Genomic DNA, 56535 nt, shown 5'->3' on the forward strand with positions numbered 1-56535 from the left:
AATCGGCGTCTTCACCGACAACGGAATAGCCGGCGTCAACCGCGCCAACGGAATCGATTTTCAGTCAACTGCGGCGGCCCTCGCGGCCCTGCGCTACAGGGATCATTTGCTATGACCGATATCAATCGCAATGAAGCATGGAAGGTAGAAAGCACCGGTATCGATCGGGTACCGGACGCGGAGCAGACCGGCAAGCCCATCGAGCTGTTTTGGATCTGGTCGGCGGCCAATATCGGCATTCTCGGCGTGGTGTACGGCGCCATTATCGTCGGCTTCGGCTTATCCTTCCTGCAATCGGTACTCGCCGCGCTGGTCGGCGTCGCCAGCTTCGTGCTGGTCGGCCTCACCAGCTTCGCCGGCAAGCGCGGGCGCACCTCGACGCTGACGCTCTCGCGGGTGATTTTCGGCCTGAAGGGCAACGTGGCGCCCACCCTGTTCAGTTGGATCAACCTGATGGGCTGGGAAGCGGTCAATGTGATCACCGGCACCCTGACGCTGGCGGCGCTGTTCGAGGCCTTCGGGTTGGGTAGCAGCCACCTGCTGACCGCGCTCAGCCTGCTGCTGTTCGGCGGGCTCACTGTCGTCGTCAGCCTGCTGGGGCAAAATACCGTGGTCTGGATGCAAAGCTGGTTCAGCCGCATCTTCGGCACCATGACGCTGATCGTGGTGCTCTATATCCTGTTCAACACCGAGTGGAGCCAGGTGCTGGCGCTGCCTTCCGGCAGCTGGTTGACCGGCTTCCTGCCGGCGGTATCGGTGATCGCCGCCGGCACCGGCATCAGCTGGGCGATTGCCGGCGCCGATTACAGCCGCTATCAAAGTCCGAGCTCGTCGAGCAAAAGCATTTTCGCCGCGGTAATGGGCGGCGCCTGTTTGCCGCTGATGCTGCTGATGCTGGCCGGCATCCTGCTTTCCGTGCAGCTGCCCGATCTGGCCAGCGCCGCCAACCCCATCGCGCTGATAGGCTCAGTGCTGCCCGCCTGGATGGCGATCCCTTATCTGCTGGCCGCCACCGCCGGCATCGTCACCATCGCGGTGCTCAGCCTGTATTCCGCCAGCCTTAACCTGCTGACCATCGGCGTGCAGGTCAAACAGTGGCTGGCGGTGTCGATCGACGCGGTCGTGGTGCTGGGCATCGCCCTGTATGTGCTGTTCATCTCCGGCGATTTCATGGGGCCGTTCATCTCCTTCCTGGTGTTCTGCGGCGTATTCCTGGCGGCCTGGGAGGCGATTTTCCTGCTCGATTACCTGTGCCTGCGCCGCCGCCACGGGTATGATGGCAACGCTTTGTACGGCCTGCATGGCCAGAACCGCGGCGTGCGCAAAGCCCCGCTGTTCTGCTGGTTCCTCGGCGCCCTGTGCGGCCTGCTGGTCACCAAAACCGGTTTTATCGACGGCCCGCTGGCCAAAGGCTTGTTCGCCGATTCCAGCCTGGGGCTGTTTGTATCGTTCGCGGTGAGTCTGATCGCTTACGGTCTGTACCTGACCCAACGCAGAGAACATCAATGAGTGAGTGGGAAGCTGTAACACCTGTCCTGGTTATTGGGGGCGCGGTCGGCGATCTGGTGATGACGCTGCCGCGCCTACCGACCAGCGGCGAAGATATCGAAGCCCAGCCGCAGGCGCGGCAAATCGGCGGCTGCGCGTTCAACGTGGCGCGCGCGCTGGTGCGCCTGGAAACGCCGGTGATTAACGGCATGCCGGTTGGCAACGGCGAATGGGGCGCGGCTGTCGAAGCCGCCATGGGCGAACTGGATCTGGAGGTGCTGCTGCGCCACGGCCAGATGGACAACGGCTGGTGCCTGGCGCTGGTGGAGCCAAACGGCGAACGCACCTTCATCACGGTGTCCGGCTGCGAAAGCCAATGGAATAAAGCGCAGCTGGCGACGCTGCCGCTGACGGAGCACACCCTGATCTACGCCAGCGGCTACGAGCTGGCGGGCGAAAGCGGCGAAGCGCTGCGCGAGTGGCTGACGCGCATGCCGTTCGACCAACCGCGCCTGATCGATCCCGGCCCGCGCATCGCTCAGCTCAGCGAAGATTTCTTCGCCATGCTCAGCGACAGCCACACCCTATTGACGCTCAACCGCGACGAAGTGGCCGCGCTGTGCGGCGCCGGCGACGCCGTAGAGGCCGCGCAGCGCTATGCCGCCGCCCGTAATCTGACGCTGATCTGCCGCCTGGATCGCGACGGCGCGTGGATCTGCGACGGCCGCACGCCGCCGCTGCACGTTCCCGCCTATCCGGTAGACGTGGTCGACACCATCGGCGCGGGCGATGCCCACTGCGCCGGTTTACTGGCGGGCCTGTCCGCCGGCTGGCCGCTGCCGCAGGCGGTCGATCTGGCCAACCGGGTCGCTGCTTGCGTGGTGGCCAGCCTCGGGGCCGCCAATCCGCCGGACTGGCCGCAGTTGCAACAGCGCTTCCCGCAGGCCTGACGTTTCAGGGCGCAGCCAGGCTGCGCCCACTGCCTTACTGCGCCGCCACCGCGCTCTCCTGCGGCGAGTGGCGGTAGTTGAAGCTCAACGCGAACACGATCCCCAGCACCAGCGTATACAGCGCAAACACCAGCCAGATGCTCTGCCAGTCTTTCACGCCGTCATGGCTGAAGAAGTCCACCACCTCGCCGCTGGCGAGCGCCCCCAGATAGGCGCCCAACCCGTTGACCATGGTCATGAACAGCCCCTGCGCGCTGGCGCGGATGCGGTGATCGGCCTCTTTCTCGACGAAGATAGCGCCGGAGATATTAAAGAAGTCGAACGCACAGCCGTAGACGATCATGGACAACAGCAGCAGAACGAAACCAAAGCCGACCGGCGTGCCATAAGCCAGGAACAGGAAACGCAGCGTCCAGGCCGCCATGCTGATCAGCATCACCTGCTTGATGCCGTAACGGCGCAGGAAGAAGGGAATGGTGAGGATAAAGAACACTTCGGAGATCTGCGACAGCGACAGCAGCACCGCCGGATACCGGACGCTGAGGCTGTCCTGATACAGCGGATTGAGCGACAGATCGTGCAGGAACGGGTTGCCGAAGGTATTGGTTATCTGCAGCGCCGCCCCAAGCAACATGGCGAACAGGAAAAACAGCGCCATGCGCCGCTGGCGAAACAGCACCAGCGCATCCAGCCCCAGCACGCTCACCCAGCTCTTTGACTCGGCCGCGCGGTTGGTCGGGCAGCGCGGCAGCGTCAGCGAATAGGCGGACAGCAGCAGCGACGCCGCAGAAGCCAGGTACAGCTGCAGATTGCTGAGCTCAATTTGGCTAAAGCCGACCAGCCACATCGCCAGAATGAACCCCACCGTGCCGTACACCCGCACCGGCGGAAAGTCCTTCACCGTGTCAAAGCCGTGCTTCTCGAGGCAAAAATAGGAAATGGCGTTGGAGAGCGCGATGGTCGGCATATAGACCATGGCGTTGAACAGCATCACCCAGAACATCAGCATCGGTTGCTCGACCTGCGCCGCGCAGTACAGCGCCAGCGCCCCGAGCAGGTGGCAAAGCGCATACAGATAGTTGGCCTTCATCCACCGATCGGCAATGATGCCCGCCAGCCCCGGCATGATCAGCGCAGCGATGCCTTTGGCGCTGTAAACCATCCCCACCTGCATGCCGCTGAAATGCAGCGTGTTGATCATGTAGGAGCCCAGCGTGACCAGCCAGGCACCCCAGATAAAGAACTGCAGGAAAATCATGACTTTCAATCGTGTTTTTATCGCCATCGCCATCACCTTGTTATTATGCTTTCAACGATGATTGATGCGGCAGGCCCCCTGCCGCCCGCCGCCGGTTTGCTTGCGCTATTACAGCGTTTTGAACAGCTCGCGGATCAGGCGCATGAAATCGTCCGCCGCCAGCGCCGCGCAGCTGAGCGTTTGTTCATGGGAGAGCGGCGTATCCGACAGCCCTTCGGCGTAGTTGGTCATCGCGGACACCACCAGCACCTTGAGGCCGCAGTGGCGCGCCGTCAGGACTTCCGGCACGATCGACATCCCCACCACGTCGCAGCCCAGGGTCTGCATCATGCGGATCTCCGCCGGCGTTTCGAAATTCGGCCCGGTGTAGGCGGCGAATACCCCTTCCGCCAGCGGGATGCCCGCGCTTTCGGCCACCGCCGCCAGCTGGGCGCGCAGATCGCGATCGTAGGCGTTCGCCAGGCTGAAGAAGCGCGGCCCGAAGCGCTCGTCGTTGGCGCCGACCAGCGGCGATTCCGGCATGAAGTTGATGTGATCGGTAATGGCCACCAGGCTGCCCGGCGCCACCGAGCGGCGCAGTGAACCGGCGGCGTTGGTCGCCAGCAGGAACTCACAGCCCAGCAGTTTGAAGGTGCGCACCGCGGTAGTCATCACCTGCATGCCGCGCCCTTCATAGAAATGACCGCGCCCTTTCATGCACAATACCGGTACGCCCTCCAGCTTGCCGGCGACCAGCTGCCCGGCATGGCCGGCGACGCCGCTCACCGGAAAGCCCGGCAGCTCCGCGTAGTCGATGGTGACGGTTTCGGTCATCACCTCCGCCAGGGCGCCGAGCCCGGAGCCGAGAATCAAGGCCGCTTTCGGCTGGAAACCCGGCAGGCGTGCGCGGACGACATCGGCGCAGGTAAAAGCATCTTCTTGATTAAACATCGTATTCTCTCTTTCAGCGGGGGATAATAATCCCCATAGTAGAGAGCGAGGCTCAGCCGAGACCAATACATTCTTGGCGGCCGATTTATTCCATTTACCTATAAGTTGAGCTGCGTCACAAGGAGACGATATCCCGGATGAATCAGCCCTATGCCCTGCCCGATCCCGGCCGGATTAACTTCCGCCTGCTGCACTATTTCCGCGTGGTGGCGGAAGAGATGAACTTCACCCAGGCGGCTCGGCGGCTGAATATGTCACAGCCGCCGCTCAGCAAGCACATCAAGGAGCTGGAGAGCCAGCTCGGCGTGGTGCTGTTCAAACGCACCACCCGCTCCATGACGCTGACGCCGGCCGGCCGCACGCTGCTGCGCAACGTCGAGCGGCTGCTGGATCAGGCCGACAGCGCACTGCATCAGGTGCAACAGATGGGGCGCGGCGAAGGCGGCCACATGGTGGTCGGCATGGTCGGCACCTCGGCCTGGGGCGGCCTGATCGCGGCGCTGCGGCGGTTCAGCGAGCAAAGCGCCGGCGTCACCTGGTCGTTGAACGAGCTGACGCCCAGCCAGCAAATCGCCGCGCTGCAAAAGCGGCATATCGATATCGGGGTCTGGCGAGAGGCGCAGCAGCAGACGCTGCCGGGGTTAACCTGCCAACGGTTGGCGAGCGAAAGCATCGCCGTGGTGCTGCCGCTCGATCATCCGCTGGCGCAGCAGGAAAACATCCCGCTGGCGGCGCTGCAGAACGATAGCTTCATCGTGCTGCCGCCGCATGAGGCCAGCCTGGGGCTGTATCTGCACAATCTGTGTCTGCAGCAGGGATTCTTGCCGGACGTCGCTTATCAGGTCAACGAGCCGCAAACCCTGCTGGCGCTGGTGGCGGAAGGCTGCGGCATTACGCTGCTGCCGGACAGCTACGGCCGCATTCCGTGGCCCGGCGTCCGCTTTTGCTCGCTGCAACAGGCGCCGCCGGCGGATCTGTATGCGGTTTACCGCGCCGACAGCGTCACGCCGGTGGTACAGGCCTTTCTGGAGAGGCTGCGGGCGCCGTAAGCGGCCCGCAGCGCAGATTACATCGTCGGCTGCACCATCAACTGGCCGGCGGTGCCGCGATCGGCCATTTCCAGCGTCTGGCTGTAATACAGGAACGGGAAGTGTTCGGAGGTAGGTTGGTTGAAATACACCAGCAGCTCGACGTCGCCATCGACCCAGACGGTGTCCTTCCAGCCGCGATCTTCCGCCATCGGCTGCGCGCCGTTGACGCGTTTGATCAGGAACTGCACGCCCTGAATATGGAACGACTGCGGCGTATCCGCATGAATGTTCCAGCGTTCCCAGGTGCCTTGCTGCGCCTGCACGTCGATGCGGTTCATGTCCCAAATCGCGCCGTTGATGCCAACGCCGCCTTCGCCCAGGCGGAAATCGCGGGTGCGGCTGGCGCTGCCGTCCAACAGCTGATCCGCCAGCAGGCGCATCGGCAGGTTGTCGGTCACCAGCGGCAGCAGGCCGGTTGGGCGCAGCGTCAGCACCTGGGTGGACACCAGAATGCTCGACGGCTCGAACAGGCCGCGCAGGCGATCCATGATGCCCGCCGCTTCACCGGCGGTGATGGTCACCTCGTCGCCCTTCGACATGTCGATCAGCACTTCCCGGCGTTCGCCCGGCGCCAACGACAGCTGCTGCACCGCGACCGGCGCGGGCAGGAAGCCCTGATCGCTGGCGATCACGTTGAATGGGCGCCCGTCGCTGAGCTGCAGGGTATAGCGGCGCGCGTTGGAGGCGTTAAGCAGGCGCAAACGCACCCAGCCGCGCGACACTTCGACATACGGGTTTTGCACGCCGTTGACCAACAGCGTATCGCCGACGAAGCCGCCCTGCGACGGCGCATCGTATTGCGGCGTGCCGAAGTTATCAAAGCGCTTGTCCTGAATGATCAGCGGGAAATCGTCGACGCCGTAGTGGTTGGGCAGCGGCAGCGCTTTGCTGACGGCATCTTCCACCAGCCACAGCCCGGCCAGCCCGTTGTAAACGTGCGGCGCCATGCGGTTCGGCGTGTTGGCGTGGTACCAACAGGTGGCTGCCGCCTGACGAATAGGCAGCACCGGCGACCAGTCGACGTTAGGCGACATCATGCGCGGCGCGCCGCCCATCAGCGTGCCCGGCACCTGCAGCCCGCTGACGGTCATCGCCACTGGCTCCTGCAGGCGGTTGCTGTAGATCAGCTTGACGTCGTCGCCGCTGTAAACCCGCACCGTCGGCCCCAAATACATGCCGTTGACGCCCCACACCGCCGCTTTGCGGTTATCCATAAACGCCCAGTGGGCGCGCTGCAGGGTCAGGAACAGCGGCTGACCGCGGCGAGACTCCAGCAGCGGCGGAATGGGTAATGGGGTCTGCGTTCCGCTCGCCTCTGCCCTCAGCGGCACGGCGCTCGCGCACAGCGCCAGGCCCGATGCCTGTAAAAACTGACGTCGACTGAGTGACATATTTTCTCCATGAAAAGCAATAACTAAACCGTGTGCAAAACCCAAACGCCCGCCAATCAAGATTAGCAGGCGCTCAGGCGTTAACGGCGCTGAACGCCAATTAAAAACGTATTCTTTGAAGCCGGTAGACTCTTATTTTTTGGCGGCGTTGCGCTGGGCGACTTCGGCGTCCAATTCGGCGATCTTCGCCTCCATCAGCTCGCGGCAATGGGCCGCCAGCTCGCGCACGTTTTCTTTGCCGTATTTGCTGGTATCCACCGGTGCCAACATCTCGACGATCACATGACCGTTATTCCAGCGATTAAGATTTATATTACCGCTGGTGGTCGATACGCAGATCGGCACAATCGGCACGCCGGCGGCGATGGCCGCGTGAAACGCGCCGGTTTTAAACGGCATCAGCCCGCGACCGCGGCTGCGGGTCCCTTCCGGGAACATCCAAATCGAAATGTCTTTCTTTTTGAACTGCTCCGCCACCTGGGCGATGGTGCCGTGCGCCTTGGCGCGATTATCACGATCTATCAGCAGATTACCGGTCAGCCAATACAGCGGGCCGAAAAACGGGATCCACACCAGACTTTTTTTACCGACGGTCACGGTGCGCGGCTGCACGATATTCGAGGCCGTCACCATGTCGTAGTTATTTTGGTGGTTGGCGATATAGATGCAGTTGCCGTTGTTGGCCGCATCGGCCGGCACGCGGGTTTCAACCTTGATGCCGAACAGCGTCGACAGGCGGCCGAAAAGGTGGCCGAAGGTCGCCACATGGCGGGGATTGCGCGGGCTGAACAAGCAATAAACAGAACCGAAAATACACACCAGAATACAGAAAAGAGTGGCGAGAACGGCACGCAAAATCAATAACATAACAACCTCATTAGCACACTGCCAACGCAGTTTACTTCGCTGCGCAGATTCCTTTACTCATTATTTGCCGGCCAGGCGATAAGCACGCCGATGTCGCCTGCCTTTCTCGCTATTTTCCCGCCAGCCAGCAATACGCACAATAATTTTATGCGCAGAAATGTTAACTATTTGGAAAATAAACGCCAGCAAAAATAAATAAGGCGGCCACAGCATGCTGCGACCGCCCGTTAACGCTGGCGCCAACGCTTACTCTTCGCTGTCGCTACCCGATACCCGCACCGGCGCATCCACTTCGACGCGATCGATACGCTGCAGGCCGCGCGGCAGCTGGGTGCCCTTGCGACCGCGCTCCGCACGGAACTTCTGCAGATCTTCCGGCCGCAGCGTCAGCTTGCGTTTGCCGACGTGCAGCGTGACGGACGCCTGCGGCGGCAACACGAACAGCCAGGCCAGCTTGTCTTCACCGGCCGCCGCCTGGGCTGCCGGAATGGAGACGATCTTGTTGCCTTTGCCCTTCGACAGCTGCGGCAGATCGGCAACCGGGAACATCAGCATGCGCCCGGCGGTGGTGATCGACAGCAGCATGTCGTCTGCGCCGTGGATCTCCATCGGCGGCAGCGCCCTGGCGTTGTCCGGCAGCGTGATCATCACCTTGCCGGCGCGGTTGCGCGCCACCAGATCGTTGAAGGTGCAAACGAAGCCGTAACCGGCATCGGATGCCATCAGTAGCTTCTGATCGTCGGCCGCCATCAGTACCTGCTCAATGGTGGCGCCCGGCGGCGGCGTCAGCTTGCCGGTCAGCGGCTCGCCCTGCCCACGCGCCGAAGGCAGCGTCATCGGATCGAGCGCATAGCTGCGTCCGGTGGAGTCGATGAACACCACCGGCTGGTTGCTCTTGCCGCGCGCCGCGCCGCGGAAGCTGTCGCCGGCCTTGTAGCTCAAGCCGGCCGGATCGATGTCGTGGCCCTTGGCGCTGCGCACCCAGCCCATTTCAGACAGCACGATGGTCACCGGCTCGGACGGGACGAAGTCGTGCTCGCTCATCGCCTTGGCTTCCGCACGCTCGGTCAGCGGCGAACGGCGATCGTCGCCGTAGGTCTGCGCGTCGGCCTGGATCTCTTTCTTAATCAGCGTGTTCAGCTTGCGCTCGGACGCCAGCAGCGCCTGCAGCTGATCGCGTTCTTTCGCCAGCTCATCCTGCTCGCCGCGGATCTTGACCTCTTCCAGCTTGGCCAGGTGACGCAGTTTCAGCTCGAGGATCGCTTCCGCCTGAGTGTCGGAGATGCCGAAACGCTGCATCAGCACCGGCTTCGGCTCATCCTCGCTGCGGATGATGTGGATCACCTCGTCGATATTGAGGAACGCCACCAGCAAACCTTCGAGGATATGCAGGCGTTTCAGCACCTTCTCGAGGCGGTAGTTCAGGCGGCGGCGCACCGTGTCGCGACGGTAGGCCAGCCATTCGGTGAGGATTTCCACCAGCCCTTTGACCTGCGGGCGGTTATCCAGACCGATCATGTTCATGTTGATGCGGTAGCTGCGTTCCAGATCGGTGGTGGCGAACAGGTGGTTCATCACCTGTTCCAGATCGATGCGGTTGGAGCGCGGTACGATCACCAGACGCGTCGGGTTTTCGTGGTCGGACTCATCGCGCAGATCTTCGACCATCGGCAGCTTCTTGGCGCGCATCTGGCTGGCGATCTGCTCCAGCACCTTGGCACCGGACACCTGGTGCGGCAAGGCGGTGATCACCGCGCTGCCGTCTTCTTTCTTCCACACGGCGCGCATGCGCACCGAGCCGCGGCCGCTCTGGTAAATTTTGCGGATTTCATCGCGCGGGGTGATGATCTCGGCTTCGGTCGGGAAGTCCGGCCCCTGCACGAATTCGAGCAGGTCATCGAGCGAAGCGCCCGGCTTGTCGAGCAGCGCCACCGCCGCCGCGGCGACTTCGCGCACGTTGTGCGGCGGAATGTCGGTCGCCATGCCGACGGCGATGCCGGTAGTGCCGTTCAGCAGGATGTTCGGCAGGCGCGCCGGCAACATCTTCGGTTCTTGCAGCGTGCCGTCAAAGTTCGGGATCCAGTCGACGGTGCCCTGCCCCAGCTCGGCCAGCAGCACTTCGGCGTATTTGGACAGGCGCGATTCGGTATAACGCATCGCCGCAAACGACTTGGGATCGTCCGGCGCCCCCCAGTTCCCCTGGCCGTCCACCAGCGGATAGCGGTACGAGAACGGCTGCGCCATCAGCACCATGGCTTCATAACACGCGCTGTCGCCGTGCGGGTGGTATTTACCCAGCACGTCGCCCACGGTACGGGCGGATTTTTTAAATTTGGCGCTGTTGTTCAGCCCCAGCTCAGACATGGCGTAGATGATGCGGCGTTGTACCGGTTTCAAGCCGTCGCCAATGTACGGCAACGCCCGATCCATGATGACGTACATGGAATAGTTCAGATAGGCGTTTTCAGTGAATGTGTGCAGCGGTAAACGCTCTACACCGTCATGAGTCAGATCACTCATTACTCAATTATCCTCAGACCGTGGCTTGGCAATCCCTGGACGACAATAAGGCATCGCTTGTCGATTCTGCCCGCGATAGTAACCCATCTGCGGGGTGGCTGTCACAGTTGGCGCAAGGATCGCCGGCCGAAGGCGCTGTCGCCGGGGCGTTTAGGCAAAATTCCACCGCGATTGTTGATTAAGAATCAACACTGTTGTGCCTGCCGTCACGTTTTTACTTGCCTGGCCAACGATTACACTCTCGTTCAGCAAGCTGTTTTTGCGCCCCGCAGCGGAAAACGGCATCTATCTTAACTCTGACGGGAGCCGCAAAAGATGAGCAATATCCTGATTATCAACGCTAAAAAGCAATTCGGCCATTCCAACGGCGAACTCAACCAAACCCTGAGCGACGTGGCAGAAAGCTTCCTGCGCGATCTGCAGCACGATGTGCAGGTCACGGTGGTCGACGACGGCTATGACATTGAGGCCGAGGTGCAGAAATACCTGTGGGCCGATGCGGTCATCTATCAGATGCCGGGTTGGTGGATGGGCGAGCCGTGGATCCTGAAAAAATACATCGACGAAGTGTTCACCGCTGGCCACGGCAGCCTGTACGCCAGCGATGGCCGCACCCGCTCCGACGCCGGCAAGAAGTACGGTTCCGGCGGCCTGATTCAGGGAAAAAAATACCTGCTGAGCCTGACCTGGAACGCCCCGCTCGAGGCTTTCACCGATCCGAACCAGTTCTTCCACGGCGTCGGCGTCGACGGCGTTTACCTGCACTTCCACAAGGCCAACCAGTTCCTGGGGATGGAAGCCTTGCCGACCTTTATCTGCAATGACGTGATAAAACAACCGGATATCGAAACGGACATCGCACGTTATCGCGAGCATCTGGCGGAAATTTTTGCTTAACTGGCAGCGAAGGGCTTAACCAACGAGGTAATGATGATCACCGTAATCGCAGAAATCAAAGTCAAACCCGGCCACCGCGCCACCGTGTTACAAGCCATTGAAAAACTGGTGCCGCTGGTGCTGGCGGAAGAAGGCTGCGGCGAATACACGCCGATGGTAGACAGCCACACCCAGGCCCCCTGGCAGAAACTGTCGCCGGACTCGGTGTTTATGCTGGAAAAATGGCAAAGCCAGTCGCATCTGGAAAAACACCTGCAGATCGAGCATATGCTCAAGCACCGCGAGACCATCAAGGACTACGTGCTGGGTACCGAGATCTACGTGCTGGAAAACGCGCTGTAATCCCCTCAGAGGCCCTCTGCGGCCTCTGGCGGTTCTGCCTCAAGGCGGGCGCTGACGTAGTCGAGAAAACAGGTGAGGCGCGCCGCCAGCTGGGCGTCGTGGTAATACACCGCGTGGATCGGTTGACGCGCGTCCAGCGTCTCCCGCACCAGCAGCGGTACCAGCCTGCCCGCTTCCCGATCGCGTCGCGTCATAAAGTCCGCCAGCTGGACAATGCCCGCCCCGCGCAGCGCCAACTCACGCAGCGTCTCCCCGCTGGAGGCCGAGATCGTCGGTTCGATGGCGAAATGCCGCGCCTGCCGGTGACGCAGCGGCCACTGGTTCAGCAACTCCGGATAGGTGAATCCCAACAGGCAATGGCGGTGCAGATCTTCCACGCCGCGCGGTTCGCCATGCCGTTGCAGGTAATCCGGGCTGGCGAGAATGCGCAACCGGCTGTTGCCCAGCAGGCGCGCGTGTAGCGTAGAGTCGCGCAGCGCGCCGATGCGGATCGCGATATCGGCGCGTTTCTCCAGCAGGTCGATATTGCGATCGTCGGTGTCCAGCTCCAGCTCAATCTGCGGATAACGGCGGCGGAACTCCGCCACCATCGGCACCAGCACATGCGCCATGAAAGGGGCGGCGGCGTTGACCCGCAGCCGACCGGCGGGCAGCCGGCGCCGCAGCGCCATTAGTTCTTCGGCCTGATCCACCGAACGCAGGATTTCGCGCGCAGGCGCCAGGAAGCTCTGCCCTTCTTCGGTCAGGCTCAGGCGACGCGTGGTGCGGCGCAAGAGCGTAGCGTCGAGCTTCGCTTCCAGACGGCTGAGTGCGCGGCTAACGCCGGAGGTGGTTTGGCCGAGCCGATCGGCGGCGGCGGTGACCGAACCGCTGTCGACCACCGCCGTGAACGCCAGCAGCTCTTCGAGGGTGATCTTCACGCGGTTCGCCCCAGGTTGACGGGCGCCGCATGCAACGCCCTGCGGGAAAGCAGGCCCGGCGTTTCACCGGGCCAGGATCAGGCTCAGACCGCCAGTTCGGCCATGTCGCCCTTGTCTTGCAGCCAGTTGCGGCGATCTTCCGAACGCTTCTTGGCCAACAGCATGTCCATCACCGCCAGCGTCTGATCGACGTCATCCTCAGCCACCGTCAGTTGCACCAGACGGCGGGTATTCGGATCGAGGGTAGTTTCGCGCAGCTGCAGCGGGTTCATCTCGCCCAGCCCTTTAAAGCGCTGCACGTTCGGCTTGCCCTTCTTGCGCTTCAGCTGTTCCAGCACGCCGGCTTTCTCTTCTTCATCCAGCGCGTAGAACACCTCTTTGCCGAGATCGATACGGTACAGCGGCGGCATGGCGACATAGACGTGGCCGCCCTTCACCAGCGAACGGAAGTGGCGCACGAACAGCGCGCACAGCAACGTGGCGATGTGCAGGCCGTCGGAGTCCGCATCCGCCAGGATGCAGATTTTGCCGTAGCGCAGCTGGCTGAGATCTTCGCTGTCCGGATCGATGCCGATCGCCACGGAAATGTCGTGCACTTCCTGCGAGGCGAGCACTTCGTCCGAGGAGACTTCCCAGGTATTCAGGATCTTGCCCTTGAGCGGCATGATCGCCTGATATTCACGATCGCGCGCCTGCTTGGCCGATCCGCCCGCCGAGTCCCCTTCCACCAGGAACAGTTCGGTCATGGCCAGATCCTGCGAGGTGCAGTCCGCCAGCTTGCCCGGCAACGCCGGCCCGCTGGTCAGCTTCTTGCGCACCACTTTCTTGGCGGCGCGCAGACGGCGCTGGGCGCTGGAGATCGCCAGCTCGGCCAGCTGTTCCGCCGCCTGAACGTTCTGGTTCAGCCACAGACTGAAGGCGTCTTTCACCACGCCGGAAACGAAGGCCGCGCACTGGCGCGAGGAGAGACGCTCTTTGGTCTGCCCGGCGAACTGCGGATCCTGCATCTTCACCGACAGCACGTAGGCGCAGCGATCCCAGATATCCTCCGCCGACAGCTTCACGCCGCGCGGCAGAATATTGCGGAATTCGCAGAACTCGCGCATCGCGTCCAGCAGCCCCTGGCGCAGGCCATTGACGTGGGTGCCGCCCTGCATGGTCGGGATCAGGTTGACGTAGCTTTCGGTCAGCAGCTCACCGCCTTCCGGCAGCCACAGCAGCGCCCAGTCCACCGCTTCGGTGTCACCGGCGAAATTGCCGACGAACGGCGCTTCCGGCAGGGTAATCAGGCCGTTAACCGCTTCCATCAGGTAGTCGGTCAGGCCATCCTGGTAGCACCAGCGCTGCTCGGTGTTGTTCACTTTGTCGATGAAATAGATCTCGACGCCGGGGCAAAGCACCGCTTTGGCTTTCAGCAGGTGAGTCAGGCGCGATACCGAGAAGCGCGGGCTGTCGAAGAACTGTTCGTCCGGCCAGAAGTGCACGCTGGTGCCGGTATTGCGTTTGCCGCAGGTGCCGGTCACCGTCAGATCCTGCACCTTGTCGCCGTTTTCGAAGGCGATGCCGTAGACGTTGCCGTCGCGGCGCACGTTGACTTCCACCCGCTTCGACAGGGCGTTGACCACCGAGATCCCAACGCCGTGCAGGCCGCCGGAGAACTGGTAGTTTTTATTCGAGAATTTACCGCCGGCGTGCAGCCGGCACAGGATCAACTCAACCGCCGGCACGCCCTCTTCCGGGTGGATATCCACCGGCATGCCGCGGCCGTCGTCGATCACTTCCAGCGACTGATCGGCGTGCAGAATCACGTCGATACGCTTGGCGTGACCGGCCAACGCTTCGTCGACGCTGTTATCGATCACCTCTTGGCCGAGGTGGTTTGGGCGCGTCGTGTCGGTATACATGCCGGGACGACGGCGCACTGGTTCTAGACCGCTGAGTACTTCAATGGCATCAGCGTTATAGCTGGATTGAGTCATCGTTGATTATTTTTTCGTGGTTAAAGGGAGGTGCCGGAACGGTCCGTCAGACCGCGTTTAGCCCTAAAAAATCCACAATCTGGGGGAAGTAGTGCTCGAAACCGACGAAGGCGTGGTTTCCACCCGACTCCACCGTTTGCCGACACGCGGTGTAATACGCCACTGCCTGGCCGTAATCGAGAATTTCATCGCCCGTTTGCTGCAGCAGCCAGATTAAATCCGGCGACTCCAAGGGATCGATCTGCATCACTTTCAGATCGTAAACGTGACGTGACTCTAACACATATTGCTGGCCGGTGTAGGGGTTCTCGTTGGCGCCGAGATAGTCGACCAGCAGCTCAAACGGCTTGACCGCCGGGTTGACCACCACCGCCGGCAGCGAAAAACACTGCGACAGCCAGGTGGCGTAATAGCCGCCGAGCGAGGAGCCGACCAGCCCGAACGTTTGGCCGGCGCGCTCCAGCACCAGATTCTCCAGCATCTCGGCGGCCTCCGCCGGAAAAGCCGGCAGCTGAGGCACCAGCATCTGGATATCGGGATGGTGTTCGGCCAGCCAGGCCTTGAAGGCCACCGCCTTGGCCGACTGCGGCGAGCTGTTGAAACCGTGCAGGTAGAGCAGTGTCGAAGGCATCAGTATCCATCCGAGTCCATATCGGGGCGGAAATCGTCGTTTTCCAGGCGGAACACCTGCGTCTCGACGCGGCCGTCCGGCAACAGATCGAGGTAGCGCCAGCCGGGGGAGACGTCGTCGATGGTGAAGTTCGTGCAGTGCGGCTTGAATTGCACGCAGGTCGAGGGCGTCGCCAACAGGCGCCGGCCCTGCCATTCCAGATCCAGATCCTGGTGAATGTGCCCGCACACCACGGTATTCACTTTCGGATAACGCAGCAGGATCGCACCCAGCATATGCGGGTTGCGCAGGCTGTGCTGATCGAGCCAGGTACAGCCGGAAGGCAGCGGATGATGGTGCAGCAGCAACAGCGTATAGCGCTCGGGGTGAGCCTGCAGGCAGCGCTCCATCCACTCGAGCTGGTATTCGCTCAATTCGCCGTGCGGTACGCCGAACACCTGGCTATCCAACATCAGCACCTGCCAGTTATCGCCCAGCAGCACCTGTTTGGAAGGCGCAATGCCAGCGGCGGCCAACGCGTCGACCATCGCCGGTTGAAAATCGTGGTTACCCGGCAGCCACACGCAGGGGGCCGGCAGTTGCGCGATGCCGGCGGCGAAGTGGCGGTACGCCTCCTGCGAATGATCCTGCGCCAAATCTCCCGTGGCGACGATCAAATCGACGTCGCGGCGCTGCGCCTGGATGGCGTCCAGCACCGCGTGATAGCTGCGATAGGTATTGATGCCGAGCAACGTCTCGTGTTCGCCGGCAAAAAGGTGGGTATCTGTTATTTGTAGAATCCTGACCGCGGCCCCACTCGCCACGGGCAGTTTAAACAGGCTTTCCAAATGGTGTCCTTTGTTATTTCAGTCTGTCTAACAAACCGGAACCGCCATCGCTCCATGCGCCAAACAGTAGCGCAGCCAATCAGCAAGAAACTGGTTAATTTGATGCTTTTCGTCGCGTTGATGCAACTTTTTATTAGGATAATCATAACGCGCTTTAAAGCGGTAGATCTGCTGACTGGAACACACTTCCGCAACCATGGCGTCATGGTACAACCGCACCGTCATCGCGGGCAGGCTCCAGTAGCTGACCGCCGGAAAGATCTGCTCAATCTCCACCAACGACGTGTAACGCGTGGACTCAACGATGGTCAAACGATAGCCGGCGCCGTTCACCTGATAAGTCACCGTTTCGCCCGCTTCGTCGTTGCGCGGCAGCAAGCGGCGCAATTGCGCGAAGTTGGTTTCGCACAATCTCATCATTTCGGGGAAATCAGGGGTATAGCGCTGTTTCATTAGTTGGCCCACTCTTTTCTCAACGATTCATGGTGCAACGCCAGCCATTGCAATGCAATCACTGATGCGGCGTTATCGATCGCGCCCTCCTCCACCCAGCGGTAAGCCTGCTCGCGGCTGACCACGTGGACGCGGATATCCTCATGTTCTTCCGCCAGGCCATGGATGCCTTCGGCGGTGCCGGCGTCCACCTCGCCGACCATGATCGACAGACGTTCGCTGGTGCCCCCCGGGCTGGCCAGATAGCTCAGCACCGGCTTGCAGCGCCCGACCACCACGCCGGCCTCTTCCTGCGCTTCGCGGCGGCACACGTCTTCGACGCTTTCGCCGGTTTCGATCATACCCGCCACCATTTCCAGCAGCCAGGGCGAATTACTGGTATCGACCGCGGCGATGCGCAGTTGTTCAATCAGTACCACTTCGTCGCGCACCGGATCGTAGGGCAGCAGCACCGCCGCATGGCCGCGCTCGAAAATTTCACGCGTGATTTCAGGGCTCATTTCGCCATTGAACAAGCGATGGCGAAACCGGTATAAATTGAGTGAAAAAAAACCACGGTACAGCGTCTCGCGTGCAATAATTTCTACATCTTTTTTATCGAAAGTGACGGGTGACGGCTGCGAACGGTTCATGTGCGAATTCTCCTGCGTAGTATGCCGATAAAATAAACGGTTTTGATGACAGAAACAGCGGGACTCTCCGCCGCGGCTTTATGTTAGGCTGTTTTTCGCCGCCGGATGCGGCACGTTTGTGCGCTCGCATGTAATAGTGGGAAACAATCCGGATTGTCAGCCATAATATCAGCTGCAGTCGGCTCGGGCAGTTTGCCCTGGTAAATGGGCGGTCTGAAAGGTAAAAGTTACGTGAGATGGCACATTCAGCCACCTGATGCGTACCGCAGACTCTGCTAGAATCGGCAACTATTTCGTCTATCGTCAGCGCTAACATAGCAATATTGCTGCACAACAAGGAATGCAAATGAAGAAACTGCTCCCCCTTCTTATCGGACTGAGCCTGGGCGGCTTCAGTGCAATGAGCCAGGCAGAGAACCTGCTGCAGGTCTACAAACAGGCCAGGGAAAGTAACCCGGATCTGCGCAAAAGTGCTGCTGACCGCGACGCCGCATTCGAAAAGATCAATGAAGCGCGCAGCCCGCTGCTGCCGCAGCTCGGTTTAGCCGCAGGTTACGATTACACCAACGGTTATCGTGACAGCAATGGCGTTAACAGCAACGTGACCAGCGGTTCGTTGACGCTGACGCAAACTATTTTCGACATGTCGAAATGGCGCCAGCTGACGCTGCAGGAAAAGACCGCCGGCATCTCCGACGTCACCTTCCAGACCGCAGAGCAATCGCTGATTCTCAACACCGCCACTGCCTACTTCAACGTGCTGAAAGCGATCGACAAGCTGTCCTATACCCAGGCGCAGAAAGATGCGGTATACCGCACGCTGGATCAAACCACCCAACGCTTCAACGTGGGCCTGGTAGCGATCACCGACGTGCAGAACGCCCGCTCGAACTATGACACCGTGCTGGCGGCGGAAGTCTCCGCCCGCAACGATCTGGATAATGCGCTCGAAACGCTGCGCCAGGTGACCGGGGCCTTCTACCCGGAACTGGCCTCGCTGAATACCGATCGCTTCAGTACCCAGCGCCCAGAAGCGGTGAACAACCTGCTCAAAGAAGCGGAAGCACGTAACCTGAGCCTGCTGTCCGCCCGTCTGAGCCAGGATCTGGCGCGCGAGCAAATCCGCGCAGCCCAAACCGGCTATATGCCGACGATTGACGTCAGCGCGTCAACCGGCATCAGCAATACCAAATACAACGGCTCCAAAACCGGAGGCGCGAATGCTGCACGCTACAGCGATTCCGATGCGGGCCAAAATAAGGTCGGCATCAGCTTCAACCTGCCGCTGTACAGCGGCGGTGCGACCAATTCCCAGGTGAAACAGGCGCAGTACGGCTTCGTCGGCGCCAGCGAGCAGTTGGAAAGCTCACACCGCAGCGTGGTGCAGACCGTGCGTTCGTCGTTCAACAACGTCAACGCCTCGATCAGCAGCATCAACGCCTACAAACAGGCGGTGATCTCCGCGCAGAGCTCGCTGGATGCGATGGAAGCCGGTTATCAGGTCGGTACCCGTACCATCGTCGATGTGCTGGACGCCACCACCACCCTGTATAACGCCAAACGTCAGCTGTCCGACGCGCGTTATACCTATCTGATCAACCAGCTGAACATCAAGTCGGCGCTCGGCACGCTGAACCAAAACGATCTGCTGCTGTTGAATGGCGCGTTGGGTAAACCGGTGTCGACCGCACCTGACGCCGTCGCACCGCACAACCGCGCTCAGGACGCCTATGCGGACGGTTATCGGGACAATGCGCCAATGCAGCAAACCGCAGCGCCGGCACCAAGCGCCACACGCGCTGCGGCACCGGCCGTCCGCCAACCGGTACGCAACAGCGGCAACCCATTCCGCAACTGAAGCGCGCGTTGATAAACACGGGGTCCGGCCTGCGCCGCACCCCGTTTTTTTTGCCCCGATTTCCCCACTTCTGCCCGCCGCCTCACAGCCGTCGCTGCCCCAGGTGGTATCATCGTCACTCTCGTTTTCGCAGTCTGGATGAGGTTCGATGGACAACGATTCACGCTGGCAGCGCTTGATTAACGACGGCGAACTGCCGCCGCCGCTGCGCCCGACACAGGCGGTTTACGCCTCCTGGCTGCGCTGCCGCAGCCTGATGCAGCCCGACGTCTGGCAAGCACCGCACCGCGCTCAGGGCGCCACCTTCGAATCGATTTGCCGCCGCAAGAACGACCTGCTGACGCTCGGCCAGGCGGCGCTGGAAGATGCCTGCGAATACATGGAGCCACGGCGTTGCCTGTTGATGATCCTCGACGAGAGCGGCTGCATGCTGTGGCGCTGCGGCGACGCCAAAACCTGGGAGCTGTTGCAGCCATTGGGGTTCGCCCCCGGCGCTTACTGGGCCGAGGGGCAGATCGGCACCAACGCCCCGGCGCTGGCGGCGGCGGAAGGCCACCCGGTGCGGGTGAGCGGCGAGGAGCACGTGCGCCGGGCGCTGCACGGCTGGTCGTTCTGCGCCACGCCGGTCTACGACAACAGCGGCCGCCAACGCGGCTCGATCGCGCTAGGCTGCCTGCTGGCCGACTGCGCCGCCGGCGATCTGTCGCTGACGCTGGCCATCGCCCGCGAAATCGGCAATTCGCTGAACGCCGACGGCCTGCTGGCGGAATCCAACCGCCATCTGAATCAGCTTTACGGCCTGCTGGACGGCGTGGACGACGGCGTTATGGCCTGGGATCACCGTGGCTACCTGCAATACATCAACCAGCGCGCCGCCGGCCTGCTGAAGCTGGATGAACAGCAGAGCCAGGGCAAACCGCTGGCGCAGCTGCTGACGCTGCCCGCCCTGCTCAAGCGCGCCATCGCCGACCGGCAGCCGCTGCAACACGTCGAAGTCACCTTCGAAAGCCAGCGGCAGTTTATCGCCGCCTTGCTGACGCTCAAGCCGATTTTCGACGGCGATCGCTGCAGTTTCATCGCCCTGCTGCACCCGCTCGAGCGGCTGCGCCAGTACGTCAGCAGCCAGCTGGGGCGCGTCAGCCACAGCTTTGAGCAGATGCCCTCCGCCTCGCTGGAGATGCGGCGGCTGATCCGTTACGGGCAGCAGGCGGCCAAGGGCCAGCATCCAATCCTGCTGCGCGGAGAGGAAGGGGTCGGCAAAGAGCGGCTCAGCCAGGCTATCCACAACGCCGGCGAACGCGCCGCCGGGCCGTATATCGCCCTCAACTGCCAGCTGCTGCCGCAGGCGCAGGGGTTGCGTGAGCTGCTGGGCAGCGACGCCAGCGAAGAAGAGGCGGGCCAGCTCAGCAAATTCGAATTGGCCAACGGCGGTACGCTGTACCTCGAACAGATCGAATATCTGCCGGCGGAGATGCAGTCGGCGTTGCTGCAGGTGCTGAAAACCGGCGTGGTGATCCGCCTCAATTCCAGCCGGGTGATCCCGGTCGATGTGCGGGTGATCGCCGGCAGCGCCGCCGATCTGCCGCTGCTGGTGCAGCAAAACCGCTTCCGCCGCCAGCTGTTTTACAGCCTGCAAGCCTTCGAGATCCAGATCCCGCCGCTGCGCCAGCGGCTGAGCGATATTCCGCTGCTGGTCAAACACCATCTGCGCGCGCTGGAGCTGCATTTTCAGTGCCGCTTCCGGGTGGATGACGAAGTGATGGCCCAGCTGGCGCTCTACCTGTGGCCGGGCAACGATTTGGAACTGAAAGGGGTGGTGGAGCGCGCGGCGATGATCTGCCACGGCCACCACATCCAGTTAGCAGATTTGCCGGCACACCTGCTCGGCCAGCCATCGCTGCTGGAGAGCGATCCGCAGCCCGGCGCGCCGCTGTTGACGCTGACGGACATGGAGCGTCAGGCGATCCTCCGCGCGGCGACCGTCAGCCGAGGCCAGCTGACAGAGATGGCACAGCTGCTGGGCATCGGCCGCACCACCCTGTGGCGGAAGATCAAACAGCACGGGATCGACATCCGCCAGTTCAAGCTGCGCGCCTAGTGGCTGAGCTGCAACACCCCGCGCGCGGCGTCCAGCATCGCCTTCTGCCCGCTGCGGGTTTTACTCAGGCAATCCTGCATGCCGACCACCATCGGAATACCCATCGCCTTCGCCAGAATGGCGCTGTGCGACAGGGCATTGCCACCGCTGAGGCAGATGCCAAGCACCAGCCGCCTGTCGAGCATCACCACCTCTGAAGGCATCAGCTCGTCCATCACCAGTATCGACGGCTCTGCCAGCGCGATGACCGGCAGCGGCAGCCCCTGCAAATGGCACAGCGTGCGGCGCAGCATGTCGCGCACGTCCAGTTCACGCGCCCGCATGTAGTCGTCATCCAGTTCGCGGTACTCTTCGGCGATTGCCTCCAGCACCTGCCGCCAGGCCTGTTCGGCGCAGCACAGCTGCTGCGCGATGCGGGTGTACGCCGCCTGCTGCAGATCCGGATCGTCCAGCAGCATGCTGTGGGCGCCGAAGATCGCCGCCTGCGGCTTGCCGATCAGCGTGCCGGTACGTTCCGCCAGCCGGTTCAGATCGCTCAGGGTGTGCTGTAGCGCCTCCCGCAGGCGTTGCTGTTCGCCCAACACCTCGTCCGCGCCAATCCGTCTATCGACGGTTGGCGGCCAGAAGCAGTGGGCCTGGAACACCGGCCCGCTGGTGACACTTTCCGCCACCGGAATGCCATGCAGCGAAGGCTGCTGCCGCTCGGAAACCGTCTCGCCGAAATGTTGTTCCGCCAGCGCTTTGAACGCCGCCAGCGCTTCGTCCGCCTGCGCGCCGTCAGCGATCAAGCGAATGGTGTCGCCGTGGCGCACCTGCAGCAGCGCCAGCTGATTGAGGCTGCGCGGATCGACGCACTGCCCCTGTTTTTCCAGCACCAGCTCGGCCTTGAACGGCGCCAGCGCCTCTACCAGCCGCGCCGCCGGGCGCGCATGCAGCCCGTGCGGGTTCTGCACCGTCCAGGTTGCACTTTTGCCCTGCGCCAGCGGCAAAGCCGCGCTTTTCGCCGTAGATGTGGCCTCGCCCAGCTGCGCCTGTTTAGCCTGCAGCGCACCCTGCGCCTCCGCCACTACCTGCTCCAGCGAGGCGCCGGAGTTGGCGGCGACCACCGCCGCCAGCGTGCCTTCGACCAGCGGCGCCGCACACAGCCGCACTTTGGCGGCCACGTCTGGGTCCAGCAGATCGAGCGCGGTTTCCGCGCTGAGCAGCGCGCTGCCCAGGTCCATCAGCACCAGAACGCCGTCGCCGTCGGCAACCGCTTCGATCGCCTCCATCACTTTGACCGCGTCGGTGCCGATCGGATGCTGCTCGTCATCCACACCCGCCGCCAGCGCCAGCTTGCAGCCATCACCGCGCATCATCTGCCGCGCCAACTGCTCAACGCCGCGCGCCAGCAACGCACTGTGCGAAACCACCACGATATTAATCATCTCGCCTCCTGCTACAGCTAACTACCGGCGACCTCGGCCAGCGTTTTCATCATCAGCATCACCGAAGTGGCGCCGGGATCCTGGTGGCCGATGCTGCGCTCGCCCAGGTAACTGGCCCGCCCCTTGCGCGCCTGCATCGTGATGGTGCTCTCCACCGCCCGCTCGGCGCTGTCGGCGGCGCGCTGCAGCGCCTCCGCCACGCTCAGGTTCTGCTGCGCGGACTGGCCGAGGCTTTCCACCACAGGCCACCAGGCGTCGCACATGGTTTTGTCGCCCGGCTCCGCCTTACCGCGCATCACCACGCCTTCCACCCCCTCCTGCATCATCTGCTGCAGCTCCGCCAGATCCAGGCTTTGCTTGGCGTTCGCCGCCTGCGCCGCGCGGATGAAGAAGGTGCCGAACAGCGGACCGCTGGCGCCGCCCACGCTCGACAGCAGCGTCATACCGGTGTTTTTCAGAATGAAGCCGATATCTTTGTCCGCCACCGACGGCAGTTTTTCTACCACCTTGTTAAAACCGCGATTCATGTTCAAACCGTGGTCGGCATCGCCGATCTCGGTGTCCAACCGGGTCAGAAAATCGCGCTCCCGGCTGAACACCTCGCCGCAACGCATCAGCCAATCGACAACCTGTTGTTTGGTCAACGCCATGATTCCTCCTCAGCAACCCCAACGCAGCGCAGGCGTTTTCACCGGCGCATCCCACAAGGACAACAGCTCATCGTCCACGTTCAACAGCGTGATGGACACGCCCTGCATATCGAGTGAGGTGCAATAAGCGCCCACCAGGTTGCGTTCGATAATAATGCCGGCCTCGGCGCAGCGTTCCGCCAATCGATGGTATACGCCATACAGCTCGGACAGCGGCGTGGCGCCCAGGTTGTTGACCAGCGCGATCGCCCGATCGCCGCGCGTCAGCGGCTGCTTGGTCTGCATCTCATCGCGCCACTCGCCCTGCTGACGATCCCAGACGCGGATCGTGCGCTGATAGTGGCCGTGGTCGATCAGCGTATGGAACATGTCGTCCACCGCCGCGTTGAGCGTGGTGAACGGGCGGCGCGCAATGCCCGGCTCGCCGTGAATGCCGACGCCGAACTCCATTTCGTTCTCCGCCAGGGTGAACGACGGCTTGCCGGCGGCCGGCACGGTGCAAGCCCCCAGCGCGATGCCGATCGAATGCCCGTGGTTATTGATGCGATGCCCCAGCGTCACCACGCTGTCCAGATCGTCGCCGCGCGCCGCGGCGGCGCCCAGCAGCTTCTCCATCAGCACGGTGTTGGCTACCCCGCGCCGTCCGGCGGTAAACAGGCTGTCTTTGACCGCCACGTCATCATCCACCAGCACCGTCGCCACCGCGACGCCGCTGTCGTGCAGCAGCTCGGTGGCGGTTTCGAAGTTGAGCACGTCGCCGGTGTAGTTCTTGATCAGCAGCAACACCCCGGCGCCGCCGTCGATCGCCTGGCCGCACTCGTACATTTTATCCGGCGTCGGCGAGGTGAAAATTTCGCCCGGACAGGCGCCGTCGAGCATCCCTTCGCCGACGAAACCGCAGTGCATCGGCTCATGGCCGCTGCCGCCGCCGGACAGGATCGCCACTTTGCCCACTACCGGCGCGTCAGCGCGGGTCACGAACGCCGGATCCGCGTGCACCAGCAGCTCGGGATGGGCCTCCGCCAGCCCCTGTAACTGCTCTTCCAACACCGACTCGACCTGATTAATCAGTTTTTTCACGATGGTTTCCTCTGTAAGAACAAGGGCGCGGCACACCGCGCCCCAAGGGTATCAATGATGCTGCAACCAGGCGGCGCCCAGCCGATCCGCCGTCAGGATCGCCGCCTGCACGCCCGCAGGGGCGACCTTGAACGGCATGTTGTGAATGGTTTCGCCGGTGGCGCAGCTGGCCTCGGCCACCGCCATGATCTTCGCCGTCGCATCACCGGTGACGCCCATCTGCGCCAGCGTGATCGGCAGGCCGATGCCATGGCAAAACGCCAGCACGGTTTCAATCTGCGCCATCGGGCTGTTCTGCAGCACCAGCTGTGCCAGGGTGCCGAACGCCACTTTCTCGCCGTGATACAGGTGGTGGCACTCTTCCAGCACGGTAAAACCGTTGTGAATGGCATGCGCCGCCGCCAGCCCGCTGCTCTCGAAGCCGATGCCGCTCAGATAGGTATTCGCCTCAATGATGCGCTCCACCGCTTCCGTCACCACGCCGGCCTCGACCGCCAGTTTGGCTTTCACCCCTTCCGCCAGCAGCGTGTCATAACACAGCCGCGCCAGGCTGAGCGCCGCCAGCGTCGATTTGCCGCCGGCCATGCTGGTGGCCTGGGCGTCGAAACAGGCCTGGGCTTCGAAATAGGTGGAGAGCGCGTCACCCATGCCGGCCACCAGCAGACGCACCGGCGCTTTGGCGATGATGGCGCTGTCCATCACCACCATGTCCGGGTTGCGCGGGTAAATCAGGTATTCGGCGAATTCGCCCTGTTCAGTGTAGAGGACCGACAGCGCGCTGGTCGGCGCATCGGTGGAGGCGATAGTGGGAATAAGCACCACCGGCAGCTGTTGGTAGTGCGCCACGGCCTTGGCGGTGTCGAGCGTCTTGCCGCCGCCGACGCCGATCACGCCGCGGCAGCCGTGAGCCTGCAGCTCATGGCCGAGCCGGTCTATCTCTTTGCGGCAGCATTCGCCGTTGAAGCGGGCCGCGTGATGTTTCACGCCGTGCTGCTGCAGGCTGCCCATCAGGGTGTCGCCCGCCAGCTGCATCACGAAGTCGTCAGCGATCACCAGGTAGTGATCGGCGAGGGATTTGGCGTATTCGCCGACGGCGGCCAGCGCATTGGCGCCCTGAATATATTTGCCTGGTGACTGGATGATTCTCAACATAACCGGATCCTTGTAGGGAGTTGGCGATGGTAACGTTCAGATATCAGGTGATGACGCGCCGACTTCGCCGCCGGCTTGTTGTTGTGCTTCGACTATGAGCGCCCGCCGCCCGCCTGGCGAGCCTCGAGATTTTTGTTCCATTATGGAACATCATCATAGCGACAACGTTTCATGATGAAACGCCAACGCGCGTTTTTTCGCCGCGAAAGCGAACTGGCGCACACCCCAACGTATAACTGCGTAAAGAGTCGATTCTGCGGGCGTTTCAGCTTTAATTTTGACCATGTTTCCCCTATCCTTAGCGCCACTACTGGGAAAGGGCGAAAACAGCCCGCATGATGGGATTGATAACGATGAAACGGACAAAAAACATCAACCAAGAGACGTTCCGCAAATCCTGGCGCAGCTACCGTGTCGCGCCCGTGGCTTTGGCGATCAGCGCTGTCTTTATGCTGGCCGGCTGCGAGAAGAGCGATGAAACGGTCTCCCTGTATCAGAATGCCGATGACTGTTCGCGCGCCAATCCTTCGATGAGCGAGCAGTGCACCACCGCCTACAACAACGCCCTGAAAGAAGCGGCGAAAACCGCACCGAAATATGCTACCCGCGAAGACTGCGTCGCCGAGTTCGGCGAAGCGCAGTGCACCCAGGCGCCGGCTCCGGCGCAGGCCGGCATGGCGGCGGAATCGCAAAGCAGCGGCAGCTTCTGGATGCCGCTGATGGCGGGCTACATGATGGGTCGCCTGATGGGCGGCTCCGGCTTCGCGCAGCAGCCGCTGTTCACCTCCAAGAACGCCGCCAGCCCGGCAAACGGCAAGTTTGTCGACGCCAGCGGCAAGAGCTATGGCCCGGCCACCGCCGGCGGCCGCACCATGACGGTGCCGAAAACCGCCATGGCACCGAAGCCTGCGGTCACCAACACCGTGACCCGCGGCGGCTTCGGCGAGACCGTGGCCAAGCAGACCAGCATGCAGCGCAGCAGCGCCACCTCCAACTCCAGCTCTCGCAGCATGGGCGGTTGATGCATGAAACGTATTGCTATTACCGAGCGCCCGGACTGGCGTGAAAAAGCGACCGAGTTCGGGTTCCATTTCCACACCATGTACGGCGAGCCCTACTGGTGTGAAGACGCCTATTACCAGTTCACGCTGGCGCAGATTGAAGAGATCGAAAGCGCCACCGCCGAGCTGCACCAGATGTGCCTGCAGGTGGTGGAAAAAGTGGTTGGCAGCGACGAGCTGATGGCCAAGTTCTGCATCCCGAAACACACCTGGGAGTTCGTGCGCAGCTCCTGGCGCACCAACCAGCCGTCGCTGTACTCGCGTCTCGATCTGGCCTACGACGGCGTCAACCCGCCGAAGCTGCTGGAGAACAACGCCGATACGCCAACCTCGCTGTATGAGGCGGCCTTCTTCCAGTGGCTGTGGCTGGAAGACCAGATCAACGCCGGCAAGCTGGATCCGGAGTCGGATCAGTACAACAGCCTGCAGGAAAAACTGATCGAGCGTTTCGCCGAGCTGAAAGCGCATCACGGTTTTGGCCTGTTGCACCTGGCCTGCTGCCAGGACAGCGAAGAAGATCGCGGCACGGTGCAATATCTGCAGGACTGCGCGCAGGAAGCCGGTCTGCCGACCGAGTTCCTGTTCATGGAAGAGATTGGCCTTGGCGAGAAAGGCCAGTTTACCGATCTGCAGGATCAGGTGATCGGCAACCTATTCAAGCTCTATCCGTGGGAATTCATGCTGCGCGAGATGTTCTCCACCAAGCTCGAAGACGCCGGCGTGCGCTGGCTGGAGCCGGCCTGGAAGAGCATCATCTCCAACAAAGCGCTGCTGCCGCTGCTGTGGGAAATGTTCCCGAACCACCCGAATCTGTTGCCGGCTTATTTCGCGCAAGACGATCATCCGCCGATGGATCATTACGTCACCAAGCCGCTGTTCTCACGCGAAGGCGCCAATATCCAGATCGTCGAAAACGGTCAGGAAGTGGCGCGCGTCGATGGGCCATACGGCGAAGAGGGCATGATCGTGCAGCAGTTCCATCCGCTGCCGAAGTTCGAAGACAGCTACACGTTGATCGGCAGCTGGCTGGTAAACGATCAACCCTGCGGCATCGGCCTGCGCGAAGATCGCGAACTGATCACGCAGGATCTGTCGCGCTTCTATCCGCACACCATCCTCGGCTGATCCCCCCACCGAAGACAAAAACGCCAGTCTCTGACTGGCGTTTTTTCTTTAGCCTACCAGCACCGACAGCATGCTCAGTGCTCCCATTTCGATACCGTCGATCGGCACGCTGATGGCCTCTTTTCCATCCCAACCGCCAAGCACGTACAGCAACGGCAGATAGTGTTCCGGCGTCGGATTCGACAGCGCCGCCCCCTCATGGCGCATGAAATCCACCAGCGGATGGTTATCACCCCGATAACGCAGGTTATCGCGGACAAAGTTATTGAACGATTCCGCCCACGGGTAGGCGCTGGTATCGCCCTGCCATTTCACCATGCGCAGGTTGTGCACCACGTTGCCGCTGGCGACAATCATCACCCCCTCATCGCGCAGCGCAGCGAGTTTGCGGCCCAGTTCATAGTGATAGGCCGCCGGCTGCGTGCCGTCGACGCTGAGCTGCACCACCGGGATGTCGGCATTGGGATACATCTTGATCAAGACGCCCCAGGTGCCGTGATCCAACCCCCACTCGCCGAGATCGGCCGTTACCGGCACCGGCGCCAGCATTTGCTGCAGCTGCGCAGCCAGCGCGGGAGAGCCCGGCGCCGGATAACGGGTATCGAACAGCGCCTGCGGGAACCCTCCGAAGTCGTGAATGGTTTTGGGTTTTTCCATCGCGGTAACCGCAGTGCCGCGGGTATACCAATGTGCGGAAATCGCCACGATCGCCTTCGGACGCGGCAATGACTCACCCAACGCACGCCATGCCCGGGTGTAACGGTTGTCTTCCAGCACGTTCATCGGGCTACCGTGGCCAAGAAACAGTGCAGGCATACGAGAGGTGTTCATAGGGAGATCCTTAGTTCAAATTGTGCTATGCCGCTACATTACGCGCTTTGCCGCACCAACACAGCCGGATAACCGTGATGAAGATATTCAATAAATTTGAATTAAAAGCAGAGAAATACGTCGGTCAACAGAAAGATAAAAAAAATTATATATATCAATAGATTAATAACAACCGTGAATGTCATGGCATTACTGCCACACAGATCCAATTTGTGAACAATTTATGTGTTTTTTGTTAACACAATCTATACACTCCTCCTCTGCCGACGGGTGCCGACAGCCCCGCCGCGCGATGGGAATTACGTCTCACCAAGGAGGAATTCATGTTCAGACTCACACTGGCAACCCGCCTGGCGCTTTCCATGTCCTTATTCGCCGGCTGTACGGCAACCGCCGGCGCAGCGGACAACGCACAGCTGACGCAGCGCGAAGACCCTTACTTCCTTCAGGCGCAAGCTCAGCTGCAACAGCGGCTGAAACAGACGCCAAACACCAACCGCGCCAAAAACGTCATTCTGGTGGTCGGCGACGGCATGGGGTTTTCCACCGTGACCGCCGCCCGCATTTTTGAGGGGCAGCAGCGCGGCGTGGACGGCGAATCCAACGTGCTGGCCTGGGAGGCCTTCCCCTATCTGGCGGCGGCCAAAACCTACTCCGCCGACGCCCAAATCACCGACTCCGCGCCCAGCGCAGTGGCGATGACTACCGGCGTCAAAACCATCAACGATCTGATGGGCCTCAACCACACGGCTGCCCTCAATAATTGCGAGGATCAGCAAACCAAGGCCGTCACCACGCTGTGGGAGATGGCCGCAACGCTCGGCATGTCCACCGGCGCCGTGACGACCGCGACCATCACCCACGCCACGCCGGGCGCCACCTATGCCCATATCGCCAACCGCGATTGGGAATCCGACGCCAAAATGCCGGCAGCGGCCCTGGCCGCAGGTTGCCGCGACATCGCGCGCCAACTGGTGGAAATGAAGTACGGCAACGGCCTCAACGTGGCAATGGGCGGCGGGCGCGCCAACTTCCTGCCCGACAGCGTGAGCGACCCGGAATACCCCGGCAAGACAGGCGCCAGAAAGGATGGCCGCGATCTGACGCAGGCCTGGCTACAACGCTATGGCGAGCGAGGACAATACGTATGGAATCAGGCGCAGTTCGACAAAATCGAGCCGGGTAAGGTCGACCACCTGTTGGCCCTGTTTGAGCCGTCACACATGAACTTCGAGCACGATCGGCGGCAAGACGCGGCGGGAGAACCTTCGCTGGCGGAAATGACCGGCAAGGCCATCGATATTCTGGCCAAGAACCCCGAAGGCTACCTGCTGTTGGTGGAGGGTGGACGCATCGATCACGGCAGCCACAACGGTAACGCCTACCGCACGCTGAGCGACGCGGTCGCCCTGAACGAGGCGGTGAAAACCATCGTCGACAGGGTCAATCTGGACGAAACCCTGGTAATCGTGACCGGCGATCACAGCCACACGCTCACCATCGCCGGCTATGCCAAACGGGGCAACCCCATCCTCGGCATTGCTGTGGGGGTCAACGGCAAACCGTTGCTGGGCAGCGACGACAAGCCTTACACCACTATCGGCTTCGCCAATGGCCCCGGCGGCACGATCCCGCTGGCCGAACGCCCGGCATTGACCATGGAGCAGGCCACCGCGCCCGACTTTATTCAGCCGGCGCTGGTGCCGCTGAAAAGCGAGACCCACGGCGGGGAAGATCTCGGCATCTACGCTATCGGCCCCTGGGCCCATCTGTTCCAGGGCACGGTAGAGGAGAACTACACCTTCCACGTGATGAATTACGCCAGCCGCATCGGCGAACGCCTGTCAAAACGGTAGCCACAAAAAAAGCCGCGTTACGCGGCTTTTTTATCGTTGAAAGCGGCCGGCTATCAGCTGGCTTTTTTCTCGTGTGCCTGGCGGTAGGCCACCAGATCTTCGATGGTCAGCACCACCATGTCGTGCTGTTTGGCGAAGGCGATCACTTCCGGCGCGTGCGCCATGCTGCCATCGTCGTTGGTCAGTTCACACAGCACGCCGGCAGGTTTGAAACCGGCCATGGAAACCAGATCGATGGTCGCTTCGGTGTGGCCGCGACGGCTCAGCACGCCACCCGGCTGCGCGCGCAGCGGGAATACGTGGCCCGGACGGTTCAGATCGCTCGGCTTGGCGCTGTCTGCCACCGCCGCACGGATGGTGGTCAGGCGATCGGAAGCGGAAACCCCGGTGGTCACGCCCTGCGCCGCTTCAATGGTCACGGTGAAGGCGGTCTGGAATTGGCTGGAGTTGTTGGTCACCATCATCGGCAGCTCAAGCTGCTGACGGCGTTCTTCGGTGATGCACAGGCACACGATACCGCTGCCGTGGCGAATGGTCAGCGCCATCTGCTCAACGGTCATGGTTTCCGCGGCGAAGATCATGTCACCTTCGTTTTCACGGTTTTCATCATCGAGCACCATTACACCGCGCCCGTTGCGCAGTGCGTCAATCGCGCGTTCAACGCGTTCTGTCGGCGTGCCGAAGTCTGAAAGTAGCGTCTGATTCATGGTAAAAAACCTCATTAAAAATTATGGATTACCAGAACCAGGGCGATCTTGAGGAGTAGCTAGCAATAGCTAAAAAAATAACGCAAGCGGGCGCAAGCCCGGCAGATACCGTTACTCTCTCCCATCCGGACTATAACCGTCGGCCCCGGAATTACACCGGATCTGCTGACCTCTAACCGGCCCTGACAGGCTGGCTGAGCGCTCGCGGGCTTTCACCGTAGAAGGTGATTTACCGCCGGTGGGGACTTTCACCCCGCCCTGAGAATAAGCAGGATGACTATAACGCTAATGGGTAGGCAGGGCAATTGGCAAAAGCACAATTCGGCCACGCACGGCGAATGCGCTTAATGGTTTATCCCGCGGGCAACTCGCATTACACTAAGCGGCAGCTATTAAACTCTGAAAGGGATACGCCATGATTGACCCGAAAAAAATCGAACAAATCGCACGCCAGGTTCATGAGTCCATGCCTAAAGGCGTTCGTGAATTCGGGGAAGACGTTGAGAAAAAAATCCGTCAGGTCCTGCAGTCGCAGCTGACCCGCCTGGATTTGGTTAACCGCGAAGAGTTCGACGTACAGACTCAGGTGCTGTTGCGCACCCGCGAGAAGCTGGCGCTGTTGGAACAGCGCATGGCCGAGCTGGAAAGCAAACTGAGCGCGACACCAGCCGCCAAACAGGAAGACGAATAATTCCCGCCAAGGGCGCGCACAGCGCGCCCTTGTTCTTTAGGTCGCCCGGCGTTAGCCGCGCCCGTTTTTGATCGCTTTGATGATGTTGGTGGTCGACAGCCCGTCTTCAAAGTTCAGCACTTTGACATCGCCGCCGTTGGCCCACACTTCCGCACTGCCGGCAATCTCTTCCGGTTTGTAATCACCGCCTTTTACCAGCAGATCCGGCAGAATGTCGGCGATCAAGCGCTGCGGCGTATCCTCTTCGAACGGCACTACCCAATCCACCGCTTCCAGCGCGCCCAGCACGATCATGCGGTTCTCCAGCGCGTTGACCGGGCGTGTTTCCCCTTTCAGGCGCTTGGTCGAGGCGTCGCTGTTCACCGCCACGATAAGGCGATCGCCCAGCTTGCGGGCGTTGGCCAGATAAGAGACGTGGCCGGCATGCAGAATGTCGAAGATGCCGTTGGTCATCACCACTTTCTCGCCGCGCTGACGCGCCTGCGCGACGGCGTGTTTCAACTGCGCTTCGGTCATCACGCCAAAACCGGTTTCGGCCCGGCCGCGCACCGCGTTTTCCAGCTCGATGGGCGACACGGTAGAGGTGCCAAGCTTGCCCACCACCACGCCGGCGGCGGCGTTGGCCAGGAAGCAGGACTCTTCCAGCGAGTTACCGGCGGCCAGCGAGGCGGCCAGCACGCCGATCACAGTGTCACCTGCGCCGGTCACATCGAACACTTCCTGCGCCTGGGTCGGTAAATGCAGCGGTTCAACGCCCGGCTGCAGCAGCGTCATGCCGTGTTCGGAACGGGTAACCAGCAGCGCTGACAGCTCAAAATCCGCCACCAGCTTCATGCCGCGTTCCACCAGTTCCGCCTCATCCTTGCAGTGGCCCACCACCGCTTCGAACTCGGACAGGTTTGGCGTCAGCAGCGTCGCGCCGCGATAGCGCTCGAAGTCAGAGCCTTTCGGATCGATCAGCACCGGCACCTTGGCGGCGCGCGCCAGTTGGATCATCCCCTGCACCTGGCTGAGCGCGCCCTTGGCGTAATCGGACAGCACCAGCGCGCCGATCTGCGGCAGCGCCTGCTGAATGCGCTCCAGCATCGGCTGCGGATCGACGTTGGAGAAGCCTTCTTCGAAATCGAGACGGATCAGCTGCTGGTTGCGCGACAGCACGCGCAGCTTGGTGATGGTCGGATGGGTCGGCACCGAGACGAAGTCGCAGCGCACGTTGACTTCATTCAGCTTGGCGCTCAGCGCCCGCGCCGCATCGTCGATGCCGGTCAGGCCCACCAGACGGGAAGTGGCCCCCAGCGAAGCAATGTTCATCGCCACGTTAGCCGCGCCGCCGGGACGCTCTTCGATGGTATCGACCTTGACCACCGGCACCGGGGCTTCCGGTGAAATGCGGCTGGTCGGCCCATACCAATAGCGATCCAACATGACGTCACCGACCACCAGCACACCGGCGCGGCGAAAATCAGGCAGCGTAACTTTCATCCGATAACTCCAAAAAAGTACAAAATTTTAGTGGCGCAGATATTACCACAGACCGCCGGAATACCCGCAAAAAGGTATTAATCCAGCCATTTGGCCCAGCTGGTGCGCACCTGCTCGCGCTCGGCGACGAACAGCCCGCTGCCGACCTTGCCGGAATGCTCCTGCAACGCCAGATGGTGGATCTCATCGCGCATGGTGACATAGGCCTGGGTCAGCGCGCGCGCCTCCTCTTCCGGCATGATGTCGTAATTGGCCATCAGCTCGAAGATGCGCACGTTGTCCGACCAACGCGTCAGCCGCGGTTCACCCGGCGCATAGCGTAAGACCAGATATTGGGCGATAAATTCGATGTCGGTAATGCCGCCCTCATCGGTTTTGATATCAAACAGATCGCGCTGCTTGTTGCCAAGATGGTTGCGCATCTTTTCGCGCATCTCGCGCACTTCGCGCTTCAGGATCTCCGCATCGCGCGTTTTGCACAGGATCTCGCGCCGGATCGCATCGAACTGCTGATGCAGCGCCGGGTCGCCATGCACGATGCGCGCGCGCACCAGGGCCTGATGTTCCCAGGTCCAGGCTTCGTTTTGCTGGTAATCGGCGAACGCCTCAACGGTGCTGACCAGCATCCCCGCAGCGCCGGAAGGCCGCAGGCGGGCGTCCACCTCATACAGAATGCCGGAGGAGGTGCGGGTGCTGAACAGATGCATCACCCGCTGCGCCAACCGCAGGTAGAACTGCCGGCCGTCGATGCAGCGATCGCCGTCGGTCATCACCTCCGGCGGGCAATCCAGCAGGAATACCAGATCGAGATCGGAACTGTAACCCAGCTCCCAGCCGCCCAGCTTGCCGTAGCCGATCACCGCAAAGCCGCGCCCGTCGCGCTCCTGCAGATGGGTCGGTTGGCCGTAGCGCGCCACCATGTCGCTCCAGGCCTGCTGCACCACCGCGTCGATGATCGCCTCCGCCAGATAAGTCAGGTGGTCGCTCACTTTCATCACCGGCAGCGCGCCGGCGATATCCGCCGCGGCGATGCGCAGCTGCTGCGCCTGCTTGAACTGGCGCAGCGCCTCCAGCTTTTGCTCTTCGTCGTCTTCCGGCACCCGCAGCAGGTACTGGCGCAGCTCGCTGCGGTAGGCGTCCAGCGCCACCGGCTGATACAGCGTGGCCGGATCCAGCAGTTCGTCCAGCAACAGCGGGTAGCGCGACAGCTGGTTGGCGACCATCGGCGACGCGGCGCACAGGCGGATCAGATGGCTGAGCGCCGCGTGATACTCCACCAACAGTTCGAGGTAGGTGGTACGGGTGACGATGCTGAGCAGCAGCTGCGCCAGCCGCACCAGCGCGGTCGGCGCGTCCTGGCGCGGGCATACCTCCGCCAGCAGGCGCGGCATCAGCTGATCGAGCACGTCGCGGCCGCGCGGGCCGATGGTGCGTTTGTCGACGTCGTGGCGGAAATCGGCGATGGTGCGCAGCATCTGTCGGCGCCCCTCTTCGTCCAGGTGCGGCGTCAGCGGCGCCAGCTCGTTTTCCTCCAGCGCGTCCTGCCACAGGCTGTGGTAGTGTTGGTAGTCGGGATCTTCACCGACATCCGGGCTATCGTCGCCGATCAGGTCATCGAACACCGCCCGCACCGCCTGCATGTGCACGTCCAGCGTCGCCATCAGCGCCGGCCAATCCGCCAGCCCCATGCCGTAGGCCAACCGCGCCTGATCGAGCGCATCCTGCGGCAGCGTCTGGGTTTGCTGATCGCCGATCGCCTGCAGCAGATTCTCCAGCCGCCGCAGGAACAGGTAAGCGGCGCTCAGCGCCCGCACCTGCTCGGCCTCCAGCAGCCCCAGTTCACCCACCGCCTGCAGCGTCGGCAGCAGCGAACGCCCCTGCAGCGCCGGCTCGCGGCCGCCGCGGATCAGCTGGAATACCTGGGTGATGAATTCGATTTCGCGAATGCCGCCGGCACCCAGCTTGATGTTGTCCTTCAGGCCGCGACGCCGCACTTCACGGGCGATCATGCCCTTCATGTTGCGCAGCGACTGGATGACGCTGAAATCGATATAGCGGCGGAACACGAATGGCCGCAGCGTTTTGCGCAGCTCCTGGCTGTAGGCGTCTTCCGTGCCGCCCATCAGGCGCGCCTTCACCATCGCATAACGTTCCCAGTCGCGCCCCTGCTCCTGATAGTAATCTTCCAGCGCCGCAAAGCTCATCACCAATGGGCCGCTGTCGCCGAACGGCCGCAGCCGCATGTCGACGCGATAGACGAAGCCGTCAATGGTCTGCTGATCCAGCGCCTTGATCAGCCGCTGGCCGAGGCGGGTGAAGAACTGGGCATTGTCCAACTCGCGCCGCCCGCCCTGGGTCTGGCCGTTTTCCGGGTAGGCGAAGATCAGATCGATATCCGACGAGAAATTCAGCTCGCCGCCGCCCAGCTTACCCATGCCGAGGATCAGCAGCGGCTGCGGTTCACCGGCGGCGTTGCACGGCGTGCCCCACTCACGGCAGCAGGTTTGGTACAGCCAGTCGCGCGCGCTGACGATCAGCGTTTCCGCCAATCCGCTCAGCTGCAGCAGCGTTTCTTCGGTCGAACACAGCCCCTGAGCCTGCGCCCAGGCAATGCGCACCAGCGTTTCACGGCGGAACAGACGCAGCGTGCGCATCAGCTGCGCCTCATCGCGCACCTCTTCCAGCTCGTCCTGCAACCAGGCGGCATAGTGTTGCCACTCGCCGGGCGCCGGCGGCTGTTCGCGCAGCGTCGCCAGCCAGGCCGACTGGGCAAGCAGCGCGTCGCTGACGAAGTCGCTCGACGCCAGCACCCACTGCTCCTGTTCGCTAAAGGCGCAGTCCGCGCCGTGAACTTCCTGAAAACGCTGCACAACCTGCTGTGCCTGAGCCTGCAACGCGGCTGAAAGTGGCGACATAGTGTATGACCCGTTCTGCGGCCCACGGCTGGCGGGCCGGCTGGATTAACGAAGCGCGCCGTTTAACCAGAATGGCGCATGCGATAAGGCCTGTTTGCGGCTGGCTTCATACCAGCCCTGGCGGCGCTCGCTCAGCGCTGCCTGCAGCTCGCGCCAGGCCTCGATATAAGGCCCGGTCTGCTCGTCGGGGTAGGCGCCCGACAGCAGGACCAGCGCCGAAATCTGACGCGTCAGGCGCGGCAATTGTTCCTGATATTCATCTTCGTTCAGCGTACGGCTGAAGGCTTCTTTCAGCTCCGCACCGCTGCGCCCCAGCATGATGTCGCTGAAGCGTTTGAAAGAACCGTCCAGCTTGGCCTGCGCTTTGGCATCGATAAACGGCCGCCAGGCGCCGCTCACCAGCCATGATGTGAGCGCCAACTTACATTGCAGATAGGCCGTGCTGTAGCACAGGGTATCTGGTTGCGCGGCTTTGTCCGCCAACAGCGGCTCGAGCTCGGTCAGGCGGGCGCGCAGATCGGCGCTGGCCTTGCGCGGCACCAAACCGCCGAAGATCACCAGCGCCTGGCGGATCGTTCCGACCGCCTCAATCACCGAAGCGCGCGCCTGCGCGTCACCGCGCAGCCACAGCTCTTCGTGGTACTGCCAGTGGCTCAGCGCCAGCTCGAAGGCGGCGATCATCCCCTGCTCCACGGTCGCCTTCGCCGCCGGCTTCAACACCCGTAGCGGGCGCACCTGGCGCGGCGGATTGCCCTGTGCCAGGTGATAACCGCGCGCCGCCTTGCTCAGGCTGCCCTGACGCAGCCCGCCGTGCGCCGCCAGCTCACCGGCCAACGCCAGCAGATCGGCAGTATTGCCGTTCAGCAGTTCCAGCTCTATCTCGCTCAGGGCTTCGCTGAGGTCACCGGCACGCACCTCGCCCTGGTCCAGACCAATCTCGATCTCGCTTTGGCCGTAAGTAACCACCCACTTCTCTCGCACGAAATCGGTACGGAACAGCGGCTGCAACGCCTGCTGCAGCGCCGCGATATCGCAATCCTGCGGCCAGATGTCGGCAGGGAACTGCGCCAACGCCAGCTGCGGTTCGGCGATAGCGACATTGTATTCCGGGCGCTGGTGCAGGCCGCCCACCACTTTACCGGCGGTTTTGATGGTCATCTCATAGCGATCGTCGAAACCGCGAATCCGCAGCCCCATGTCGTGACGGCGCAGGACGTTGTCGGCCGTTTCGAAGTAAATGTTGGTCAGCTTTTGCGGCGCGGAATGCTGATGCGGCCAGGCGGCGAGCCATTGTGGCAGAGCGGCCACCGCTTGCGGCGCGGCGATGAATTTCAGTTCAATTTCAACGGTCATAATTCTTTAACACCAATAAGTTACGCATTCGCGTCGGTTTCAGCGCGGCGCGTTCGGCCCGCCGTATGCTGCCCAATGACGCACAGTTGCCATTATCTTACCGCGATTCCCGGCGCCTTAACCCTGCTAACTGTAGAAAAAACCTGTTACGTTATAAAACGCTGCGCAACTCACAGAATCAGCCACAGTAAGATAGTTCTCATTCCGGTTTTGGCGTTGCGTCGTCAGACTGAACGCTCTACTATCGTTCCATAAATTCACCCAGAAACGATGAACTAATGCAGAAATTACGCCTGATTTGCCTTGCCGCGCTGAGCTTCAGCATCACTTGGGCCGCACATGCCGAAGATAAACGCTATATCTCCGATGAGTTAAGCACTTACGTCCATAGCGGCCCAGGTAATCAGTACCGTATTGTCGGCACTCTGAACGCCGGTGAAGAAGTCACCCTGCTGAGCGTCAACGACAGCACCAACTACGGCCAGATCCGCGATCCGAAAGGCCGCACCACCTGGATCCCGCTCGACCAGCTCAGCCAGACGCCAAGCCTGCGCACTCGCGTGCCCGAGCTGGAACAGCAGGTGAAAACCCTGACCGACAAGCTGGCCAACATCGACAACACCTGGAACCAGCGCACCTCGGAAATGCAGGAGAAAGTCGCGGGCAGCGACAGCACCATCAGCAGCCTGCAGAAGGAAAACCAGGATCTGAAAAACCAGCTGGTGGTCGCGCAGAAGAAGGTCAACGCCGTTAACCTGCAGCTCGACGACAAGCAGCGCACCATTATCCTGCAGTGGTTCATGTACGGCGGCGGCGTCGCCGGCGTCGGTTTGCTGCTGGGTCTGCTGTTGCCGCACCTGATCCCGCGCCGCAAGAACAATAACCGCTGGATGAACTGATCTCAGTATCGTTCAGTTTGAGTGTGGGCGCCTGCGGGCGCCCTTTTCATTGGTGCCGACATCCCGCGGCCAATTCATGTAATCTGATAGACAGAGCCTTACACGATATTCAGGAGTCAACAGTGCAGATTTATCTGGTCGGCGGCGCCGTTCGCGACAGCCTGCTCGACATTCCGGTGGTCGATCATGATTGGGTGGTGGTGGGCGCCACGCCGGCGGAGCTGCTGGCATTGGGCTATCAGCAGGTCGGCAAAGATTTCCCGGTGTTCCTCAACCCCGATTCTCATGAGGAGTACGCGCTGGCGCGCACCGAGCGCAAATCCGGCCAGGGGTACACCGGTTTTACCTGCTATGCCGCGCCGGACGTGACGCTGGAAGAAGATCTGCTGCGGCGCGATCTGACCATCAACGCCATCGCCCGCTCCGCCGAAGGGGAACTGATTGATCCTTACGGCGGCGTAGCCGATCTGCAAGCGCGCGTGCTGCGCCACGTTTCAGACGCGTTCGGCGAAGATCCGCTGCGCGTGCTGCGCGTGGCCCGCTTCGCTGCCCGCTTCGCCCACCTGGGTTTTCACATCGCCGACGAAACGCTCGCGCTGATGCGCCAAATGGCGCACGGCGGTGAACTGGCTGCGCTGACCGCCGAACGCGTCTGGAAGGAAACCGAAAAGGCGCTGCAAAGCCAGAGCCCGCAGGTCTATTTTCAGGTGTTGCGCGACTGCGATGCGCTGGCGGTGCTGTTCCCGGAAATCGACGCGCTGTTCGGCGTACCGGCCCCCGCCAAGTGGCACCCGGAGATCGACACCGGCGTGCACACGCTGATGGCGCTGGCGATTGCCGCCCGCCTCACGCCGGAGGTGGACGTGCGCTTCGCCACCCTGTGCCATGACCTCGGCAAAGGATTGACGCCGAAAGAATTCTGGCCGCATCACCACGGCCACGGCCCGGCGGGCGTGCGGCTGGTCGAAGCCCTGTGCCAGCGGCTGCGGGTGCCCAACCCGGTGCGCGATCTGAGCAAGCTGGTGGCCGAGTACCATGACCTGATCCACACCGTGGACAAGCTGCGCCCGGAAACCCTGCTGAAGCTGTTCGACGCCATCGACGTCTGGCGCAAGCCCCAAAGGCTGGAGCAAATGATCCTGACCAGCGAAGCGGACGCGCGCGGCCGCACCGGCTTTGAGGAGAACCCTTATCCGCAGGGCGACTATCTGCGCCAGGCGTATCAGGTGGCGAACGCGGTATCTATCAAAGAAGTGGTGGCCAGCGGGCTGCAGGGCACCGCGATCCGCGACGAGCTCAAACGCCGCCGCCAGCAGGCGCTGGCCGACTGGAAACTCAGCCAAACGATTATCAACGATCAGGCATAAAAAAACCCCGCAGAGCGGGGTTTTTTCTTGGCGTCGGGCTTACAGGAATACCATGTAAACCACGGCTGCCACGATAAAGCGGTAGATGGCGAACGGCACGAACGAGATGCGTTTGATCAGCGACAGGAAGGTCTTGATCGCAATCAGCGCCACCACGAAGGCCGTAATGAAACCGACGGCAAACATCGGCAGATCGCCCCAGGTCAGGAAGTGCAGGCTCTTGTACAGATCCAGGCCGCTGGCGCCAATCATCATCGGCACCGCCAGGATGAAGGAGAACTCGGACGCCGCATAGCGGTTCACGCCCACCAGCATGCCGCCGGCGATAGTGGAACCCGAACGGGAGAAGCCCGGCCACAGCGCCAGGCACTGGAAGCAGCCGATCATGAACGCCTGGCGGTAGGTGATGTCATCCAGCCCTTCCGCGCTCGGTTTCTTCGGCTTTAGCCATTCCGCCGCCAACAGCAGCAGGCCGCCGACCACCAACGCGTACATCACGTTTTTCGGCGCGAACAGCGACTTGATGAAATCATGGAAGGCCAGGCCCAGCACCACCGCCGGGATCATCGCCAACAGGATGTGCCCCAGCTTCAGCTGGCCGCTGGTTTTGCCCTCGTGCTCCACCGGCTTGCCGCCGAAATGGATGCCGATCAAGCCGAACAGCCGGCGCCAGAACATCACGACGACGGCCAGGATCGACCCCAGCTGGATAATGACTTCAAAGGTTTTGGCTTTGTCGCCGGTAAAGCCCAGCCACTCGCCGACGATGATCATATGCCCGGTGGAAGAAACCGGCAGAAATTCGGTTAATCCCTCAACAACCCCAAGAACAAACGCAATAAACAGTGAATGCATGTCTGCCATGTGCTTCGCTCACCCCATAAAATAACGGCTATCACATAAAAAAGCGGCAATGCTTAAAGACAGTGCCGCTAAAACAATTCTCAGGATTAAGACCAGCTTAACGGTCTTTCGTTGCAAGCAGATGACATAAAATCATGCGGGACGAGTGCCGCGCTCAATGATCACGCCGACCCGACTGGCATGTGCTACAGCGCCCGGTTTGCTGACCTTAATACGGACCCAGGGGGAATTGAAGCGCTGAAGCAAAATTTCGGATATTTCCTCTGCCACTCGCTCCACCAGCGCAAAACGGTTCGACTCCACGTGCTGGATCACGGCGTCGCTGACGTCGGCATAGCTCAGACAGTCAGTTACGTCGTCGCTGGCGGCGGCCGGCCGGTTATCCCAGCCCATTTCGATATCGAACACCAGCTTCTGACGAATGCCCTGTTCCCACTCATAAACGCCAATGGTGGTAATTACGGTAAGCTCTTCAATAAATACGATATCCATCACGTCATTCTCTGTTTTTGGCCTTGCCGGATACCACTTCCAGCGGAATGTGCGTATTATCCATAGATGTTGCGAGTAAAACGACCATTATTAAACGGAACCGCGTTATGAGTGCTACCGCGCTTGGCATGATTATCTTCGCGTATCTGTGCGGCTCGATTTCCAGCGCGATCCTGGTTTGCCGGATCGCCAGGCTGCCGGATCCGCGTGAACATGGCTCAGGAAATCCCGGGGCGACCAACGTCCTGCGCATCGGCGGCCGGCTGGCGGCAGCGGCGGTGCTGGTATTCGATATTCTGAAAGGGATGTTGCCGGTCTGGCTGGCCTACAAACTCGATGTGCCGCCGCTGTACCTCGGCCTGACGGCGATCGCCGCCTGCCTGGGGCACATCTATCCGGTGTTCTTCCACTTCCGCGGCGGTAAGGGCGTAGCGACGGCGTTTGGCGCCATCGCGCCTATCGGCTGGGATCTGACCGGCCTGATGACCGGCACCTGGCTGCTGACGGTGCTGCTCAGCGGCTACTCTTCGCTCGGCGCCATCGTCAGCGCGCTGATCGCCCCGTTCTACGTCTGGTGGTTCAAACCGCAGTTCACCTTCCCGGTGGCGATGCTCTCCTGCCTGATCCTGATGCGGCATCACGACAATATTCAGCGCCTGTGGCGCGGCCAGGAAGGTAAGATCTGGGGCAAGTTCCGCAAGAAGAAAAACCAGGCGGATGCGGATAACGGCGACCAGCCGAAAGACGAATAACAGAAGGGCCGGATTATCCGGCCCTTTGCTTTATACCGCAGGCAGTTCCGCCAGCGGCCAGCGCGGCCGCACCGAAACGCTCAGCTCCGGGTTGGCGCCGCTCTTCAGGCGCACCATGCCGGCATAGGCGATCATCGCGCCGTTGTCGGTGCAAAATTCCGGGCGGGCATAGAATACTTCCCCACCGCGCTTGTGCATCATCTCCGCCAGCTTGGCGCGCAACGTGCGGTTGGCGCTCACGCCGCCGGCCATCACCAGGCGTTTAAAACCGGTCTGCTCCAACGCGCGTTTGCACTTGATTGCCAGCGTATCCACCACCGCATCCTCGAAGGCGCGGGCGATGTCGGCACGCGTCTGATCGTCGTTGCCGTTGGAGCGAATGGTGTTGGCGGCGAAGGTTTTCAGCCCGGAGAAGCTGAAGTCCAGGCCCGGACGATCGGTCATCGGCCGCGGGAAGGTGAAACGCCCCTCCGTGCCCTGCTGCGCCATCTTCGACAGCATCGGCCCGCCGGGGTAATCCAGGCCGAGCAGCTTGGCGGTTTTGTCGAACGCTTCGCCGGCGGCATCATCGATCGATTCGCCCAGCAGTTCATACTCACCGATGCCGGTGACGCTAATCAGCTGAGTATGGCCGCCGGAGACCAGCAGCGCGACGAACGGGAACGCCGGCGGGTTGTCTTCCAGCATCGGCGCCAGCAGGTGGCCTTCCATATGGTGCACCGGCACCGCCGGCACGTTCCAGGCAAACGCCAGCGCGCGCCCCACGGTAGCACCGACCAGCAGCGCCCCCACCAGGCCCGGCCCGGCGGTGTAGGCCACGCCGTCGATGTCGGCCGGGGTCAGGTTGGCCTCTTTCAGCGCCGCCTGAATCAGCGGCACGGTTTTGCGCACGTGATCGCGGGAGGCCAGTTCCGGCACCACGCCGCCGTAGTCGGCGTGCAGCTTCACCTGGCTGTATAATTGGTTGGCCAACAAACCGGTTTGATCGTCATACACTGCAATTCCGGTTTCATCGCAGGACGTTTCTATACCCAGTACTCGCATTACATTTCCCATCATTCACGTGCGGCCGCCAGTCTACCACATTCCGCCGCATTTACCGCCGGTGCCGCGCATCTTGTCACCGGCTCGCACCTATGTCGATGATTCATCCAGAAAATGCCCGGGCGATTAAACACGAGCATTTTTTTCTGATTAGTCTATAATCAGCGCCCGGTGCAAAATTGCGCACGTTGCGGCAGAGCGACGCGGGTTTCAATTTGCGGTGATGCTTTACAAAGCAGCATCCATTGGAGTAAAATTCCGCACCATTTTGAAAAGGCTGGCGCTTGGCCAGCAACAAACCGAATTTTATTGAGGTGAGAGGCACATGCCGGTAATTAAAGTACGTGAAAACGAGCCATTTGACGTTGCTCTGCGTCGTTTCAAACGCTCTTGCGAAAAAGCGGGTGTTTTAGCTGAAGTTCGTCGTCGTGAGTTTTATGAAAAACCAACTACCGAACGTAAACGCGCTAAAGCTTCTGCTGTGAAACGTCACGCGAAGAAACTGGCTCGCGAAAACGCACGCCGCACTCGTCTGTATTAATTCTTCGGGGGCAACCCCACCGCGTGAATTTCTGATTTTCAAAATCGCGCAGACCGAGTAGTTGCATACGAAGGCCGTGCTTTCCGAAAGGAATGCGCGGCTTGTTCTCGTTTATAGGCTAATGAAGTAAGGGCTTATGGCTGGACGAATTCCGCGCGTATTTATCAATGACTTGCTGGCTCGCACCGACATCGTCGACCTGATCGACGCTCGCGTGAAGCTCAAGAAGCAAGGCAAGAACTACCACGCGTGCTGTCCGTTCCACCACGAAAAGACGCCTTCCTTTACCGTTAATGGCGAAAAGCAGTTTTATCACTGTTTTGGGTGTGGTGCGCACGGCAACGCCGTCGATTTTTTGATGAATTACGACCGACTCGAGTTTGTCGAAACCATCGAAGAGCTGGCGACCATGCACGGGCTGGAAGTGCCTTACGAAGCGGGCACCGGGCCAACCCAGATCGAACGCCATCAGCGCCAGAGCCTGTACCAACTGATGGAGCAGCTCAGCGCGTTCTATCAACAGTCACTGCAGCAGTCCTCCGGAGCGCCGGCGCGCAGCTATTTGCAGCAGCGCGGATTAAGTGACGACGTTATTCGCCATTTCGCCATCGGCTTCGCGCCGGCGGGATGGGACAACGCCCTGAAGCGTTTCGGCCGCGATGCCGACTCGCGCCGCGCATTGAACGATGCCGGCATGCTGGTGACTAACGATCAGGGGCGTTCGTACGACCGTTTCCGCGAACGGGTGATGTTCCCCATCCGCGACAAGCGTGGGCGCGTGATCGCCTTCGGCGGCCGCGTATTGGGTGACGGTATGCCGAAGTACCTGAACTCGCCGGAAACCGAAGTTTTCCATAAGGGCCGCCAGCTGTACGGTCTGTATGAAGCACAGCAGAATCACCCTACCCTCCAGCGGCTGCTGGTGGTGGAAGGGTATATGGACGTGGTGGCGTTGGCGCAATTCGGCATCGATTATGCCGTCGCCTCGCTCGGAACCTCGACGACGGCTGAACACATTCAGCTGCTGTTCCGCGCCACCGACAACGTCGTCTGCTGTTACGACGGCGACCGCGCCGGCCGCGAGGCGGCATGGCGGGCGCTGGAAACCGCGCTGCCGTACCTGAACGACGGGCGCCAGCTGCGGTTCATGTTTTTGCCCGACGGCGAAGATCCGGACACCCTGGTGCGCAAAGAAGGCAAAGAAGCCTTCGAACAGCGAATGGAGCAGGCGCAGCCGCTGTCCACGTTCCTGTTCGAAAGCCTGCTGCCGCAGGTGGATCTGAGCAGCCCGGACGGGCGCGCCAAGCTGAGCACGCTGGCGCTGCCGCTGATTACTCAGGTGCCGGGCGAAACGTTGCGCTTGTACCTGCGCCAGGAGCTCGGCAACAAGCTGGGGCTGCTGGACGACAGCCAGCTCGACAAGTTGATGCCCAAGCAGGCGGAAAATGCGAATCCTTATCAGGCGCCCCAGCTAAAACGTACAACCATGCGTATACTGATAGGGTTACTGGTGCAAAATCCGCAGTTGGCTACACTTATCCCTTCGCTTGAAGGGCTGGAGCAGACCAAACAGGCGGGATTGCCGCTGTTCGTCGAACTGGTGCAGACCTGTTTGGCGCAGCCGGGCCTGACAACCGGGCAATTGCTGGAGCTGTATCGCGACAACAAATTCAGCCAGCAGCTTGAAACCTTGGCGACATGGAACCATATGATCGTTGAGGACATGGTCGAACAGACCTTTTTGGATACGTTGGCCAGCCTGTACGACTCGGTGCTCGAGCAACGGCTGGAAACGCTGATCGCCCAGGCCAGAACGCGCGGCCTGAGCCCGGAGGAACGTGAAGAAGTCCGTTCTCTCAACCAGGTTTTAGCGAAGAAAAACTGAATACCAAACGGCTTAAGTGCCGATAATTGCGAGGGCAGAGCCCTGCACAGTGCCGCCATAGTGGGCCGCGGCGATAACGAAAACGCCCCAAATGCTATTGTTGGCGGTTTCGCCGACCGACACCAACCTAAATACTCTGAAGTGTGGATACCGTCTTATGGAGCAAAACCCGCAGTCACAGCTGAAGCTACTTGTCACCCGTGGTAAGGAGCAAGGCTATCTGACCTATGCTGAGGTCAATGACCATCTGCCGGAAGATATCGTCGACTCCGATCAGATCGAAGACATCATCCAGATGATTAACGACATGGGCATCCAGGTGATGGAAGAAGCACCGGACGCCGATGACCTGCTGCTCGCCGAAAACTCGAACAGCACGGACGAAGATGCGGAAGAAGCCGCCGCACAGGTTCTGTCCAGCGTGGAATCCGAAATCGGCCGCACCACCGACCCGGTGCGCATGTACATGCGCGAAATGGGTACCGTCGAACTGCTGACGCGCGAAGGTGAAATCGACATCGCCAAGCGCATCGAAGACGGCATCAACCAGGTTCAGTGCTCGGTTGCCGAATACCCGGAAGCCATTACCTACCTGCTTGAGCAGTACGATCGCGTCGAAGCGGGCGAAGCGCGCCTGTCCGATCTGATCACCGGCTTCGTCGATCCTAACGCGGAAGAGGACATCGCCCCAACCGCCACCCACATCGGTTCTGAACTGTCGAGCGAAGAGCAAGACGACGACGACGAAGATGAGGATGCTGAAGACGACGATACCGAAGACGACAACAGCATCGATCCTGAGCTGGCGCGTCAGAAGTTCGCCGAGCTGCGCGATCAGTATGAAGCGACGCGTCTGGTGATCAAGAAGAACGGCCGCAGCCACGCCAGCGCCGCGGACGAGATCCTGAAGCTGTCTGAAGTGTTCAAGCAGTTCCGCCTGGTGCCGAAGCAGTTCGACTTCCTGGTCAACAGCATGCGCACCATGATGGACCGCGTTCGCACCCAGGAACGCATCATCATGAAGCTGTGCGTTGAACAGTGCAAAATGCCGAAGAAAAACTTCGTCACCCTGTTCGCCGGCAACGAAACCAGCGATTCCTGGTTCGAAGCCGCGCTGGCGATGGCCAAGCCATGGTCGGAAAAGCTGAAAGACGTGGCTGAAGACGTGCAGCGCAGCCTGCAGAAACTGCGTCAGATCGAAGAAGAAACCGGCCTGACCATTGAGCAGGTCAAAGACATCAACCGTCGCATGTCGATCGGTGAAGCGAAAGCCCGCCGCGCGAAGAAAGAGATGGTTGAGGCCAACCTGCGTCTGGTTATTTCTATCGCCAAGAAATACACCAACCGCGGCCTGCAGTTCCTGGATCTGATCCAGGAAGGCAACATCGGCCTGATGAAAGCGGTAGACAAGTTCGAATACCGCCGCGGCTACAAGTTCTCGACGTACGCCACCTGGTGGATCCGTCAGGCTATCACCCGCTCCATCGCCGACCAGGCGCGCACCATCCGTATTCCGGTGCATATGATTGAGACCATCAACAAGCTCAACCGTATTTCGCGCCAGATGCTGCAAGAGATGGGCCGCGAGCCGACGCCGGAAGAGCTGGCCGAGCGCATGCTGATGCCGGAAGACAAGATCCGCAAGGTGCTGAAGATCGCCAAAGAGCCAATCTCGATGGAAACGCCGATCGGCGACGACGAAGATTCGCATCTGGGCGACTTCATCGAGGATACCACCCTCGAGCTGCCGCTGGACTCCGCGACCTCGGAAAGCCTGCGTTCCGCCACCCACGATGTGCTGGCCGGCCTGACCGCGCGCGAAGCGAAAGTGCTGCGCATGCGTTTCGGCATCGACATGAACACCGATCACACGCTGGAAGAGGTAGGCAAGCAGTTTGACGTTACCCGTGAGCGTATTCGTCAGATCGAAGCCAAGGCGCTGCGTAAGCTGCGTCACCCAAGCCGCTCCGAAGTGCTGCGCAGCTTCCTGGACGACTAAGTCCGGCTGCCGCACCAAAAACAAAAACCCCGGCCTGCCGGGGTTTTTTTATGCCCTGAATACGCCCCGCCACATCATTGCAACGCCAGGAACAGCTCGCGATAGCTGGCGGTAAGCTGCTCCAGCGTGGCGCGGTTCAATCCGCTGGGGTTAGGCAATACCCACACCTCGGTTTCCCCCAGCGTCAGCGCCTGCTTGCCCCAGGGCGCGTTTTTCACCCCGAAGGCGGTGGCGAACGCCTGCTTGCCCAAAATCGCCAGCGCGCGCGGCTGATAGCGCAGGATTTTCTCTTGCAGCACCTCGCCACCGCTGCGCAGCTCGTCGCGCGACAGCTCGCTGGCCGCCACCGTCGGGCGCGCCACCAGCGCGGTAATGCCGCAGCCGTTATCCTTCAGCTGCTGCCACTGCTCCGGTGCCAACTGGCACTCGGTAAAGCCGGCCTGATGGAGCACCTTCCAGAAGCGGTTGCTGCCGTTGGCGAAAGGGTAGCCCTGATGGGCGGAAGAAAGGCCGGGGTTGATGCCGCAAAACACCACCCGCAGGCCAGGCGCCAGAAGTTCCATGAGTATTGTGAGTCCATTGCAGGGATTTACTGCGGTTATCGCAAAATCCGCCAGCAATTACAACAGGCTAGAACTGTGCAGAAAAGCAACATACGGGCGGGTAACTGTAGACCGCCGCTTAAGGATTCCCTATAATCTCGCGGCTTGGCCCCTTAGCTCAGTGGTTAGAGCAGGCGACTCATAATCGCTTGGTCCCCCGTTCAAGCCGGGGAGGGGCCACCAAACAAAACAAGGAGTTAGATGAGAAATCGTCTGACTCCTTTTTCTTTGGATGCGATTTGGGTCAGGTAATGGGTCAGGTAAGGAATTACCTCCCTGTCCTCTTTATCTCGCTGCAAGCATCCCCGGATAGTGATAAAAGCCAGAAGTACTGCCCGTAATATTCACGATACAGCGTTATTACGGCTCTGTCGCAACAAGCCAGTTGCTTGTCGTGCTCGCAGGATATCTACCGCCCGAAGATAAGGGGATTGCTCCTGCCAGTTAAACCCCCTGCGATCGATACGAACCAGTTCATACTTATCCACCAGGAAGTTGACTGCATCGGCCAGGGTAATCCCGGCATCAATATGTTCCTTAATAACAGTTTCATCACTGAACGGCGTGTCGTTCAGTGTCAGGCCATAGTGCTGTTCCAGCAGGCGTGTCAGTAACATTTGCCAGACAGCCACGGGCGACAGATGGGGCTTCGCCGCCCGCGAAATTGTAGCACGTAGAGTTTTCATGTTTGCTCTTGTGGGGTTAGTTAACGTTGAGTGGGGTAAACGGCGATGTATACGTAGCCGCAACTGCCAAGTGTATCGGCTTCGCAGGTGAAACCGTTGTGGTATAGGGTGACGCAGTGGGCATGGCGAGGATTCATTTCACCATTTGTCAGCATCGATTCCATCTGGCTGATAAAATGCGGGAATATTTCATCCAACTTCAAATATTCTGCGTTAATGAATTTACCGGTAATGCTAGCCCGGTCAGCCAGATAGTGCAGTCGGTTTCCCTCCTGTACCAGACGAGCGCCAAAACAAGGCGTCACATTACGATTCAACCCCCACTGGAGAAATGAATCGTTCTCTGAGTCAGTAGATTTCATTGAAGTACCCTCATATCCAGCCTCGCTCTGCAAACGACACAATGTCCTCTGAACCAATGACCAGATGATCGAGCATGTTCACATCAACCAGTCCCAGCGCCTCCTTCAGTTTGTCAGTCATATGGCGATCGGCTTTGCTGGGCTCCGGATCGCCGGATGGATGGTTATGCGCCAGTACAACAGATGCGGCATTGAAGCGAAGTGCTGACTTCACTACCTCACGGGGATGGACCTGCACATGATTAACTGAACCGGCAAACAGTGTTTCGCTTTCCAGTAAACGGTGTTGGTTATCGAGATAGAGCACCATAAACACTTCCCGTTCTTGTCCTGCCAGCTGTAGCCGAAGCCAGTCACGGGCAGCAGTGCTTGAAGTAAAGGCTATTCCAGGCTGGCGCAGATATTTATCCAGCAGATTGATGGCCCGGCGGATGGTGCGTTGGGCATAGGGTGTCAATCCGGATGTCGCAGGAAGCAGGCAACCATGCTGGGCCATAACCGTCAGTGGAAAAAGTTCAGGCTGTGATAACACCTGGGATAATGCGGTATTCATGTCAGCATTCCTCAGTCGATTAGATGCATAATGGCGCTGCACTCTGGATGGTTCAGCGCGAAGTCACGTAAGTGATAATAGTGCTCAGTCATCGCGTCACATTCGGTACGACAGGAATGGCGGCTGTATGCCATCAGGCAGGCGACTATACCTGCCGCTTCTCCAGTAAGTTCCGCGCCGTTGCCGTTCATGCTGTTGAACAATGCCCACTTCTCATTGAGCTCTGACTCAGGAGCCATAAAAGCGCCGCCGTTACTGAGCGTCGCAAAGTTCCAGATACTACCGCGGTAATCGGCACACAGACGGTCCATCCAGCCAAAGATTCGGGGCTCAAGGGTTATCCATTGTGGGATGGAGCCAAAGTGCTGGGGCCAGAAGCCAATGCGAAACTCGTCAGGGACTACTGAGGCCGTAATTGCTGTCTGCTCAGCGAACTGAAGGTTTTGTGTATCCATCAAACTATCTCCTTATGCCGGAACTGCTGTTTAATGCCCGAAAAATTCGAGCATATTTTCTGCCATAACCCACAGGGCGCGATTGAGCTTCACATCGCCATCAATACCGGTAACAGCACGGGTGCGGCTACTTTTCCCCTGAGCGGTTCGCCCTGACAGACCTCCTTTCATCAGGTTCTCCTGCACGCGCTGGTATACGGTCCACAGGTCATCGCTGTAGTCCTCCCGGCGACGTGGGGTCAGCAACTGCGATACCGTGACCGGCTGGTGGTCCTCACCAAATCGATACTTCAGTGCGGCATTTGCCAGCGCGTGACGGGCCGGGGCTGGCAGCGCCAGCGACTGCATGGCATCGCGCTTCTCCTCCACCCGATCAAACACCCCGAGTACTTCGTAGGCTCCTTCAATCACCTTCTCGACGACATTACCTTTATGCGGCACCCGTACTTCTCCGAATGACTGGCCGCAGACCAGGCCGTTGGTACAGACGCCACGAAAAAGACCCGGCAGCATCTGGTAGCTTGATGAGCCATCATGGCTGTTAAGTAGAATGATTTCCGGCACCTGATGGCCGGTCAGTTGCCCGGCACGACGCAGGCGAAGCATGTGTTTGGTGTGCTCCCGCTTGCACTGGTCCCTAACCTTTGTCTGGCAGGCAAAGAACGGCTCAAAGCCTTCACGCTGCAGGCTTTCGAGGATGGTGATGGTAGGGATGTAGGTATAACGTTCTGAACGAGATTCATGCTTGTCACTCCCGAACACGCTGGGGACATGACTCATCAGCTCTTCGTGGGTCAGAGGCTGGTCACGGCGTATCTGGTTTATACGGCCAAAGCGGCTGGCTAATCGCATGGATAACTCCTTATCTGATAATGAAATAAAAACAAAACAGGCCATGTTCCCGAAGGAGCATGGCCTGTTGCTATCTGGTGTTGGTGCGTAGCGGTCTGGAGAGGTCTGAAATGTAAGTAACTAATCGCTGTAGTGTGTGGTCCGGCACTCACTGAGATCAGACAGCTCTTTTTGCGTATTCTTCAGGCCCGGCTTGAAGGAGCCAACTTTGTTACTGTTGACGTAAACATCGAAATTAGACGACTGACCCAGCGCGTCAATAAATGACACCCAGGCGTTATCGCCATTCCTCCAGCCGAGGGATGAAGGTAACGGATACTGGCTGTTATCCATGACCACCGTTATTTCTGTTCCGTCATCGTGAGAATCCAGCATCGTACCATTGGGCAGGGTTACTAATACGCCATGCTGCAGAATGTTCTGTTCATCCGGGTTACCGGTACAACTCAGATTAAAAACTACTTTCTCCGGGCTGGTAATGCTGTATTCGGTCACCCCCATGCCAAAACCGCTGGCCCACATATTGGGGATCGCGTGTGCGACGCCAGTGAATGCCAGTACGGCGAACAGGAAAGATAAGTTACGTTTCATGACACCACCTCTTTTTGTTTTATTCTGAATAATCGAGCACTTCGACGACTTTGCCTTTGTAGTACAAAGCAACAGACGCCAGGGTGTTACGGTTAGTAGGTTTAATAAAGCCCACTTTAAAATCGGCAGAACAGACCTGGTCGATGTTCAGTTGACCTTTGGTTGGAAATACATTCATTGCGTCACCGTTAGCACGGTCTACGACGCCGTAGAAGCCACCAGGACAGGCCTTACTACCAGTGTGGCTGGTAACAATGGCAACCCGCTTATTGGAAGAGATGGAGACAACGGAACAACTCTTTTGCAACAACTTACGTTGAGTACACCAGTAAGGCTTGTTATTCGCATTGATATCGCGAGTGTAGGCAGGGATCCCGCCATCGATACTCCCTTGGAAGCCGCTGAAGACATCAGCCTGCACATGGTTGATGTTAAACCCAACGGCAATAGCCACTAAGGCTGTGGTGAGTAATTTCATACCTGTTCCTTATGGATAAGTTGCCCGTAACTGTCGTCACAGAGCAGTGAATGAAAAACATGAAAATGAGGTAGCGCTTGTAAAAATTCGGAGCGAGACAGGATGTCCCGCACATTGGCATCAGGAGTAAAACTGTCGGGATGGGAAGTGACCGCCCGAATATCCGCCAGTGGCAGCGCGATGATGCGAGTTTGGTGCGTTCCTGTTAGATACCAGCCACCGTCATACAGAACCAGTCGGTAGGGAGCGACATCTGTATAGCAACATCCGTTGCATCGCAGGGTCACTTTCCTGCATTCCTGGACGGCATTCACCAGCCGGGTAAAGATTCCACTATCTGTGACAGCCAGAGAAGTGCTCCCCTGCCAGATGAGACAGGGGGATTCGCCCGAACCACCAAGAAGTGAACTGACAAGATGACCATCCAGCTCCGGAAACAGCGCTTCGACGCCTGACTGGCGGGCAAAAGTCATTACTACCAGTTCCCTCTGGCGACTGCCGGACAGCAGACGGCACCGGCCCTGACGATACTCGAGGTCCAGATACATCAGTCGTTCGCGGAAATCCCGGCGCAGGGTGCGGACCGACACACCAAACTCGGCGGCCAGTTTGCACATATCCAGCGTTTCACCCGCCACCAGACGACCAATAATCATCGACAGTCTGACCGCAAGCCGGTCATGGCGACGTTCAGCCTGAGTCATAAGACTTCGTTCTCCGGTAAGCTAATTCACTGAAAAGATGCGGATTAGTGTAACAAGGGGGTATGGCAGGGTATGGACACAGGAAGACGATTTTTTTAATCGGTCGATTCAAGGAATGGCGCGGTGTGCCTGGGAATTTAGTTCTTTTACCCGGTATAAAACCACCATAAACGGACAGGGTATGTCCCCGCGTTATTGACATGCCTGCATAGCGTCAGAAGAAAATCCAGTCCCAGATGATCCTGGCAACCGATACCACAGCATCACGTACGGTACGAATCGCAGTTTTCAGGGGACTGGACAAGAGCGACAATGATTCTGCCGTATCAAACACCTTTCCCACCGCTTCACCAAAACTGTCACGGGCTTGTGACTTTACCGGCTCTGTGCAGAGCCTCCCATGCAGCTGTGTCGCCACCGGGCTGGTGGCGTGGTCCGGCAGGCTGTGCATCATGTTTTCCACCATCGCCTCCATTCCCCACCCACTAAGAGCGGAGAGCACACAGACGGGATAATGCGGTTTAAACATTGCCGTGATGGCGCTCTGTTTGGCACTGAGGTTTGCCTGCTGCTGGAGTGAAGGTGTGCTGGTGGTGGTATCCCATTCATGGCTGGGTTCGATTTTGTCGGCTTGGTTGATAACAAACAGCACCTGCTTCTGGTGCGCTACCATAACGCTATGCCAGAACTGTTCGTCCACGGACAATGCGCGATCATCGGCTTTGATAACCCATAGGATCAGATCCATCTCGGGCAGAATACGGCGGTACAGCGCGGTATATTCATGATCCCGTTGCTGGTTTTCCCCCACACCAGGCAAGTCCACGATAACGAGACTACGGTCACCGCTGCGCAGGCGAAAGCGCAGTGCGTCACGGGTACAGGCGTTCACATCGCTGACAGGAGAGACCTCGCCCTGGAAGAGTTCATTACAGAGTGAGGACTTACCGGCACCGCTTTTACCCATGATGCCAATCACCGGCTCGTAGTGGGTCAGATTTTGAATACGTTCAAGGATAAGCTGGCGAAGCGTGTGCGGAAGAGATGCCAGCGGTTGTTCAAATGCCTGAAGGCCATGAGGTTTATTCATACAGAGTTCTCAGCGTGAAAAATAAAAATCCCCGCGATCCGGTATGGGATTGCGGGGGATTCACGGAGATAATATCTATCTGAAATTAATTGAATTTACTATATACAAGACGGAGGACATGTTTGATTTTACCTAATGATAAAACATACACCGCAGTTGAGCACAACTTGTATCTCATCAATGTTCTGATGGACTGCTTTTTGCCAGAGAAGACGTTCGATTTCTTATTTTTGCATTGAGTTACACGCCTTCACTGGGCAGTCAGGTTATTCTTTTCAAGTCTAAGGATGATGTGCACACTATCGGCAACTGGCTGATTTAAATTACAAAATTTATATATTTCCCAACCTTACAGTAATCCGGTATCAGCCATGTAACGTTTCGCTACACTTAGGTGCTGTCTGGAGCTACCTGCTATGAATCAAAAATGTCTTTTTCTCTCAATCCGAGCCACTTTTCGAGATATCTAAGCAGCGTTCGCAGGGCCTCTTCGTGCTCAGGGAACTGGGCAGGATTAATCGCATCACACTTAGCTTTCGCCACATCAATGCCAATAAAGTCGTCAATTGTCTCTTTATTGAAACTGTTGTGCTGCGTGGAGACGCGATCACCGTAAGTATGGCTCGTACCTCGGCTCATAAGGCGTGTGACCATGGTTGCGAAGCCCAAGTCGGATTGAATTGCTTTCCTCACCCACTCTCGGGGTTCATCCATTGAATCTGTATAGTTTTCCCAGCGATAGAGCAGTGATAAGAGATCCGGTTCAGCCATCAGCACATCGCCGTCTGCTACGCGGATCCTTATTAACCGCAACCATTCAGCTTTCATTGCCCCAACGGTATTGAGATCTAACGCTGGCTCGAAGGCTCTACTCTCACCCTCATTCCGATCGGTGGGATCGCTGAGATGGATCAGGATTGAGGAAACGGATAGCGCTTCAGTTTTACGGAGTGCTTCAAGAGCTAAACCGCCTCGAACATCCTCAGGAATCCGCTTCAGGTACCAACTTGTCGCTCGCCATGCTGCTACATATAACGAGTCGAAAGAACCGCTGTTCGTGCCTGCGAGTTTTTCAGCAATTCTGAACATTCCAGGGAGCAGAACAGCTGCGTTCTCGGTTGGTAATCGGTCGACAGATTCATCGAGCCTCGCAACGAGCGAATTCAGCAGCCCGTCAGCTTCGACGGCTGCGATTTCAGCAAAGAGTTCGTCTTCTGTCGCTGATGCATTGAGAAAATCAACGAAACGGCGCTCAGATATTTCTCCAACCGACGTTTGCAGTTCAAAGTAACGTGGGAAGTAGCGCGAAGTGCATACTCGTTTCTCCGTCAGCCACTGGCGATGAAAGCCGTCTGCATAGTTCGTCCCCCCATACGCCCATTCGAGGGGAGGAAATAAGTCTTTAAGCGCTTCACAAATGATATTGCGGCGCTCCTCTGAGACGTTCTCAAGAAGCTCCTTAGCCGCTGCTTGGTCCACCTTCCGTCGGCTATCACGAGAGTAGCGCCCTTCCTGGAGAACCAATCCTCTCTCACGAAACAGTGCATCGTGGAGGTCAGGTTCGAAGACCCGGAGTGTTTCCAGAAGCAGGAAATCTACAATGTTCACCTCGAACACGTCGCCGACCACATGCAATGGCATGTGTACAGCAATGGAAGAGATGAGACGACGTGCGTCACGCATGTTGCGAAGGAGGGGCTGGATGCAGCCAATGCAAGCGTTACCCCAGCGTCTCTGAGAGAACCCGTTGGCCTCAGTTGCGTAGAACTCCGCCATTTTAGAGAGCTCCTCCTCGAACATGCGATGCACGAACGATGCCGGGACAGCTGGTAAATCAAAGCTAGCCTGCACGACCTTTTCAAGGAAGGCTCGGCCGTCATTGTCAGCAACCGGATCTAGTGCTCGTTCTACGATACTGGGCTGGAACAGGAGCACAAAAACAATATTCGGTAGGTTAGCATTTGCCTTTACCTGCCGAAGCAACATCCTGATCTGCTCAGGTTCGAGCCGGTCAATGTCGTCGACGAAGACAACCAGCGGCCGGTCAAGTTCGCGAAGACGAGCCTCAAGCGCTGTGCGTACCTTGTCGAGAGACTCGCCGCTATGGTCACGCCCGAGATACGATAGCACGCGTCCGAGAAGAGGCACTCCGACCGAGAGAAAGGCAAGAACAGCTGCAACCTTTGCAACTGTCGGAAGGTCATATCCAATAGCCGACGCGATCGCTATAACCGAGGCATTTGTGAGAACTGTTGAGATTAGAAGGCCTGAACTCCCTGCCTCTTTAAGAGGCTTACTAACCCCGGTAAGGATCGCTCCGTAACGTCGCAGTGCTTGGGCACGGTCGAGTGCTGCCTTCGAATGCTCGCCTCCCAAACGATCTGCTATCTGGCCAAATAGCGCACGGGCGATTGCGTCGCCGTCTCCCCATTGCCATGGGTTAAAGTCGAGCCAGTCCGCTCCACTGCTCTTGGCATCGAGCCGTTCGGTGATAAGATTTTTCAGTGATGATTTGCCGAAGCCCCATCCCCCACGAATAGCGAACACTCGGCCTTCGCGCAAACTAAGCTCCGAAAGCACGTCGGCTATACGAGCCGCGAATCCGGACCTTCTAAGGCGATCTTCGGATGCTGTCCGAATCGGCGCTTCAGCCCCAATCCCTCCGTCCGGCTGCTCATTCCTTACCATATCAGCATTAGGCTTCGCGCGACGGCGAGCACGCCATGCCGCCAGACGAAACAACAGCTTACTCATCGCACACCATCTCCCAAAAATGCATGTATCAATCGTCCTATTGTTAGAAGCTTCACTGGTTCACAGACAGAGCAAGTTAAAGCCCGTGCGAGCCTTGTCTGCA

At 59.9% G+C, this 56535-nt stretch carries 52 protein-coding genes, 1 tRNA gene and 1 riboswitch; of the genes, 18 read left to right on the forward strand and 35 right to left on the reverse strand.

All coding sequences use genetic code 11. The annotated features are described in order from the left end of the window. The first annotated feature begins 111 nt into the window (after positions 1-111). Together C3F38_RS24140 and C3F38_RS24145 are read left to right on the forward strand one after the other, a co-directional pair. Positions 112-1509, forward strand: a complete 1398-nt coding sequence (locus C3F38_RS24140; RefSeq protein WP_025304294.1) for a cytosine permease — start codon at positions 112-114, stop codon at positions 1507-1509. Next, a complete protein-coding gene (locus C3F38_RS24145) occupies positions 1506-2438 on the forward strand; it encodes a PfkB family carbohydrate kinase (RefSeq protein WP_048234953.1) in 933 nt (310 codons plus the stop codon). The genes C3F38_RS24140 and C3F38_RS24145 overlap by 4 nt, the downstream gene beginning before the upstream one ends. A gap of 34 nt (positions 2439-2472) precedes the next feature. Here the strand turns inward: C3F38_RS24145 and C3F38_RS24150 are convergent, their stop codons facing one another. Then, positions 2473-3723, reverse strand: coding sequence for a nucleoside permease (locus C3F38_RS24150; RefSeq protein WP_047729826.1), 1251 nt, complete (start codon positions 3721-3723; stop codon positions 2473-2475). 81 nt (positions 3724-3804) lie between these two features. Next, positions 3805-4626: a xanthosine phosphorylase gene (gene xapA, locus C3F38_RS24155; protein WP_047729825.1), complete on the reverse strand. Its 822-nt coding sequence runs from the start codon at positions 4624-4626 to the stop codon at positions 3805-3807. A gap of 137 nt (positions 4627-4763) precedes the next feature. Between xapA and C3F38_RS24160 the strand changes: the two genes are divergently transcribed. Next, positions 4764-5675 (forward strand): LysR family transcriptional regulator, encoded by a 912-nt coding sequence (locus C3F38_RS24160; RefSeq protein WP_055316191.1) that lies wholly within the window; start codon positions 4764-4766, stop codon positions 5673-5675. A 17-nt stretch (positions 5676-5692) separates the two neighbouring features. On the opposite strand, the gene ftsP is transcribed toward C3F38_RS24160, so the two are convergent. The 3 genes from ftsP to parC form a co-directional block, all read right to left on the reverse strand. Next, positions 5693-7108 (reverse strand): cell division protein FtsP, encoded by a 1416-nt coding sequence (ftsP, locus tag C3F38_RS24165; protein WP_038879454.1) that lies wholly within the window; start codon positions 7106-7108, stop codon positions 5693-5695. 132 nt (positions 7109-7240) lie between these two features. Beyond that, complete coding sequence (locus C3F38_RS24170; RefSeq protein WP_004937266.1) at positions 7241-7975, reverse strand: 1-acylglycerol-3-phosphate O-acyltransferase; 735 nt, start codon at positions 7973-7975, stop codon at positions 7241-7243. Between the two features lie 246 nt (positions 7976-8221). Next, the gene (gene parC / locus C3F38_RS24175; protein WP_055316193.1) at positions 8222-10495 is read right to left on the reverse strand and encodes a DNA topoisomerase IV subunit A; all 2274 of its coding nucleotides are present in this window, start codon (positions 10493-10495) and stop codon (positions 8222-8224) included. Between the two features lie 315 nt (positions 10496-10810). On the opposite strand from parC, the gene C3F38_RS24180 reads away from it, so the two are divergent. Both C3F38_RS24180 and C3F38_RS24185 read left to right on the forward strand, forming a co-directional pair. Continuing rightward, complete coding sequence (locus tag C3F38_RS24180) at positions 10811-11392, forward strand: NAD(P)H-dependent oxidoreductase (RefSeq protein WP_038879461.1); 582 nt, start codon at positions 10811-10813, stop codon at positions 11390-11392. A gap of 33 nt (positions 11393-11425) precedes the next feature. Next, positions 11426-11734 carry a putative quinol monooxygenase gene (locus C3F38_RS24185; protein WP_038879464.1) on the forward strand — a complete coding sequence of 103 codons (309 nt, stop codon included), beginning with the start codon at positions 11426-11428 and terminating at the stop codon, positions 11732-11734. A 5-nt stretch (positions 11735-11739) separates the two neighbouring features. Here the strand turns inward: C3F38_RS24185 and C3F38_RS24190 are convergent, their stop codons facing one another. From C3F38_RS24190 to nudF, 6 genes are all read right to left on the reverse strand, one after another. Continuing rightward, the gene (locus C3F38_RS24190) at positions 11740-12654 is read right to left on the reverse strand and encodes a LysR substrate-binding domain-containing protein (RefSeq protein WP_038879466.1); all 915 of its coding nucleotides are present in this window, start codon (positions 12652-12654) and stop codon (positions 11740-11742) included. A gap of 83 nt (positions 12655-12737) precedes the next feature. After that, positions 12738-14633, reverse strand: coding sequence for a DNA topoisomerase IV subunit B (parE, locus tag C3F38_RS24195; protein WP_025304305.1), 1896 nt, complete (start codon positions 14631-14633; stop codon positions 12738-12740). Positions 14634-14679: 46 nt separating this feature from the next. Next, positions 14680-15264, reverse strand: coding sequence for an esterase YqiA (gene yqiA / locus C3F38_RS24200; RefSeq protein WP_055316194.1), 585 nt, complete (start codon positions 15262-15264; stop codon positions 14680-14682). After that, complete coding sequence (cpdA, locus tag C3F38_RS24205; protein WP_004937250.1) at positions 15264-16091, reverse strand: 3',5'-cyclic-AMP phosphodiesterase; 828 nt, start codon at positions 16089-16091, stop codon at positions 15264-15266. Before cpdA ends, yqiA begins: the two co-directional genes overlap by 1 nt. Before the next feature lie 27 nt (positions 16092-16118). After that, entirely contained in the window at positions 16119-16544 is a 426-nt protein-coding gene (locus C3F38_RS24210) for a DUF1249 family protein (protein WP_004937244.1), read from the reverse strand. Further along, complete coding sequence (nudF, locus tag C3F38_RS24215) at positions 16544-17176, reverse strand: ADP-ribose diphosphatase (protein ID WP_004937242.1); 633 nt, start codon at positions 17174-17176, stop codon at positions 16544-16546. The genes C3F38_RS24210 and nudF overlap by 1 nt, the downstream gene beginning before the upstream one ends. A 346-nt stretch (positions 17177-17522) precedes the next feature. On the opposite strand from nudF, the gene hasF reads away from it, so the two are divergent. Beyond that, a complete protein-coding gene (hasF, locus tag C3F38_RS24220; RefSeq protein ID WP_055316196.1) occupies positions 17523-19034 on the forward strand; it encodes a multidrug efflux transporter outer membrane subunit HasF in 1512 nt (503 codons plus the stop codon). Positions 19035-19182: 148 nt separating this feature from the next. Beyond that, a complete protein-coding gene (gene dhaR, locus C3F38_RS24225) occupies positions 19183-21132 on the forward strand; it encodes a dihydroxyacetone kinase operon transcriptional regulator DhaR (RefSeq protein WP_038879474.1) in 1950 nt (649 codons plus the stop codon). Here dhaR and dhaM read toward each other — a convergent pair. From dhaM to C3F38_RS26775, 5 genes are all read right to left on the reverse strand, one after another. After that, complete coding sequence (gene dhaM, locus C3F38_RS24230) at positions 21129-22559, reverse strand: dihydroxyacetone kinase phosphoryl donor subunit DhaM (RefSeq protein ID WP_038879476.1); 1431 nt, start codon at positions 22557-22559, stop codon at positions 21129-21131. The genes dhaR and dhaM overlap by 4 nt on opposite strands. A 17-nt stretch (positions 22560-22576) precedes the next feature. Beyond that, positions 22577-23209 carry a dihydroxyacetone kinase subunit DhaL gene (gene dhaL / locus C3F38_RS24235; protein WP_038879477.1) on the reverse strand — a complete coding sequence of 211 codons (633 nt, stop codon included), beginning with the start codon at positions 23207-23209 and terminating at the stop codon, positions 22577-22579. A gap of 9 nt (positions 23210-23218) precedes the next feature. Then, positions 23219-24289 (reverse strand): dihydroxyacetone kinase subunit DhaK, encoded by a 1071-nt coding sequence (gene dhaK / locus C3F38_RS24240; protein WP_038879479.1) that lies wholly within the window; start codon positions 24287-24289, stop codon positions 23219-23221. A 51-nt stretch (positions 24290-24340) separates the two neighbouring features. Continuing rightward, a complete protein-coding gene (locus C3F38_RS24245) occupies positions 24341-25441 on the reverse strand; it encodes a glycerol dehydrogenase (protein ID WP_038879482.1) in 1101 nt (366 codons plus the stop codon). A gap of 153 nt (positions 25442-25594) precedes the next feature. Then, positions 25595-25726 carry a hypothetical protein gene (locus C3F38_RS26775; RefSeq protein ID WP_255411660.1) on the reverse strand — a complete coding sequence of 44 codons (132 nt, stop codon included), beginning with the start codon at positions 25724-25726 and terminating at the stop codon, positions 25595-25597. A gap of 68 nt (positions 25727-25794) precedes the next feature. Between C3F38_RS26775 and C3F38_RS24250 the strand changes: the two genes are divergently transcribed. Next, a complete protein-coding gene (locus tag C3F38_RS24250) occupies positions 25795-26463 on the forward strand; it encodes a DUF1190 family protein (protein ID WP_019453072.1) in 669 nt (222 codons plus the stop codon). Positions 26464-26466: 3 nt separating this feature from the next. Continuing rightward, entirely contained in the window at positions 26467-27627 is a 1161-nt protein-coding gene (locus C3F38_RS24255) for a glutathionylspermidine synthase family protein (protein WP_055316198.1), read from the forward strand. Between the two features lie 48 nt (positions 27628-27675). Here C3F38_RS24255 and ygiD read toward each other — a convergent pair whose 3' ends face one another. Continuing rightward, positions 27676-28458 carry a 4,5-DOPA dioxygenase extradiol gene (ygiD, locus tag C3F38_RS24260; protein WP_038879487.1) on the reverse strand — a complete coding sequence of 261 codons (783 nt, stop codon included), beginning with the start codon at positions 28456-28458 and terminating at the stop codon, positions 27676-27678. A 323-nt stretch (positions 28459-28781) separates the two neighbouring features. On the opposite strand from ygiD, the gene C3F38_RS24265 reads away from it, so the two are divergent. Next, entirely contained in the window at positions 28782-30314 is a 1533-nt protein-coding gene (locus C3F38_RS24265; RefSeq protein WP_038879490.1) for an alkaline phosphatase, read from the forward strand. A gap of 53 nt (positions 30315-30367) precedes the next feature. On the opposite strand, the gene ribB is transcribed toward C3F38_RS24265, so the two are convergent. Then, positions 30368-31021, reverse strand: coding sequence for a 3,4-dihydroxy-2-butanone-4-phosphate synthase (ribB, locus tag C3F38_RS24270; RefSeq protein ID WP_033636071.1), 654 nt, complete (start codon positions 31019-31021; stop codon positions 30368-30370). A 109-nt stretch (positions 31022-31130) separates the two neighbouring features. Beyond that, positions 31131-31291: riboswitch (FMN riboswitch) on the reverse strand. A 145-nt stretch (positions 31292-31436) separates the two neighbouring features. Here ribB and ubiK point away from each other — a divergent pair. After that, on the forward strand, positions 31437-31712 hold the full coding sequence (gene ubiK / locus C3F38_RS24275; protein WP_038879493.1) for a ubiquinone biosynthesis accessory factor UbiK: 276 nt from the start codon (positions 31437-31439) through the stop codon (positions 31710-31712). 51 nt (positions 31713-31763) lie between these two features. Here the strand turns inward: ubiK and hldE are convergent, their stop codons facing one another. The 3 genes from hldE to C3F38_RS24290 all read right to left on the reverse strand — a co-directional run bounded on the left by hldE (position 31764) and on the right by C3F38_RS24290 (position 37462). Next, entirely contained in the window at positions 31764-33194 is a 1431-nt protein-coding gene (gene hldE, locus C3F38_RS24280; protein WP_038879497.1) for a bifunctional D-glycero-beta-D-manno-heptose-7-phosphate kinase/D-glycero-beta-D-manno-heptose 1-phosphate adenylyltransferase HldE, read from the reverse strand. Between the two features lie 77 nt (positions 33195-33271). Beyond that, complete coding sequence (glnE, locus tag C3F38_RS24285; protein ID WP_055316200.1) at positions 33272-36109, reverse strand: bifunctional [glutamate--ammonia ligase]-adenylyl-L-tyrosine phosphorylase/[glutamate--ammonia-ligase] adenylyltransferase; 2838 nt, start codon at positions 36107-36109, stop codon at positions 33272-33274. A gap of 45 nt (positions 36110-36154) precedes the next feature. Then, positions 36155-37462, reverse strand: coding sequence for an inorganic triphosphatase (locus C3F38_RS24290; protein WP_048234941.1), 1308 nt, complete (start codon positions 37460-37462; stop codon positions 36155-36157). A 278-nt stretch (positions 37463-37740) separates the two neighbouring features. Here C3F38_RS24290 and C3F38_RS24295 point away from each other — a divergent pair, with 278 nt between their 5' ends. Together C3F38_RS24295 and C3F38_RS24300 are read left to right on the forward strand one after the other, a co-directional pair. Beyond that, positions 37741-38361, forward strand: coding sequence for a TIGR04211 family SH3 domain-containing protein (locus C3F38_RS24295; RefSeq protein ID WP_019453078.1), 621 nt, complete (start codon positions 37741-37743; stop codon positions 38359-38361). A 122-nt stretch (positions 38362-38483) separates the two neighbouring features. Continuing rightward, complete coding sequence (locus C3F38_RS24300; RefSeq protein WP_038879508.1) at positions 38484-39728, forward strand: multifunctional CCA addition/repair protein; 1245 nt, start codon at positions 38484-38486, stop codon at positions 39726-39728. Between the two features lie 39 nt (positions 39729-39767). Here the strand turns inward: C3F38_RS24300 and bacA are convergent, their stop codons facing one another. Next, positions 39768-40592 (reverse strand): undecaprenyl-diphosphate phosphatase, encoded by an 825-nt coding sequence (bacA, locus tag C3F38_RS24305; RefSeq protein WP_025160107.1) that lies wholly within the window; start codon positions 40590-40592, stop codon positions 39768-39770. A gap of 132 nt (positions 40593-40724) precedes the next feature. Beyond that, the gene (folB, locus tag C3F38_RS24310; RefSeq protein ID WP_019453081.1) at positions 40725-41084 is read right to left on the reverse strand and encodes a bifunctional dihydroneopterin aldolase/7,8-dihydroneopterin epimerase; all 360 of its coding nucleotides are present in this window, start codon (positions 41082-41084) and stop codon (positions 40725-40727) included. A 107-nt stretch (positions 41085-41191) separates the two neighbouring features. Between folB and plsY the strand changes: the two genes are divergently transcribed. Further along, positions 41192-41836, forward strand: coding sequence for a glycerol-3-phosphate 1-O-acyltransferase PlsY (gene plsY, locus C3F38_RS24315; protein ID WP_047729813.1), 645 nt, complete (start codon positions 41192-41194; stop codon positions 41834-41836). A gap of 30 nt (positions 41837-41866) precedes the next feature. Here plsY and tsaD read toward each other — a convergent pair whose 3' ends face one another. Beyond that, the gene (gene tsaD, locus C3F38_RS24320) at positions 41867-42880 is read right to left on the reverse strand and encodes a tRNA (adenosine(37)-N6)-threonylcarbamoyltransferase complex transferase subunit TsaD (RefSeq protein WP_038879514.1); all 1014 of its coding nucleotides are present in this window, start codon (positions 42878-42880) and stop codon (positions 41867-41869) included. 325 nt (positions 42881-43205) lie between these two features. On the opposite strand from tsaD, the gene rpsU reads away from it, so the two are divergent. The 3 genes from rpsU to rpoD all read left to right on the forward strand — a co-directional run bounded on the left by rpsU (position 43206) and on the right by rpoD (position 47305). Beyond that, positions 43206-43421, forward strand: coding sequence for a 30S ribosomal protein S21 (gene rpsU / locus C3F38_RS24325; RefSeq protein ID WP_001144069.1), 216 nt, complete (start codon positions 43206-43208; stop codon positions 43419-43421). A gap of 136 nt (positions 43422-43557) precedes the next feature. Continuing rightward, entirely contained in the window at positions 43558-45306 is a 1749-nt protein-coding gene (gene dnaG / locus C3F38_RS24330; protein WP_025304325.1) for a DNA primase, read from the forward strand. A gap of 157 nt (positions 45307-45463) precedes the next feature. Further along, positions 45464-47305 carry an RNA polymerase sigma factor RpoD gene (rpoD, locus tag C3F38_RS24335; protein WP_038879518.1) on the forward strand — a complete coding sequence of 614 codons (1842 nt, stop codon included), beginning with the start codon at positions 45464-45466 and terminating at the stop codon, positions 47303-47305. A gap of 74 nt (positions 47306-47379) precedes the next feature. Here the strand turns inward: rpoD and mug are convergent, their stop codons facing one another. Further along, positions 47380-47868 (reverse strand): G/U mismatch-specific DNA glycosylase, encoded by a 489-nt coding sequence (gene mug, locus C3F38_RS24340; protein WP_055317637.1) that lies wholly within the window; start codon positions 47866-47868, stop codon positions 47380-47382. A gap of 146 nt (positions 47869-48014) precedes the next feature. On the opposite strand from mug, the gene C3F38_RS24345 reads away from it, so the two are divergent. Further along, positions 48015-48090, forward strand: a tRNA-Ile gene (locus C3F38_RS24345). Positions 48091-48251: 161 nt separating this feature from the next. On the opposite strand, the gene C3F38_RS24350 is transcribed toward C3F38_RS24345, so the two are convergent. The 10 genes from C3F38_RS24350 to C3F38_RS24395 form a co-directional block, all read right to left on the reverse strand. After that, positions 48252-48593, reverse strand: a complete 342-nt coding sequence (locus tag C3F38_RS24350; RefSeq protein WP_055317638.1) for a TA system toxin CbtA family protein — start codon at positions 48591-48593, stop codon at positions 48252-48254. A 20-nt stretch (positions 48594-48613) separates the two neighbouring features. Further along, positions 48614-48955 (reverse strand): type IV toxin-antitoxin system YeeU family antitoxin, encoded by a 342-nt coding sequence (locus tag C3F38_RS24355; RefSeq protein ID WP_055317639.1) that lies wholly within the window; start codon positions 48953-48955, stop codon positions 48614-48616. A 10-nt stretch (positions 48956-48965) separates the two neighbouring features. Next, positions 48966-49508 (reverse strand): DNA repair protein RadC, encoded by a 543-nt coding sequence (gene radC / locus C3F38_RS24360; protein ID WP_055317640.1) that lies wholly within the window; start codon positions 49506-49508, stop codon positions 48966-48968. A gap of 11 nt (positions 49509-49519) precedes the next feature. Continuing rightward, positions 49520-49963, reverse strand: coding sequence for an antirestriction protein (locus C3F38_RS24365; protein WP_055317641.1), 444 nt, complete (start codon positions 49961-49963; stop codon positions 49520-49522). Positions 49964-49993: 30 nt separating this feature from the next. Then, entirely contained in the window at positions 49994-50815 is an 822-nt protein-coding gene (locus C3F38_RS24370) for a DUF932 domain-containing protein (protein ID WP_055317642.1), read from the reverse strand. Between the two features lie 120 nt (positions 50816-50935). Beyond that, positions 50936-51406, reverse strand: coding sequence for a hypothetical protein (locus C3F38_RS24375; RefSeq protein ID WP_055317643.1), 471 nt, complete (start codon positions 51404-51406; stop codon positions 50936-50938). 19 nt (positions 51407-51425) lie between these two features. Then, positions 51426-51884, reverse strand: coding sequence for a hypothetical protein (locus C3F38_RS24380; RefSeq protein WP_055317644.1), 459 nt, complete (start codon positions 51882-51884; stop codon positions 51426-51428). After that, positions 51881-52588, reverse strand: coding sequence for a YafY family protein (locus tag C3F38_RS24385; RefSeq protein WP_055317645.1), 708 nt, complete (start codon positions 52586-52588; stop codon positions 51881-51883). Before C3F38_RS24385 ends, C3F38_RS24380 begins: the two co-directional genes overlap by 4 nt. A gap of 214 nt (positions 52589-52802) precedes the next feature. Continuing rightward, positions 52803-53678 (reverse strand): GTPase family protein, encoded by an 876-nt coding sequence (locus C3F38_RS24390; RefSeq protein ID WP_055317646.1) that lies wholly within the window; start codon positions 53676-53678, stop codon positions 52803-52805. Positions 53679-54092: 414 nt separating this feature from the next. Next, the gene (locus C3F38_RS24395; protein ID WP_103767442.1) at positions 54093-56432 is read right to left on the reverse strand and encodes a P-loop NTPase fold protein; all 2340 of its coding nucleotides are present in this window, start codon (positions 56430-56432) and stop codon (positions 54093-54095) included. Between the last annotated feature and the right edge of the window lie 103 nt (positions 56433-56535).

This window comes from Serratia sp. SSNIH1, assembly GCF_002935055.1.
GTDB lineage: Bacteria > Pseudomonadota > Gammaproteobacteria > Enterobacterales > Enterobacteriaceae > Serratia > Serratia nevei.

Excerpts from the sequence above, each read along its gene's own strand:
- C3F38_RS24140 (WP_025304294.1), top strand. The coding sequence starts at position 112 with ATGACCGATATCAATCGCAATGAAGCATGGAAGGTAGAAAGCACCGGT.
- C3F38_RS24145 (WP_048234953.1), top strand. The coding sequence starts at position 1,506 with ATGAGTGAGTGGGAAGCTGTAACACCTGTCCTGGTTATTGGGGGCGCG.
- C3F38_RS24150 (WP_047729826.1), bottom strand. The coding sequence starts at position 3,723 with ATGGCGATAAAAACACGATTGAAAGTCATGATTTTCCTGCAGTTCTTT.
- xapA (WP_047729825.1), bottom strand. The coding sequence starts at position 4,626 with ATGTTTAATCAAGAAGATGCTTTTACCTGCGCCGATGTCGTCCGCGCA.
- C3F38_RS24160 (WP_055316191.1), top strand. The coding sequence starts at position 4,764 with ATGAATCAGCCCTATGCCCTGCCCGATCCCGGCCGGATTAACTTCCGC.
- ftsP (WP_038879454.1), bottom strand. The coding sequence starts at position 7,108 with ATGTCACTCAGTCGACGTCAGTTTTTACAGGCATCGGGCCTGGCGCTG.
- C3F38_RS24170 (WP_004937266.1), bottom strand. The coding sequence starts at position 7,975 with ATGTTATTGATTTTGCGTGCCGTTCTCGCCACTCTTTTCTGTATTCTG.
- parC (WP_055316193.1), bottom strand. The coding sequence starts at position 10,495 with ATGAGTGATCTGACTCATGACGGTGTAGAGCGTTTACCGCTGCACACA.
- C3F38_RS24180 (WP_038879461.1), top strand. The coding sequence starts at position 10,811 with ATGAGCAATATCCTGATTATCAACGCTAAAAAGCAATTCGGCCATTCC.
- C3F38_RS24185 (WP_038879464.1), top strand. The coding sequence starts at position 11,426 with ATGATCACCGTAATCGCAGAAATCAAAGTCAAACCCGGCCACCGCGCC.
- parE (WP_025304305.1), bottom strand. The coding sequence starts at position 14,633 with ATGACTCAATCCAGCTATAACGCTGATGCCATTGAAGTACTCAGCGGT.
- yqiA (WP_055316194.1), bottom strand. The coding sequence starts at position 15,264 with ATGCCTTCGACACTGCTCTACCTGCACGGTTTCAACAGCTCGCCGCAG.
- C3F38_RS24210 (WP_004937244.1), bottom strand. The coding sequence starts at position 16,544 with ATGAAACAGCGCTATACCCCTGATTTCCCCGAAATGATGAGATTGTGC.
- nudF (WP_004937242.1), bottom strand. The coding sequence starts at position 17,176 with ATGAACCGTTCGCAGCCGTCACCCGTCACTTTCGATAAAAAAGATGTA.
- hasF (WP_055316196.1), top strand. The coding sequence starts at position 17,523 with ATGAAGAAACTGCTCCCCCTTCTTATCGGACTGAGCCTGGGCGGCTTC.
- dhaR (WP_038879474.1), top strand. The coding sequence starts at position 19,183 with ATGGACAACGATTCACGCTGGCAGCGCTTGATTAACGACGGCGAACTG.
- dhaM (WP_038879476.1), bottom strand. The coding sequence starts at position 22,559 with ATGATTAATATCGTGGTGGTTTCGCACAGTGCGTTGCTGGCGCGCGGC.
- dhaL (WP_038879477.1), bottom strand. The coding sequence starts at position 23,209 with ATGGCGTTGACCAAACAACAGGTTGTCGATTGGCTGATGCGTTGCGGC.
- C3F38_RS24245 (WP_038879482.1), bottom strand. The coding sequence starts at position 25,441 with ATGTTGAGAATCATCCAGTCACCAGGCAAATATATTCAGGGCGCCAAT.
- C3F38_RS26775 (WP_255411660.1), bottom strand. The coding sequence starts at position 25,726 with ATGGTCAAAATTAAAGCTGAAACGCCCGCAGAATCGACTCTTTACGCA.
- C3F38_RS24250 (WP_019453072.1), top strand. The coding sequence starts at position 25,795 with ATGAAACGGACAAAAAACATCAACCAAGAGACGTTCCGCAAATCCTGG.
- C3F38_RS24255 (WP_055316198.1), top strand. The coding sequence starts at position 26,467 with ATGAAACGTATTGCTATTACCGAGCGCCCGGACTGGCGTGAAAAAGCG.
- ygiD (WP_038879487.1), bottom strand. The coding sequence starts at position 28,458 with ATGAACACCTCTCGTATGCCTGCACTGTTTCTTGGCCACGGTAGCCCG.
- C3F38_RS24265 (WP_038879490.1), top strand. The coding sequence starts at position 28,782 with ATGTTCAGACTCACACTGGCAACCCGCCTGGCGCTTTCCATGTCCTTA.
- ribB (WP_033636071.1), bottom strand. The coding sequence starts at position 31,021 with ATGAATCAGACGCTACTTTCAGACTTCGGCACGCCGACAGAACGCGTT.
- ubiK (WP_038879493.1), top strand. The coding sequence starts at position 31,437 with ATGATTGACCCGAAAAAAATCGAACAAATCGCACGCCAGGTTCATGAG.
- hldE (WP_038879497.1), bottom strand. The coding sequence starts at position 33,194 with ATGAAAGTTACGCTGCCTGATTTTCGCCGCGCCGGTGTGCTGGTGGTC.
- glnE (WP_055316200.1), bottom strand. The coding sequence starts at position 36,109 with ATGTCGCCACTTTCAGCCGCGTTGCAGGCTCAGGCACAGCAGGTTGTG.
- C3F38_RS24290 (WP_048234941.1), bottom strand. The coding sequence starts at position 37,462 with ATGACCGTTGAAATTGAACTGAAATTCATCGCCGCGCCGCAAGCGGTG.
- C3F38_RS24295 (WP_019453078.1), top strand. The coding sequence starts at position 37,741 with ATGCAGAAATTACGCCTGATTTGCCTTGCCGCGCTGAGCTTCAGCATC.
- bacA (WP_025160107.1), bottom strand. The coding sequence starts at position 40,592 with ATGGCAGACATGCATTCACTGTTTATTGCGTTTGTTCTTGGGGTTGTT.
- folB (WP_019453081.1), bottom strand. The coding sequence starts at position 41,084 with ATGGATATCGTATTTATTGAAGAGCTTACCGTAATTACCACCATTGGC.
- plsY (WP_047729813.1), top strand. The coding sequence starts at position 41,192 with ATGAGTGCTACCGCGCTTGGCATGATTATCTTCGCGTATCTGTGCGGC.
- tsaD (WP_038879514.1), bottom strand. The coding sequence starts at position 42,880 with ATGCGAGTACTGGGTATAGAAACGTCCTGCGATGAAACCGGAATTGCA.
- rpsU (WP_001144069.1), top strand. The coding sequence starts at position 43,206 with ATGCCGGTAATTAAAGTACGTGAAAACGAGCCATTTGACGTTGCTCTG.
- dnaG (WP_025304325.1), top strand. The coding sequence starts at position 43,558 with ATGGCTGGACGAATTCCGCGCGTATTTATCAATGACTTGCTGGCTCGC.
- rpoD (WP_038879518.1), top strand. The coding sequence starts at position 45,464 with ATGGAGCAAAACCCGCAGTCACAGCTGAAGCTACTTGTCACCCGTGGT.
- mug (WP_055317637.1), bottom strand. The coding sequence starts at position 47,868 with ATGGAACTTCTGGCGCCTGGCCTGCGGGTGGTGTTTTGCGGCATCAAC.
- C3F38_RS24350 (WP_055317638.1), bottom strand. The coding sequence starts at position 48,593 with ATGAAAACTCTACGTGCTACAATTTCGCGGGCGGCGAAGCCCCATCTG.
- C3F38_RS24355 (WP_055317639.1), bottom strand. The coding sequence starts at position 48,955 with ATGAAATCTACTGACTCAGAGAACGATTCATTTCTCCAGTGGGGGTTG.
- radC (WP_055317640.1), bottom strand. The coding sequence starts at position 49,508 with ATGAATACCGCATTATCCCAGGTGTTATCACAGCCTGAACTTTTTCCA.
- C3F38_RS24365 (WP_055317641.1), bottom strand. The coding sequence starts at position 49,963 with ATGGATACACAAAACCTTCAGTTCGCTGAGCAGACAGCAATTACGGCC.
- C3F38_RS24370 (WP_055317642.1), bottom strand. The coding sequence starts at position 50,815 with ATGCGATTAGCCAGCCGCTTTGGCCGTATAAACCAGATACGCCGTGAC.
- C3F38_RS24375 (WP_055317643.1), bottom strand. The coding sequence starts at position 51,406 with ATGAAACGTAACTTATCTTTCCTGTTCGCCGTACTGGCATTCACTGGC.
- C3F38_RS24380 (WP_055317644.1), bottom strand. The coding sequence starts at position 51,884 with ATGAAATTACTCACCACAGCCTTAGTGGCTATTGCCGTTGGGTTTAAC.
- C3F38_RS24385 (WP_055317645.1), bottom strand. The coding sequence starts at position 52,588 with ATGACTCAGGCTGAACGTCGCCATGACCGGCTTGCGGTCAGACTGTCG.
- C3F38_RS24390 (WP_055317646.1), bottom strand. The coding sequence starts at position 53,678 with ATGAATAAACCTCATGGCCTTCAGGCATTTGAACAACCGCTGGCATCT.
- C3F38_RS24395 (WP_103767442.1), bottom strand. The coding sequence starts at position 56,432 with ATGAGTAAGCTGTTGTTTCGTCTGGCGGCATGGCGTGCTCGCCGTCGC.